The sequence below is a fragment of the Belnapia sp. AC561 genome (genome assembly GCF_979252845.1).
On the sequence record NZ_CEEDBP010000036.1, the window covers coordinates 1 to 57,376 of the forward strand.

At 69.4% G+C, this 57,376-nt stretch carries 44 protein-coding genes, 1 tRNA gene and 1 pseudogene (1 of these 46 cut by a window edge); 17 read left to right on the top strand and 29 right to left on the bottom strand.

Translation table 11 applies throughout. The features are described 5' to 3' along the window. Positions 1 to 96: 96 nt before the first annotated feature. Positions 97 to 1,275 (top strand): recombinase family protein, encoded by a 1,179-nt coding sequence (locus tag AC0IW9_RS23580; protein WP_471650757.1) that lies wholly within the window; start codon positions 97 to 99, stop codon positions 1,273 to 1,275. Next, a complete protein-coding gene (locus AC0IW9_RS23585) occupies positions 1,272 to 1,658 on the top strand; it encodes a hypothetical protein (RefSeq protein WP_471650758.1) in 387 nt (128 codons plus the stop codon). The genes AC0IW9_RS23580 and AC0IW9_RS23585 overlap by 4 nt, the downstream gene beginning before the upstream one ends. A gap of 31 nt (positions 1,659 to 1,689) precedes the next feature. On the opposite strand, the gene AC0IW9_RS23590 is transcribed toward AC0IW9_RS23585, so the two are convergent. Continuing rightward, positions 1,690 to 4,512, bottom strand: a complete 2,823-nt coding sequence (locus tag AC0IW9_RS23590) for a DEAD/DEAH box helicase (protein ID WP_471650759.1) — start codon at positions 4,510 to 4,512, stop codon at positions 1,690 to 1,692. Next, positions 4,502 to 6,127: a hypothetical protein gene (locus AC0IW9_RS23595; protein ID WP_471650760.1), complete on the bottom strand. Its 1,626-nt coding sequence runs from the start codon at positions 6,125 to 6,127 to the stop codon at positions 4,502 to 4,504. The genes AC0IW9_RS23590 and AC0IW9_RS23595 overlap by 11 nt, the downstream gene beginning before the upstream one ends. A 776-nt stretch (positions 6,128 to 6,903) precedes the next feature. Between AC0IW9_RS23595 and AC0IW9_RS23600 the strand changes: the two genes are divergently transcribed. From AC0IW9_RS23600 to AC0IW9_RS23615, 4 genes are all read left to right on the top strand, one after another. Further along, positions 6,904 to 8,268 (top strand): hypothetical protein, encoded by a 1,365-nt coding sequence (locus AC0IW9_RS23600; protein WP_471650761.1) that lies wholly within the window; start codon positions 6,904 to 6,906, stop codon positions 8,266 to 8,268. A 76-nt stretch (positions 8,269 to 8,344) separates the two neighbouring features. Beyond that, positions 8,345 to 12,412: an Eco57I restriction-modification methylase domain-containing protein gene (locus AC0IW9_RS23605; RefSeq protein ID WP_471650762.1), complete on the top strand. Its 4,068-nt coding sequence runs from the start codon at positions 8,345 to 8,347 to the stop codon at positions 12,410 to 12,412. Then, positions 12,361 to 15,771, top strand: a complete 3,411-nt coding sequence (locus AC0IW9_RS23610) for a helicase-related protein (RefSeq protein WP_471650763.1) — start codon at positions 12,361 to 12,363, stop codon at positions 15,769 to 15,771. The genes AC0IW9_RS23605 and AC0IW9_RS23610 overlap by 52 nt, the downstream gene beginning before the upstream one ends. 17 nt (positions 15,772 to 15,788) lie before the next feature. Then, complete coding sequence (locus tag AC0IW9_RS23615; protein ID WP_471650764.1) at positions 15,789 to 16,934, top strand: hypothetical protein; 1,146 nt, start codon at positions 15,789 to 15,791, stop codon at positions 16,932 to 16,934. A gap of 432 nt (positions 16,935 to 17,366) precedes the next feature. Here the strand turns inward: AC0IW9_RS23615 and AC0IW9_RS23620 are convergent. Next, positions 17,367 to 17,456, bottom strand: a tRNA-Ser gene (locus AC0IW9_RS23620). Positions 17,457 to 17,685: 229 nt separating this feature from the next. On the opposite strand from AC0IW9_RS23620, the gene AC0IW9_RS23625 reads away from it, so the two are divergent. From AC0IW9_RS23625 to AC0IW9_RS23640, 4 genes and pseudogenes are all read left to right on the top strand, one after another. Further along, on the top strand, positions 17,686 to 17,946 hold the full coding sequence (locus tag AC0IW9_RS23625) for a transposase (protein ID WP_471650765.1): 261 nt from the start codon (positions 17,686 to 17,688) through the stop codon (positions 17,944 to 17,946). A gap of 91 nt (positions 17,947 to 18,037) precedes the next feature. Next, positions 18,038 to 18,196: pseudogene (locus AC0IW9_RS23630) on the top strand (transposase); the annotation flags it as partial. A 120-nt stretch (positions 18,197 to 18,316) separates the two neighbouring features. Then, positions 18,317 to 18,625 (top strand): UBP-type zinc finger domain-containing protein, encoded by a 309-nt coding sequence (locus AC0IW9_RS23635; protein WP_471650766.1) that lies wholly within the window; start codon positions 18,317 to 18,319, stop codon positions 18,623 to 18,625. Between the two features lie 57 nt (positions 18,626 to 18,682). Continuing rightward, positions 18,683 to 20,353, top strand: coding sequence for an FAD-dependent oxidoreductase (locus tag AC0IW9_RS23640; protein ID WP_471650767.1), 1,671 nt, complete (start codon positions 18,683 to 18,685; stop codon positions 20,351 to 20,353). Positions 20,354 to 20,387: 34 nt separating this feature from the next. On the opposite strand, the gene AC0IW9_RS23645 is transcribed toward AC0IW9_RS23640, so the two are convergent. Next, positions 20,388 to 21,503, bottom strand: a complete 1,116-nt coding sequence (locus AC0IW9_RS23645) for an FAD binding domain-containing protein (protein ID WP_471650768.1) — start codon at positions 21,501 to 21,503, stop codon at positions 20,388 to 20,390. After that, positions 21,503 to 22,732: an MFS transporter gene (locus AC0IW9_RS23650; RefSeq protein WP_471650769.1), complete on the bottom strand. Its 1,230-nt coding sequence runs from the start codon at positions 22,730 to 22,732 to the stop codon at positions 21,503 to 21,505. Before AC0IW9_RS23650 ends, AC0IW9_RS23645 begins: the two co-directional genes overlap by 1 nt. 95 nt (positions 22,733 to 22,827) lie before the next feature. Here AC0IW9_RS23650 and AC0IW9_RS23655 point away from each other — a divergent pair, with 95 nt between their 5' ends. Beyond that, complete coding sequence (locus AC0IW9_RS23655; protein WP_471650770.1) at positions 22,828 to 23,709, top strand: LysR family transcriptional regulator; 882 nt, start codon at positions 22,828 to 22,830, stop codon at positions 23,707 to 23,709. Between the two features lie 27 nt (positions 23,710 to 23,736). Here AC0IW9_RS23655 and AC0IW9_RS23660 read toward each other — a convergent pair whose 3' ends face one another. Both AC0IW9_RS23660 and AC0IW9_RS23665 read right to left on the bottom strand, forming a co-directional pair. Continuing rightward, positions 23,737 to 27,702: a PAS domain-containing protein gene (locus AC0IW9_RS23660; RefSeq protein WP_471650771.1), complete on the bottom strand. Its 3,966-nt coding sequence runs from the start codon at positions 27,700 to 27,702 to the stop codon at positions 23,737 to 23,739. A gap of 7 nt (positions 27,703 to 27,709) precedes the next feature. Next, positions 27,710 to 28,309, bottom strand: coding sequence for a Crp/Fnr family transcriptional regulator (locus AC0IW9_RS23665; protein WP_471650772.1), 600 nt, complete (start codon positions 28,307 to 28,309; stop codon positions 27,710 to 27,712). Positions 28,310 to 28,842: 533 nt separating this feature from the next. Here AC0IW9_RS23665 and AC0IW9_RS23670 point away from each other — a divergent pair. Further along, entirely contained in the window at positions 28,843 to 30,057 is a 1,215-nt protein-coding gene (locus AC0IW9_RS23670) for a sensor histidine kinase (RefSeq protein ID WP_471650773.1), read from the top strand. 57 nt (positions 30,058 to 30,114) lie between these two features. Here the strand turns inward: AC0IW9_RS23670 and paoC are convergent, their stop codons facing one another. The 5 genes from paoC to AC0IW9_RS23695 form a co-directional block, all read right to left on the bottom strand. Further along, a complete protein-coding gene (gene paoC / locus AC0IW9_RS23675) occupies positions 30,115 to 32,334 on the bottom strand; it encodes an aldehyde oxidoreductase molybdenum-binding subunit PaoC (RefSeq protein WP_471650774.1) in 2,220 nt (739 codons plus the stop codon). 3 nt (positions 32,335 to 32,337) lie between these two features. Next, on the bottom strand, positions 32,338 to 33,288 hold the full coding sequence (locus AC0IW9_RS23680) for an FAD binding domain-containing protein (protein WP_471650775.1): 951 nt from the start codon (positions 33,286 to 33,288) through the stop codon (positions 32,338 to 32,340). Further along, entirely contained in the window at positions 33,285 to 33,884 is a 600-nt protein-coding gene (gene paoA, locus AC0IW9_RS23685) for an aldehyde dehydrogenase iron-sulfur subunit PaoA (RefSeq protein ID WP_471650776.1), read from the bottom strand. The genes AC0IW9_RS23680 and paoA overlap by 4 nt, the downstream gene beginning before the upstream one ends. 328 nt (positions 33,885 to 34,212) lie before the next feature. Then, positions 34,213 to 34,983, bottom strand: a complete 771-nt coding sequence (locus tag AC0IW9_RS23690; protein ID WP_471650777.1) for an SDR family oxidoreductase — start codon at positions 34,981 to 34,983, stop codon at positions 34,213 to 34,215. Then, positions 34,980 to 35,390 (bottom strand): (R)-mandelonitrile lyase, encoded by a 411-nt coding sequence (locus AC0IW9_RS23695; RefSeq protein WP_471650778.1) that lies wholly within the window; start codon positions 35,388 to 35,390, stop codon positions 34,980 to 34,982. Before AC0IW9_RS23695 ends, AC0IW9_RS23690 begins: the two co-directional genes overlap by 4 nt. 106 nt (positions 35,391 to 35,496) lie before the next feature. Here AC0IW9_RS23695 and AC0IW9_RS23700 point away from each other — a divergent pair, with 106 nt between their 5' ends. The 3 genes from AC0IW9_RS23700 to AC0IW9_RS23710 all read left to right on the top strand — a co-directional run bounded on the left by AC0IW9_RS23700 (position 35,497) and on the right by AC0IW9_RS23710 (position 39,811). Then, positions 35,497 to 36,408: a LysR family transcriptional regulator gene (locus AC0IW9_RS23700; protein WP_471650779.1), complete on the top strand. Its 912-nt coding sequence runs from the start codon at positions 35,497 to 35,499 to the stop codon at positions 36,406 to 36,408. Between the two features lie 93 nt (positions 36,409 to 36,501). Continuing rightward, the gene (locus AC0IW9_RS23705) at positions 36,502 to 38,100 is read left to right on the top strand and encodes an ABC transporter substrate-binding protein (RefSeq protein WP_471650780.1); all 1,599 of its coding nucleotides are present in this window, start codon (positions 36,502 to 36,504) and stop codon (positions 38,098 to 38,100) included. A gap of 4 nt (positions 38,101 to 38,104) precedes the next feature. Then, positions 38,105 to 39,811 carry a N,N-dimethylformamidase beta subunit family domain-containing protein gene (locus AC0IW9_RS23710; RefSeq protein ID WP_471650781.1) on the top strand — a complete coding sequence of 569 codons (1,707 nt, stop codon included), beginning with the start codon at positions 38,105 to 38,107 and terminating at the stop codon, positions 39,809 to 39,811. On the opposite strand, the gene mnhG is transcribed toward AC0IW9_RS23710, so the two are convergent. The 7 genes from mnhG to AC0IW9_RS23745 are packed head-to-tail and all read right to left on the bottom strand — an operon-like array spanning position 39,793 to position 46,332. Continuing rightward, complete coding sequence (mnhG, locus tag AC0IW9_RS23715; RefSeq protein WP_471650782.1) at positions 39,793 to 40,164, bottom strand: monovalent cation/H(+) antiporter subunit G; 372 nt, start codon at positions 40,162 to 40,164, stop codon at positions 39,793 to 39,795. The two genes, AC0IW9_RS23710 and mnhG, sit on opposite strands and share 19 nt — an antisense overlap. After that, complete coding sequence (locus tag AC0IW9_RS23720; RefSeq protein WP_471650783.1) at positions 40,161 to 40,442, bottom strand: K+/H+ antiporter subunit F; 282 nt, start codon at positions 40,440 to 40,442, stop codon at positions 40,161 to 40,163. The genes mnhG and AC0IW9_RS23720 overlap by 4 nt, the downstream gene beginning before the upstream one ends. After that, positions 40,439 to 40,930 carry a Na+/H+ antiporter subunit E gene (locus AC0IW9_RS23725; protein ID WP_471650784.1) on the bottom strand — a complete coding sequence of 164 codons (492 nt, stop codon included), beginning with the start codon at positions 40,928 to 40,930 and terminating at the stop codon, positions 40,439 to 40,441. The genes AC0IW9_RS23720 and AC0IW9_RS23725 overlap by 4 nt, the downstream gene beginning before the upstream one ends. Next, entirely contained in the window at positions 40,927 to 42,531 is a 1,605-nt protein-coding gene (locus AC0IW9_RS23730; RefSeq protein ID WP_471650785.1) for a monovalent cation/H+ antiporter subunit D, read from the bottom strand. Before AC0IW9_RS23730 ends, AC0IW9_RS23725 begins: the two co-directional genes overlap by 4 nt. Continuing rightward, positions 42,528 to 42,872 carry a Na+/H+ antiporter subunit C gene (locus AC0IW9_RS23735; protein WP_471650786.1) on the bottom strand — a complete coding sequence of 115 codons (345 nt, stop codon included), beginning with the start codon at positions 42,870 to 42,872 and terminating at the stop codon, positions 42,528 to 42,530. The genes AC0IW9_RS23730 and AC0IW9_RS23735 overlap by 4 nt, the downstream gene beginning before the upstream one ends. Further along, on the bottom strand, positions 42,872 to 45,811 hold the full coding sequence (locus AC0IW9_RS23740) for a monovalent cation/H+ antiporter subunit A (protein WP_471650787.1): 2,940 nt from the start codon (positions 45,809 to 45,811) through the stop codon (positions 42,872 to 42,874). The genes AC0IW9_RS23735 and AC0IW9_RS23740 overlap by 1 nt, the downstream gene beginning before the upstream one ends. Positions 45,812 to 45,867: 56 nt before the next feature. Then, positions 45,868 to 46,332, bottom strand: a complete 465-nt coding sequence (locus AC0IW9_RS23745) for a PTS sugar transporter subunit IIA (protein WP_471650788.1) — start codon at positions 46,330 to 46,332, stop codon at positions 45,868 to 45,870. A 523-nt stretch (positions 46,333 to 46,855) separates the two neighbouring features. Between AC0IW9_RS23745 and AC0IW9_RS23750 the strand changes: the two genes are divergently transcribed. After that, positions 46,856 to 48,169 carry an NAD(P)/FAD-dependent oxidoreductase gene (locus AC0IW9_RS23750; RefSeq protein ID WP_471650789.1) on the top strand — a complete coding sequence of 438 codons (1,314 nt, stop codon included), beginning with the start codon at positions 46,856 to 46,858 and terminating at the stop codon, positions 48,167 to 48,169. Then, on the top strand, positions 48,166 to 48,366 hold the full coding sequence (locus AC0IW9_RS23755; protein ID WP_471650790.1) for a hypothetical protein: 201 nt from the start codon (positions 48,166 to 48,168) through the stop codon (positions 48,364 to 48,366). Before AC0IW9_RS23750 ends, AC0IW9_RS23755 begins: the two co-directional genes overlap by 4 nt. 2 nt (positions 48,367 to 48,368) lie before the next feature. Here AC0IW9_RS23755 and fabG read toward each other — a convergent pair whose 3' ends face one another. The 10 genes in view from fabG to AC0IW9_RS23805 are tightly spaced (at most 5 nt apart) and all read right to left on the bottom strand, a layout consistent with a single transcriptional unit that may run on beyond the window. After that, positions 48,369 to 49,094 (bottom strand): 3-oxoacyl-ACP reductase FabG, encoded by a 726-nt coding sequence (gene fabG / locus AC0IW9_RS23760; RefSeq protein ID WP_471650791.1) that lies wholly within the window; start codon positions 49,092 to 49,094, stop codon positions 48,369 to 48,371. Beyond that, on the bottom strand, positions 49,091 to 49,519 hold the full coding sequence (locus AC0IW9_RS23765; RefSeq protein WP_471650792.1) for a hotdog family protein: 429 nt from the start codon (positions 49,517 to 49,519) through the stop codon (positions 49,091 to 49,093). Before AC0IW9_RS23765 ends, fabG begins: the two co-directional genes overlap by 4 nt. After that, the gene (locus AC0IW9_RS23770) at positions 49,513 to 50,298 is read right to left on the bottom strand and encodes a beta-ketoacyl synthase chain length factor (RefSeq protein ID WP_471650793.1); all 786 of its coding nucleotides are present in this window, start codon (positions 50,296 to 50,298) and stop codon (positions 49,513 to 49,515) included. Before AC0IW9_RS23770 ends, AC0IW9_RS23765 begins: the two co-directional genes overlap by 7 nt. Further along, positions 50,295 to 51,479, bottom strand: coding sequence for a beta-ketoacyl-ACP synthase (locus AC0IW9_RS23775; protein ID WP_471650794.1), 1,185 nt, complete (start codon positions 51,477 to 51,479; stop codon positions 50,295 to 50,297). The genes AC0IW9_RS23770 and AC0IW9_RS23775 overlap by 4 nt, the downstream gene beginning before the upstream one ends. Positions 51,480 to 51,484: 5 nt before the next feature. Continuing rightward, positions 51,485 to 53,800, bottom strand: coding sequence for an MMPL family transporter (locus tag AC0IW9_RS23780; protein WP_471650795.1), 2,316 nt, complete (start codon positions 53,798 to 53,800; stop codon positions 51,485 to 51,487). Beyond that, the gene (locus AC0IW9_RS23785) at positions 53,797 to 54,363 is read right to left on the bottom strand and encodes a LolA-related protein (protein WP_471650796.1); all 567 of its coding nucleotides are present in this window, start codon (positions 54,361 to 54,363) and stop codon (positions 53,797 to 53,799) included. The genes AC0IW9_RS23780 and AC0IW9_RS23785 overlap by 4 nt, the downstream gene beginning before the upstream one ends. Then, the gene (locus AC0IW9_RS23790; RefSeq protein WP_471650797.1) at positions 54,360 to 55,292 is read right to left on the bottom strand and encodes an LpxL/LpxP family acyltransferase; all 933 of its coding nucleotides are present in this window, start codon (positions 55,290 to 55,292) and stop codon (positions 54,360 to 54,362) included. The genes AC0IW9_RS23785 and AC0IW9_RS23790 overlap by 4 nt, the downstream gene beginning before the upstream one ends. Next, positions 55,274 to 55,576: a 3-hydroxyacyl-ACP dehydratase FabZ family protein gene (locus AC0IW9_RS23795; protein WP_471650798.1), complete on the bottom strand. Its 303-nt coding sequence runs from the start codon at positions 55,574 to 55,576 to the stop codon at positions 55,274 to 55,276. The genes AC0IW9_RS23790 and AC0IW9_RS23795 overlap by 19 nt, the downstream gene beginning before the upstream one ends. Continuing rightward, positions 55,576 to 56,904 (bottom strand): AMP-binding protein, encoded by a 1,329-nt coding sequence (locus tag AC0IW9_RS23800; RefSeq protein ID WP_471650799.1) that lies wholly within the window; start codon positions 56,902 to 56,904, stop codon positions 55,576 to 55,578. Before AC0IW9_RS23800 ends, AC0IW9_RS23795 begins: the two co-directional genes overlap by 1 nt. Next, positions 56,894 to 57,376, bottom strand: partial view of a COG4648 family protein gene (locus tag AC0IW9_RS23805; RefSeq protein ID WP_471650800.1) — the 3' portion only. The gene runs 9 nt beyond the window's last position; 483 of the gene's 492 nt are visible here — the last part of the coding sequence; its start codon lies beyond the right edge, outside the window; it ends in the stop codon at positions 56,894 to 56,896. Before AC0IW9_RS23805 ends, AC0IW9_RS23800 begins: the two co-directional genes overlap by 11 nt.

Sequence of the window (57,376 nt, forward strand, 5' to 3'; positions counted from 1 at the left end):
CACCTTCACCCCAACCGAGTGCACTAACTACTTTACCGCCGCAGGCTATGACGCAGACTGATAGGAAAACGCTCTAGCCAGCGGTCGGAAGGCTGGGTGCTGGTGCCCGATCGCTACGACGATGGCGGCGTGTCCGGTGGCACGCTGGAGCGGCCGGCGCTGCGGCGCCTGCTGGCGGACATCGAGCGCGGCCTCATCGACGTGGTGGTGGTCTACAAGATCGACCGGCTGTCGCGCGCGCTGATGGACTTCGCCAAGCTGGTGGAGGTGTTAGACGTGAACAACGTGACCTTCGTCTCCGTCACGCAGTCGTTCAACACGACCACCAGCATGGGTCGCCTCACGCTGAACATACTGCTCAGCTTCGCGCAGTTCGAGCGCGAGGTCATCGGCGAGCGCATCCGCGACAAGGTGGCGGCTTCGCGGGCGCGCGGGATCTGGATGGGAGGCTTCGTGCCGCTCGGCTACGACGCCAAGGATCGCAAGCTGCTGGTGAACGATGCCGAGGCGGCGCTGGTGAGGCGGATCTTCGAAGGCTTTGTCGAGACGGAATCGGGCACGAAGCTCGTCATCATGCTGCGGGCAGAGGGCGCCACCACGAAGCGCGGCCGCGCCTTCACCAAGAGCGACGTGTATCGGGTGCTGAGCAACCGGACCTATCTCGGCGAGGCGATGCACAAGGGGAAATCGCACCCGGGCGAGCATGCCGCCATCGTGCCGCAGGCGATGTGGGACGCGGCGCACGCCCTGCTGGCGGTCAGCCCGAAGACACGCGCCAACCGCACCCGCTGCCAGACACCCTCGCTACTGCGCGGGCTGATCTTTGGCAGCGACGGGCGCGCCATGTCGCCCACCCACGCGCGGGGGCGCCGCGGCCAGCAGTACCGCTACTATGTCAGCCAGTCGGTGTTGAAGGGCAGCGCCGCGGACGGCCCGGCCATCGCCCGGATTTCCGCCGCGGAGATAGAGGGCGCCGTCATCGCGCAGGTTCGAAGGCTGCTGCGCCAGCCGGAGGTGGTGCTGGGCGCCTGGCGCGCGGCGCGGGCCTCGGCGCCGGAGATGACTGAGGGCGAGGCCCGGCTGGCACTGGAGCGGCTCGACCCGCTGTGGGATGAACTCTTCCCCACAGAGCAGGCGCGCATCATTCGCCTCCTGGTCGACCGCGTGGACATCGGGGCGGGCGGCGCCGACGTGCGCCTGAAGCTGGAGGGGCTGGCCAGTCTGGCGCGAGACCTCGCGGCGCCGCCCGGCGAATCGGCGCGGGCCGCAGCATGACCGGCGCCGCGCAGATGCTAACCGTCCGGGTACCGCTGGCGATCCGGAAGCAGCGGGGCGGGCGGAAGCTGATGATCGCGCCGAGCAGCACCACAAGCAGGGGCTCCTCGGCTGCCGACACTACGTTGGTGAAGGCACTGGCCCGGGCGTTCCGGTGGCGGCGGATGATGGAGGCGGGCCGGTACAGCACGATCAATGAACTGGCCGCTGCCGAGACGATCAATTCGTCCTACGTCTCCCGCCTGCTGCGCCTGACCCTGCTGGCGCCGGACATCGTCGAGGCGATCCTGGACGGGCGGCAGCCGGAGAGGATGACACTGCCGCGGCTGATGGAACCGTTCCCGGTGGAGTGGGAGCGACAGCAGACCAGGGCGAGCAGCTGAGCCGGCCGGCTGGATGGCGGGCAGCCGGCGCTCAACTCCCTCCGGCGGGTAGGAGATCCGCTGCCGCCAGTAGCACCAACCCGTTGGGGTGCTTAAAGCGGGTGCTTTCGGCGGCGAGGCGGAGTTCGGCGGCCCGTCTCAGGCGCGCAAGGCTCGCTCTCCGCTCCGCCGGGTCCGCGTTGGGCTGCCGGGCTGTAGGCACGTCCTTTCGGAGCAGTGCGGTGAGGAAGCTGGGGTTGGCTGCGACTGGCTCCTCGCCGGGGCTATGCAGGACGACGAACTCGTCCACTATGGGCTCACCCTGGTCATTCTGCCATCGCAGCTTATAGGCTCCGACCATGCCGCCTTGAGGAGCTTGAGGATCGAGCGGCGCATACGTGCCGCCGAAATCCGGCCGCTTCGCCAAAGCGATGAGGTGCGTAAAGAAGCTTGACTCAAAATCGAGCAGGACAACACCCTCGAGGCGCTGAGCGAGGCGTCGGTCTGTCGTGACACGAACGACAGTCCTGGCCTTGAACTCCGGGAAGTCGCCACGCAGCGCTTCAGGCAGCCTCAGCTCCAGGACGCGGCCGTCATAGAGCGTAGCCTCGATCTGGGCCTCGATCATGGGGAGCATGGCTCGGATGAACATGCCCACATCCCGCATCGTCAGCCCAAGCGCACCGCCAAGTGCCTCTGGGTCGAAGCCCGCGGCATACGAGAGAATCTCATCCTGCATCTCCTTCGCCCTCTGGGCCTGGCGGACCGCCTCGTCGATCTCCGCCCGCGTCCGCTCCTCCCGCGCGCCTTCGGCCCTCTGCAGGATCGAGGCCAAGTCGAGATTCTCCAGAAGCTCGCCGACGATCTCGGTGTAGAGGCGCTCATTATACTCGCTGCCGACCGGCGCCATTTCCCGCGCGACCGTCATCACGCGGTCGAGCATCATGCTGATGGCGCTGTTGTCGAAGTTGTCCCGCGCGTGAAGGTTGAAGACGATCACCTTCTCCCTCTGGCCATAGCGGTAGAGGCGCCCGATCCGCTGGACGAGCCGCGCCGGATTCCACGGCAGGTCGTAGTTGACCATCACGTGGCAGCCATCCTGAAGGTTGATCCCTTCCCCACCGGCTTCGGTGGAGATCATGAACATCGCACCACCCTGGAATGAGAGGATGGCCGCCAGCTTTGCATCCAGTGCCATGGAGCCGTTGATCATCGCGACGCCGTGCTGCGGAAACCGGCTCTGGATTGCCTCTTTCAGATAGGCCTGGGTCGCCCGGTACTCCGTGAAGACCAGCAGCTTCTTACCCTGCGCGACTAAGGGATCCACCACCTGTTCCAGGAACAGGCGAAGCTTCTCATCAACCAGGCGGCACTTCGCCGCGGCCGCCAGGAGGTCGTGCAGCATCGCCTCCTCGTCCGCAAAGAACTGTGCGGCCGGTGCAGCGGCATCCAGGTCGTCGTGGTCGTCCCCGCCTTCCATGAGGTCTTCCAGGTCGAGAACGGAGCCGGTCTCAGGGATCGCCTCGCCCGTTAGCCGCTCGAGCCGGCGACGCAGGGCTCCCTCGATCGCGGCGATCGAGGAAGAAGCGAGCTTCCGGTAGGTCACCATTACGAAGCCCACGGCGCGCGCCTTCGTGCCGCCCGCATCGCGGACCTTGTATCCCCGTTGCAGGTAGTCATGCAGGAGGCGCTGAAACCGCATCGTCTCCCGCGAAGGCTCGATCGGAACGCGGTGCACCTCGTGACCTTGGAAGATCAGCCTGCCCTCCGCGTCGGTGACCGTGGATTTCCGGTTTCGCAGGATCATCTCGCCCACGATCTCGGGGTTCGCCTCCAGGCTCTCGATCTGGCGTTTGAGATCTGGCCGAACGAGGTCCAGCAGGCCCTTGAAGCGGTCCGTGTATCCTTGGTGGGGTGTGCCGCTCAGCAGCAGGAAGGCATCGGCGTCCCGCCGCAAGGTCTCGGCCAGGCGATAGCGCTCGGACCGGTGCCCGCCCTCATGGCGCGTCAGGCGGTGGCCTTCGTCGAAGACGACGACGTCCCAGCCCCCTGCGGCACGCAGCATCAGCGAGTGATCTTCGCGCTTCGCCAAGTCGAGCGAGATGATGACCTTGTCGCGGCCGCGCCAGCGAGCCGGATCGTCCACGACGAAATCTCGGCCGTATATGTCGTACGTCTCGTCGAACTTGTACTGCATCTCGTCGCGCCACTGCCGGGTCAGCCCCGCAGGTGCCACTATGAGAACGCGCCGGCCCTGGCCCTTCCGCTTGAGCGCCGCCAGCAGCAGGCCGACCTCGATCGTCTTTCCCAGCCCGACGTCGTCCGCGATCAGCCAGTTCGTGTTCCCCGAGCTGATGATGCGGTGAACCAGCTGGATCTGATGAGGGAGCGGGTCGATGTCCAACCTATCCAGCGAGCCCGTGAGCTGGTTCCAATTCTCCAGCGCATAGGCCAGCAAGCGCAGCCGGAACCTCTGGCCCGCGTCCGCGTGCCGCGCCTCCGCCCGCTCGTAGAAGCCCGCGGCGTCTTTGACACGGCGTAGGTTCTCATAGGGCATCCAGGTCGAGCGGCCGGTGTCGTCCCACTGGACCAGGACCTGCTCACGCCCCGCCAGTTCGCGGGTCTGGACGACATGGCCGATTCCCAGCGTTTGCCGGACCGCCGAGAGGGGGACGTCCTGCACCGCCCAGCCGGACTGGAAGCCGCAGGCCAACTGCTCCAGGCCGTTCCACTCGGTTGTGTTTCCACCCCATTGGACCTTGATCTGCCAACGCTGGTGGGCCTGCGCCCGGTCGAGGACGACGCCAATCTTCTGCCTGTCCTCGCGGTTGCGCACGAAGCAGCCGGTCACCGGCACCAGGAGCTCAACCGTCATCTTCCGTCCTCCTCTGCCGTTGCCCGGTCGCCTCCACCATCACCGGGCTGACCAACTCCCCGTCCGGACCGCAGGACAGGGGCCGGCGTGGCGCCAAGTGGTGATGGCCCTGCGATGGAGGCTCGTCCTCGCTTGCCTTTGCCGCGAGGCCCTCATGCAGGGCCTCCACCAGCATCGCCCCCGCCTTCTCGTCGAGGAATGAGGTGAAGAAGCTGGCACCCGGGTCGGCCGGCGGCAGCGCGTACCATTCCGCCAGCCAGTCGGGATCGATCATCTCGTCCGGGGGGAAGTCGCACCGCGCGAGGCAGATGCGGCGGGCGAGCCGCCAGCTGAGCGCGGTGTCGCCCCGAGGCAGCCGTTCGGTTGGCGTCCCGCCCAGGGTCGCCCTATTCGTGCGGATGCGGCGAAGCCACCAGTCGGGCCGCTCAGCCCAGATGTCCTTAAGCGCGGCCATCGCGCGCAAGGTGGGGAAATCCAGGCCCTCCAGGGCCGCGGTCTCAAGCGCGCGGAAGGTGGCGGACCAGCGATGCTCCAGGAAGAACGCTTCCAGCCATTGCAACGCGGCTTCCGCCTCGTATCGGGAGGTCACGTCCAGCAGCGCCGCGATCATGCCAGCCCGCTGCCGCGCCAGTGAATCCCGCGGCGCCTTAGCAGCCCACTCGGCATCGCCCAGCCTTTGGCTGAGCCCCGGGTCATACTCGGGAAGGTCGAAGTCATCGTCGTGGGCGGATGCCGAGATGGGCGGCGGCGCTGCGGGATCACCCGGCGCGAAGTCATCCCAATCGGCGAAGAGAGCGGTCCTCTCGAGCCGGTCGGGGTCACTGATCCCGGTGAGGCTCGCGGCGCTCGCAGGCGGAGTGACATCCTCCCACGTGAACTCCGCAACGCTTGCCGCTTGGGGCACCTGCTCGGCCCAGGGCGCGTCCGGCGGGCCGATCGGGGCGATATTGTCCCCCCCCCCCTCGGGGGCGGTGGTTCCCGCGCCGTCTCGCGACTGCGTTGCCTCTTCATCCCGCAGGGCGGACGCGGGCCAAACATCATCCCAGCCGAGCTCGGCTTCGGGCGCGGTGGGTGCGAGGCCGGCCTCCGGCTCCAGCGCCGCCACCGCCTCCGCTTGGCTGGCCGCGGCTATGGCGTCGGACGGGGCGGCACGCGCCAACGCTGTTGCGGCATGATCCGCTTCTACTGCGTCTGGGGGCGCCTCCGCGGCGGGTTCGGCGTCTTCTGGCTCCGTCCTGGTAAGCGCGGTGGTGGACCAGGGCAGCTCCGCTGCCGACGGAGGCGGCTCCGGCGAGGCGTCCTGGGCTTGAAGCGGGGCTTCCTCATCGCCCGTGTTGTTCCGGGCCGAACTGGCCGCCTCTACCGGCCCGGCGCGCTGGGGAGCGACGGGGGGCGAGAGCCCTTCGGTCGGCGCGGGCTGCGTCATGGGCTCCGCAATTGGAGCAGGGGCGGGGCGCTCGCGCAGGGCGGTCGGTGCGGCGTCCGGTGCCCAGGGGTCGGCCACGGCGGGCCGGTCCGGGACGGTTCGAAAATCTTCGGCGTGCCAGGTCGTGTCGGCGGTGGGCTTCGGCTTCCGCGAGAAGCTGTTGGCCAGTTTGCTGAGCCAAGACTTCACGGCACCCGTATCCCGAGGCTTAGCCTGCGCTGACCCGTTGCCGCGCCAGCATGCGCACCAGCTTCGCGTTGACCTCTCATCCGCCGGCGCTCGCCCGGCGCCGTGTGGGTTTGTCGTCTCCGTTATTGCCATGCATAGCACTGTTCCCGGCCCACCGAACGTCGTCGGAGACGTCCAGAGCCTCTCGCGGGACCGCTCCCCCGCGTCCTATCTGGGCCAGAAGTTCGGCCTGCGGCTCCTCGGCGCTGCTGTAGACTCCGATCCTGGCTGCCATCTGCAGCGCTAGGAGCTCACCGTACTGGCAAAGCTTCATTGACGTCCTGACGGGATCGCCTGGGAAGCATGGCTCCGCCCGTGCTGCTACCGTCGCTGGCGCAACGTCGTAGCGGGCGAGGAAACCGAAGTTTGGCGATTGCGTGTCAGGCGGGGGCATGTCTGCTTCGACATTGAACAGTCATTGGAAGCCGATGCAAGCACGGCTCGGTCGCCACCAGGCGCGGAGTAGGGGTAGCAGAGCGAATGCCGCTGTCTGCCGGGCTAAGATCACTCGCCGCGATTAGACTACAAATTCTGATTGACGCGAACATCGGCGGCCAGATATTAACCTCCTGCTCCCGAAACGGAGCTGCGAAGAACCCTGAGAAGCGGTTCTGGTGTTGGTTGCCGCCGGATGGTGGCTAGTTCGGTCCGAGCGGCAACCGCCGCATAGGTCGTGCTTTCCCGTGAGGGAAGCCCGTGCCGGATCCGGTTCTCCTCATCAGCAGGAGAGACCGGCTATGAAGCCCAGCAAGATTATCATCAAGTACGAGCATGTCGCGGAACAGACGCATGGTTCCGTGAAACGCTTGGTCGGGTTCGTGCAGGCGAAGAGCCTGCTCACCCTTTTCGACGCCGTGGACCTCGACGCCAACCCGCGCTCCGCCAAGTGGGGACCGGTGACCGAGGCCATCGTCGAGAGTATCCGGCGCGACGCCGACATCTTCCCCTTCAAGACCAAGGGTGTGCTGATCGGCTCCTCTGAATACGAGGCGCTGCAGCGCCAGCGCTACGAAGTCCGATTTGCTGACCCGACCACGGAGGGCATCCTGGACGGCGGCCACAACATGCTCGCGATCGGCACCCACATCCTGACCACTGCGCTGAACGACGAGAAGGCCACGAAGAAGGTCAAGAACTGGGAAACCTTCAAGGACGCCTGGCGTGCCAACCGCGAGGCGATTGAGGCGGTGCGCGACGAGCTCGACTTCCTCGTTCCCGTGGAAGTCCTGGTGCCGGCTGACCTCGAGGATGACGCGGTCGTCTCAGACTTCCGCTCCGAGCTGCTCGAGATCTGCGCGGCCCGCAACAACAACGCCGAACTGACGCTGGAGACGAAGGCCAACCAGAAGGGCTTCTACGACGCCATCAAGGCGGCCCTTCCGCCGAGCGTCCGTGACCGCATCGAGTGGAAGTCCAACATGGCCGGCGGTGACGTGAAGGTGCGCGACATTGTCGCGCTGTCCTGGATCCCGCTCTCCCTGCTGCCCGGGCTGCCGGTGAAGGCGCCGGCGCCGCAGAACATCTATCGAAACAAGGGCGAGTGCGCGAAGCTCTTCGACGATCTGATGAGCAACGCAAACGTCTCGACCCGCGCGGCCGATGGGCCTTTGCACGCGCTTAGCAACGACGCCGTCCGTAGCGCGATCACGGTGCTGGGTGACCTGCCGGCACTGTACGACAAGATCTACGCGGACTTCCCCGCCGCCTACAACGCGGCCGGCGGCCACTTCGGACGCATCGGCATCGTGCGCATGTACGACCCGGCGAAGAAGGCCGACAAGAACCGCAAGTACATGCGCACCCAGCCGGAGACGCATTTCACCGAACAGGCGGTGGACTACAGTTACCCCGACGGCCTGATCATGCCCCTGGTCTGGGGGCTGCGTGCCTTGATGACGGTGAAGGACGGCAAGGTGGGCTGGTCCACCGATCCGTCCAGCTTCCTCGACCGGCACCTGAAGGACATCGCGCAGAACTACAAGCTCGTGCTGGAGATGTCCCGCTTCGATCCGCAGAAGCTCGGCAAGAACGAGGCCTCCTACGGCTTCGCAGCCAGTCAGTTCGAAACGGCGCTGCTCAAGGAAGGCCGGGCCGCGGCCTGACGCGGTGACGCGCGGCGCCCTGCCTGGGCGCCGCGCAGATCCGTCTCATCCGCGTCCCGTTGATCGGAACATCGCAATGACCACCTTCCTCGACGACTACGTCCCACGCCGCGTCACGCTCACGCTGCCGGAAGGGCTTACGCTGCGCGGCCTACATCTTGGGCAGGGCAACCTCGGTCTCGAGGTGCTGGTACTCGACGCCGCAACGGAGCCCAAGGTCACCGCTCTCCGGCAGGTCTGGAAGGACCGCCTCGGCGGCCGTGCCGCGCCGCTGCTCGCCATCGCGCTGCATGGCGACACCGCAGTCATCTGTGGCCCCGCAGGAGAGGATCCGCCGATCCGCCGCATCGAGGCGAAGCAGGCAGAGCGGCTCTGCATCCGCGCCCTCGCCGAGCCGGACCGCAATGCCGCACTCCGCTTCCTGCATGACGCACTGCCGAGCCTGGAAACCGAGTTGCCGGGCATCCGCAATGAGGGCCTGCTCTCCGATCACGAGCTCGCCCGCGGCGCGCGGCTTCGCACCGACTGGACTGCGACGCAGACCCGTGCGGCGCCCGTCCTCGGCGCCGTCGGCATGGACCTACTCCGCCGGCTCGGCTTCGGCGTCGAGAAGGCGGACGGTGTCACCAGCCTGCTGCGCACCGGCTCGCGTGACCGCGCCGTGGCCGTGCTGCTCAACGGTGGTGAGACGCCGGAGGGTGCGGCACCGCGCTTCCAGAATCTCTCGCCCGTCTCCTGGGCGCTGGCCATGGCGGATCAGCGCAACCTGCCCTGGGTGGTCGTGGTGCAGGGCGACCGAGTGCGGCTCTACCCCGTCGAACTCGGCGTCGGCGTGGGCCGGCGTGGCCGGACGGAAACCTGGATCGAGCTGCGCACCGGCCTGATGCGCCAGGACCAGGCCGCGCTGCTCTGGCTGATCTTTTCCGCCGATGCCCTGAAGCCCAGCGGCACGCTTGAGGAGTTGCTGGACAACTCCAAACGCTTTGCCGCCGACCTGGCGGTGCGGCTGCGCGAGCGTATTTATGACCGCGTTATCCCCGGCCTAGCCACCGGCATCGCCCGTGCGCGCGGCCTGCATTCCTTCTCGGCCGAGGACCTTCGCCTGACTTACGGCATGGCGCTGACCGTGCTGTTTCGCCTGCTGTTCATCGCCTATGCCGAGGATCGCGACCTGTTGCCCTTTTCGGGAAATGAGGCCTATCGCCGCCGCGCCTTGAAGACCAAGGCGCAGGAGTTGGCGACGAGCACTGCCGCGCCGGGGCCCGGCGCGCACCTCTGGCAGGAAGTCACCCGCCTGTTCGACGCGGTGCGCGAGGGTGACGCGGCGCTCGGCGTGCCCGCCTATGGCGGCGGCCTGTTCGAGACTGACCCCGTCATCTCCAAGCCGGGCGCCGCACTCGCCGGCATTTCGCTGCCCGACACAGTGTTCGAGCCGGTGCTGCGCGGGCTGCTGCTGGACGACAAGCGCGACCTGGCCCGGCCCGATGGCATCGGCCCGGTCGATTTCCGCAGCCTGCGGGTGCGCGAATTTGGCACGATCTACGAAGGGCTGCTGGAATCCGAGCTGGCGGTGGCGGATGCCGACCTAGCGCTGAAGAAGCAGGGCAAGGATCTCGTCTATGTCCCAGCCAAGGCGCGCGATGCGGTCGCTGTGCCACGCGGCGGAATCTACCTGCATAACCGCTCAGGGGCGCGCAAATCCTCCGGCAGCTACTTCACACCTAGCTTCGCTGTGGATCACGAACTGGACACCGCCGTCGAGCCTGTGCTCGCGGCGCATGCAGAGAGGCTTATGGCGGTAGACGATACCGATGCGGCCGAAGCCTTCTTTGACATCCGTGTTGCCGACATCGCCATGGGCAGCGGCCACTTCCTGGTCGCGGCGGTCGACCGGATCGAGCGCGCTTTGTCCGCCATCCTTGCCGATCCGAAGCGCAAGTTGCCTGGCGTCACGGCTGAACTCGCGAAGCTGCGGACCGCTGCCGAGACCGAGTTGAAGAAGTTGGGGCTGGAGGGCACCCAGCAGATCGAGGATGGCCAGTTGCTGCGCCGACTAATCGCGCGCCGATGCATCTACGGCGTAGACCTGAACCCGCTGGCGGTCGAACTGGCACGTCTCTCCATCTGGATCCACACTTTCGTACCCGGCTTGCCCCTCAGCCTGCTGGACCATCGGCTTGTGGAGGGCAACGCCCTGGTCGGTGTTGCCACACTGGAAGATGCGAAAGCCAAGCTGACCGCGCTTGCCGGGGTCGGGCTGGCCGTTGAGCCGGCGGAAATGATTGCCGCTGCAGATGCGCATCTTGCGCGTCTTGGACGCAATGCAGACACCACTCCCGATGACGTCGCCGAAGCCAGGGAGGCTTATCGTGCCGCGAAGGATGCTGTGGCTGCGGCAGTGTCCCTTTTCGATGCCGCGGTGGCCGCCGCTTCCGGCCACACGCAGTTCCGTGTCCGGGTCAACAGAATCCTTGCTAACCAGGCCTTGGCAGGCATCACGCTCGACTTGCGCAACACGCCGGAGCACGTGGAAATCAGCGCTGCGCTTGCTGCCGCAAAGCCGCTGCACCTGCCCGCGGCGTTTCCTGAGGTTTTCAGGCGCCAGAACTCCGGCTTTGACGCAATCATTGGCAATCCGCCGTGGGAGAAGCTGCGGGTGGAGAAGCACGAGTTCTGGGCGCGCCATTTTCCAGGGCTTCGCGGCATCAAGTCGACCGAGGATCGCGACGCACAGATCCGCAAGCTGGAGCACGCACGGCCCGACCTCGTCACGCTCGAAGCAACGGAGCGGCTGGAGAGCGAGGCGCTTCGCGATGCGATGCGGACGCTTCCAGGGATGAACACCGGCCATCCAGATCTGTTCCGAGCATTCATGGCGCGCTTCGCGCAGGTTCTGGCACCGCAGGGCGGCCGCTACGGCGTGGTGCTTCCGGGCGACGCCTTTAAGATCAAGGGCAACGGTCCAGTGCGCGAGGACCTCGACCAGCGTGCCCGCGGCGTCGACGTCCAGATGCTGACGAATAAAGGCGAGTGGGTCTTCAACGACGTTGATGGACGGAAACTGATCGCGCTGGTGGCCGTCGAACTCGGAAAGCAGGGACCTGATGGTTGCGACTACATCCTTCGGCCCGAGCATCATCGCGAGGCGCAGTTTAAAGCGCGCAACCTGAAGAACTTCGCGACTCGCAGCAGCAGGTGGCTGCGAACCTACAGCGCTGGCCTCGTCCAGCCAACGCTTCCAACCGCCGATGCGGCCACGTCGGTCCACGTCATCGAGATAATGATGGCATCGCCACTGATCTCAGAACACCCGCGGCTGAAGGTGCGGCGCGTGTACGCCGATGTTGAGACCAGCCGAAAATACAAGGCCTACTATAACGTCACAGGCACCGAGACCGACCTGTGGCCGGTGTATGGGGGTGACAGCTTCGATGTTTGGCAGCCAGACACGGGTCAGTACTATGCCCAGGCCCGTGGCGGTCCAATCTTCAAGCTGGTGCAGGATAAGCGTGCCAAGTCGCGCCGGGGCACGCCATATTTTGACACGCCCACCAAGTGGCGGAGCGATGCAAAGACGCATCCCTGTCGTCATCCGCGGATCGCGTATCGTGACATCACCAACCGGACCAATACCCGCACCTTGATAGCGGCATTGATCCCACCGGATAGGGTCCTCACACAGTCAGCGCCTTGGGTGCTGTGGACGGATCCGAAGCATCCCGTCACGCATGAAGCCTTCCTACTCGGAGTGATGAGCAGCATCCCTGCCGATTGGTGGATGCGGCGCTTCGTCGAAGGCCATGTCGACGAGGAGGCGTTCGACTGTCTTCGCGTTCCAGACGCGGATCCTTCGGCAGGCTTGGCTGCCAAGGTCGTCGCGATCGCCGGCAGCCTAGCCTCCCTGGATGATCGCTTTGCAGCTTGGGCAAAGGCCATTGGTGTGAAGCACGGTCCGCTGATGCCTGTGGAGAAGCAGGCACTGATCGATGAGTTGGACGCAGTGGTCGCTCGCCTCTACGGCATGACCGCCGAGCATCTGACCCACATCTTCGACACCTTCCACGAATGGTCCACGGACGCTCAGCAGCAGGCGTGGAACGCCCGCCGCGACCGTACCGTCGCCATCCTGCGGAGCCTGCCATGAGCAAGCCGGAATTCATCACCAACCAGGATGGCAATACGCTGTTGGCCGCGCTGCGCGCCGCCATCCCGGACGCGCCCGCCGCCGCCGGACCAGGTGTGGCGGAAGCCCCTCTGGCGCTGACCGAGATTAGCATCGCCACTGCCTTCATGAGCCCGGCGGGCTTCGGCGCGGTGGCCGAGAAGCTGGAACATGCCGGCCGCGTCCGCCTGATGATCGGCGCCGAGCCGGAGCCGGAAGCGCTGCGCCTCGCGCGTGGCCGTCTCCGCAAGCCCGGCGACCCGCCCCAGGCAGCCTTCGAACGCCGTGAGGTGGCAGAGGGCCTCAAGCTGCTGGAAGCCGGGCTGCGGGCCGAACGCGACCGCCAGCCCTTCAGCGCCGACGCCCGCCGCCACCTGCGCCGCATGGCCGCCATGCTGCGCGCCGGCACGCTTGAGACGCGCCGCTACGAACGCGCCTTCCTGCACGCCAAGGCGACGCTGCTGGATGGTCTGGATCCCGGCCTCATCGCCGGCTCCTCCAACCTCACCCGCGCTGGCCTTACGACGAATCTGGAGTTGAACCTCGGCCGCTGGGACCCGGTGCTGTTCGCGCAAGCCAAGGCCTGGTTCGACGCACTGTGGGAGGAGGCGGTGCCCTTCGACCTCGCAGCCATCTTCGACGAGCCGGAAGCCGAGTTTCCGCCCTGGCTGATTTTCATGCGCATCCTCTGGCAGCTCTACGGCGAGGAGCTGGAGCAGGAGCGGGAGGAGCAGGGCGACATCCCACTGACCGCCTTCCAGTTACACGGCGTCTGGCGCGCGCGGCGCATCCTGAAGGATTTCGGCGGCGTCATCGTCGCGGACGAGGTCGGCCTCGGGAAGACCTTCATCGGCGGCGCCATCCTAGAAGCCTGCGCGAAGAACCGTCAGCGCGCGCTCTTGGTTTGCCCCGCCGCGCTGCGCACGAACTGGGAGAAGTTCCTGGAGGCACACAACATCGGCCGCTTCGTGCAGATGGTGTCCTATGACCAGCTTGCCCGGGACCGGCAGCTGCGGGACCCCCAGCTGCGGCCAGACTCCACGGGCCATCATCTGAACTTCGAACTCGACGAATACGCCCTCGTCGTGGTGGACGAGGCGCACAACTACCGCAACCCGGACTCGCCCTACCGTGCCGCCGCGCTGCGCCGGCTCCTGTTCGGTCAGCGCAAGGACGTGGTGCTGCTGACCGCGACGCCGGTGAACAACAGCCTGTGGGACCTGTTCCACCTCCAGCGTTTCTTCATCCGCCAGGACAGCCGCCTGGCGCAGCGCGGCATCATCAGCATCCGCGAGAGGTTCAAGGCGGCGGCGAAGCAAGATCCGGCCAACCTTAGCCCAGACTTCCTCTATCCGATCATCGACGCCATCACCGTGAAGCGGACACGGGGCTTCGTTAAGAAGTTCTACGCAGGCGACACCATCCGCGGCCCGGATGGCGTGATGCGCCCGATCGTCTTCCCCAAGGCCGTGGCTATCACCGTGCGCTACGACCTGGATGGCCTTGCGCCGGGGCTCTTCGACGCCGTGGTGAATGCGCTGGATCCGGTGAATGGCGGCAACGTGCTCAGCTTCGCGCGCTACGCGCCGAGCGCCTACCTGCGGGAGGAGGATGAGGACCGCGAGGAAACGGCGGAGACCGCGGCAGGCCTGCTGCGCTCCGGCCTGCTGAAGCGCTTCGAATCCTCGGCCCATGCCTTCCGGCTCAGCCTCGCCCGCATGGTGCGTGAGCACGACCTGTTTCTCGAGGCGTTGGCCAAGGGGAAGGTCATCACCACCGCCTTCCTGCGCGAACTCTCGGCTGACGAGGAGGCCTTCGAGGACCTGCTTGATAGCAGCGGCCAGGTGCACGATGCCGCTGACTACGACGCGAAGGCATTGCGCGAAGCGGTGGAACGCGACCGGGAGATCCTGCGAGACCTCGCCGCTCGCATGGACGAGGTGACTGACGAGGCCGATCCCAAGCTCGCCGCGGTGGTGGAGGAACTGGCGAAGATTGCTGCCCAGGCGAAGAGCGATGCCACCACCGATGCGGAGGAGCAGCGCAATCGCAAGGTGCTGGTCTTCTCCTACTTCGCCGATACCGTGGCTTGGCTGCGGCAGGCGCTGGAAGCGCGCATCGCCACCGACAACCGCCTGAAGGGCTTCCGTGGGCGCATCGTGGCCGTCGCGGGAGGCGGGCTGGAGGGCGAAGATGCGAACCGTAACCAAGCCGTCTGGGGCTTCGCGCCGGAATCGAGCGATCCACCCGCAGGGCAGGAAGATCTCTACGACCTGCTGATCACGACCGATGTGCTGGCCGAGGGCATGAACCTTCAGCAGTGCCGGCACATCCTAAACTACGACCTGCCCTGGAACCCAATGCGGCTGGTGCAGCGGCATGGCCGTGTGGACCGCATCGGCAGCCCTCATCCGCGTATCTTCCTGCGCACCGTCTTCCCGGCAGACCGCCTCGATGCGCTGCTGGCGCTGGAGGCGCGCATCCTCCGCAAGCTGACCCAGGCGGCTAAGAGCATTGGCGTTTCGACCCTGCCCGTGGACGGCGGCGAAGCAGGCGAGCAGGTCTTCGCCGAGACGCGTGCCGAGATCGAGAAGCTGGCGGCGGAAGATCCCACCCTGTTCGAGCAGGGCGGCACTGCGGCCGCGGCACAGACGGGCGAGGAATATCGCCAGCGCCTCCGAGCCGCACTGGAAACCGACCGAAAGGCGATCACGGGCCTTCCCGGGCAAGCTGGCAGCGGCATGCGCAAGGGCAAGCGGTCGGGCGTGCTGTTCTGCGCGGAAGTCGCGTTGGCGGAGGAGCGACGGACCTTCCTGCGGTTCGTGCCGGCGAAGCCCGGGTGGCAGCAGCCAGACGCGGCCACGGGGATCGAGAGGGAGAGTGGCACCTGCCTCCGCCTGATCGACTGCACGGAGGAGACGCCGCGCCATATGCCGGCGGCGCTGAGTGACGGTGTTTTCGCCTTCTGGGACTTGGCGCTGTCCGACATTCTCTCGGAGTGGGACAGCCTATCGGATCCGGCAAACCTTCAGCCGCAGGTTCGGCGGCTGAACCGCCAGGTGGCAGAGTTCATCCGGGCGCACCCTCCTCATGATCTGGATGGTGACAAGCTAGCCAAAGCGCTCGACGTGCTGGAGGCGCCCTGGCCCCTGCGGGAGGAGGCGCTGCTGCGCGACCAGTTCAGGGACCGCTCAGGGCCAGCTGCGGCGCGCAGCCTGCGCCTGGTGGACTGGATCCTGGCGACCGGGCTCGAGCGCTTCGAGCCGCCTGCGCCGCTGCCGCCCATCAGCGATGCGGACGTGCGGCTGGTGTGTTGGATGGCCGTAGAGGCTGAAGCGTAGGGGGCGGTCACCATCCGATGGCAGTCACGCTCACCCTCAGTCGCGCCGAGGCAACCCTGGCGGAAACCTGTGACTGGCTGCGCGCCACGGGCCGGACGGCGAAGACGCTGCCGATCGATGTCCGGGATGTCGGCACTGGCCAGGCCATGCTTGATCCGGCGCAGCTCGTGCTCGGCCTGCCGATGGATCGCGCGCGCAAATGGAAGAAGGATGAGCTTGACGATCTGACGAAGCGTTGGCGCCAAGCTCGCCAGGACCGCGTGGAACCCGTGCTGGGGGCGACGGCGAAGCAGACCCTTGATAGGCTGTTGAACCGCAAGGAACGGCGCACGCTTCTCGACACCCAGCGTTTGCCCGTGAACGCGATAGCCTTCTATCGGCCCTTTCACCTCGAGCCGATGGACCGCTGGGGCATCTACATCTTCGTGGATCGCTTGCTGACCTACGCGCGAGGCGTGCGCGCCGTAGCGCCGCTCTATCCAGGGCTATCGCAGGAACTGTTCCTGCACCTGGTGCTGTTCGAGATGTTTCACCACGAATTCTACCACCACCTCGTGGAGAGCGCGGCGACGGTGCTGGAGATTCTGGCCGACGCTGGCGGCGTTCCGTTCCCCGGCTACCTCGCCTATCGCCGCGCCGTGCATGCCAAGGGCTTTGCATGGCATCGGCACCAGCCGCTGGAGGAGGCGCTGGCCAATGCCTACGCCTACAACTCCCTCGGCTTCATCTCCCGCGTGAGGACTGGCTACCGCGACGCGTTGGTCTGGCACTATCAGCGCGCCTTGATCCCGCAATGGCGATCCGAGGGGCCCGGCTACTGCGAGGCGGCGAGCTACATCGAAGGTGATCAGGTGGCAGGCAATGCCCAGCTGCTCGCCATGATCCTCGGGCGGGCGGAGCATCCGCGGTTGGAGCAGGTGGCTGCTGCGGTCATGCCGAGCGGGTTTTCAGCCTTTGTGGGCAAGCCGGACATTCCCACGCATCTTGTCGGCTCCCCGGAGGCCGTGAAGGCCTTCCACGATATGGTGCCCGCGCCCAACGACACCTACTGCCATTTATTCTGGCCGCTCGATGACACCAAGGCGACCGAGGCACTTCGGCAGCGCCAGAAGGAGATCGATGAACAGAAGCGGAAGGCCAAAGGAGCCGCCCCCCAATCATGAGGGCGCCGAGCAGTATGAACTCCGCGCTTTTGCTGGCACGTGGACCGTAGACCAGGATGCCTGACGGTGTGCCTTCGCGAACGGCGACCGCAATTGCATTAATGACCACCCGTTCCCGGGATCTCTTGGGCCGGCACTCAGGGGACGATCACAGCTCCGTACCGAAGTGTTCGCTCTGGAATTACGGATTTCGGGCAAGTGTGGTTCGAACCGGCGCAAGTGCTTACCGCGCTGAAAACCGCCGTTTACCTAAGGTTTTTCGTTCCGTACTAAAACGCCCAAGTCAGCAGGTCCGGAGAGAATTGGCCTCCGGAGAGCGATTTCGGGCCGTCTTTGCGCTGGGCCAGTCAACAGGTCTGCCCTGAAAACCCCAGGAAATCTGCCACTCAGGGCGGCGCTCGGTCGGGCGGAGAGTGCGGCTCGTATGGGAACTGGCGGAGAGGGTGGGATTCGAACCCACGGTACAGTTACCCGTACTTCGGTTTTCGAGACCGACCCGTTCGACCACTCCGGCACCTCTCCGTGCCGAGCCCTATAGCAGCGGCTGCTGACGCACGCAATGCTCAGTAGCTATCTGAGAAAATGGGGTAATTGATGTCCTAGTCTGCCAGTAGGCCTGGATTGAGCGACCCAGGAGATAATCAGTGTTGAGCGCAGTGGGCCGCCACATGCGTCGCCGATGTCTCTCCTGTAGCTTAAGGGTGCGAAACCGACTGTCGTCCGCCCGCGCTAATGACTGTCATGGACCATCATGCTGGTAACGATCGGGCTGCGAGGCACGGATGCCCGCAAGCCGTATCCACCTAATGTCTCCGATGATGAACGGCCTTTGGTGACGCCTTGTCTGACCATGCTGTTTAAAGCTGTAGGGCGGCGGGAGTATGCGCTGCGCGAAGCGCTCCATGGCCTGCGCTGCGTGATCAAGACTGGGGCGCCGTGGCGCTGGATGCCGAACGACCTACCGCCTTGGGCCGCGGCCTGCAAGCAGGCGCAGCGCCGGCTGGCTGGCTGAGGCATTGGCCGATGATCTGCGGGCTGTGCTGGGGGGCGCCGCTGGCAGGAACTGCACCAGCTCGATGGCCGCTGACGCTGTAAAAACCTATGGCATCCAGCTGGAGGTGGTCAGTCTGTCAGACGCCAAGCGTGGCTTCGTGCTGTTGCCGCGACGCTGGGTGATCGAGCGGTCTTTCGCTTGGGCCACCCGTTTCCGCCGATCGGTGAAGGACTACGAAGCATATATCAGTACTTTTGCTGACCTGTAGCTTTTCGTCCGTACCGGTGCGCGAGCTGTGCCCGGGCCTCCGCGCGCCCCGACGATTTTGTACAAGAAATGCAGTCCATCGCCTCGCTAGCATCGCCCGGCATATCCGGAGCTTCCTGCGATGCCTGGCCCATGTCATCACCAGTCCGGAATCCGGCGGGTCACTCCGGGCACCCGGGGCTGTGCCGAATGCCTCGCCATCGGCGCCCCCTGGCTTCACCTCCGCCTGTGCCGGAACTGCGGCCATGTCGGCTGCTGCGACGATTCGCCGCATCGCCATGCCAGGCAGCATTTCCACGAAACCAGCCACCCTATCATCGAGGGATACGACCCGCCGGAAGGCTGGGGCTGGTGCTACGTCGACGATGTCCAAGTCGATCTTGGCGGATCGCCGACGCCGCAGCTGGGACCGATCCCGCGCTACTACTAGCGACCCGAAGGGCGGTACGGCCGCCGCATCCCTCCAGTCCATCGGAAGAATCCTCCCATGATGCCGCCGACGGATAGAAGCCTTCCCGATCCCACCGACCCCTATCGCCGGACCGAGCAGATTTTCCCGCGCCTGACGACGGATATGGTGCGGCGTGCCACCTTCTATGGCCAGGCCATGACCTTGCCTGAAGGGGCGGTGCTCTTCAGCCGGGGCGACCGCAGCGTGGACTTCTTCATCGTGCTGGACGGCGCCATCGAGGTGCTGGCGATCGCCGCCGACACCGGCAAGCCGGACACGGTCTTGACCGTGCATGGCCAGCACGGCTTCACCGGCGAACTGGACCTGCTGAACGGCCGCGAGACACTGGTCTCGGCTCGTGCCCTTCCCGGCAGCCAGGTCCTGCGGATCGACCGGCCACACTTCCACCGCATGCTGCAGGCCGAGACCGATATCGCCGAGGTGGCGATGCGAGCCTTCATCCTGCGGCGCATGGGCTTCATCCAGCATGGGCACGGCGGAGCCATTCTGCTGGGGGCCAGCCGTACAGCCGGCCTGCTCGGGCTGCAGCGCTTCCTGGGTCGCAACGGTTATCCGCATGAGGTCGTCGATATCGACCGGGACCCGCAGGCGCAGGTCTTCATCGCCGCCTTCGGCCTGCAGCCGGGACAATTCCCGGTGGTGATCCTGCCCGGCCACAAGGTGCTGTTCGATCCCGGCACCGCGGCGCTCGCGGATGCGCTGGGCTTGACGGAGGAGATCGGGCCGGAGGAGGTCTTCGATGTCGCCGTGGTCGGGGCAGGGCCGGCTGGCCTGGCCGCGGCCGTCTATGCGGCTTCGGAAGGGCTGCGGACCATCGTCGTCGAGGGCCTGGCGCCCGGCGGCCAGGCGGGCACGAGTTCGCGGATCGAGAATTACCTCGGCTTTCCTACCGGCATCACCGGCCAGGCGCTGGCCGGGCGGGCGCAGATCCAGGCGCAGAAATTCGGTGCCCGGCTGGCCATCTCCCGCATGGTGAAAGGTCTCGATTGCAGCGGGCATCCCTATCGCCTGCTGCTCGAGGATGCGCGCGCCGTCGCGGCGAGGGCCGTGGTGGTGGCGAGTGGCGCTCGTTACCGCAAGCTCGATCTCCCCGACTACGAGCGCTTCGAGGGACAGGGCATCCATTACGCCGCGACGGCGATCGAGGCGCGGCTCTGCCCGGGAGAGGAGGTCATCGTTGTCGGCGGCGGCAATTCGGCCGGCCAGGCAGCGATGTTCCTCTCCCGCGTTGCGCAGCGCGTCCACATGCTGGTCCGTGCGGAGGGGCTGGCCGCCACCATGTCGGACTACCTCGTCCAGCGGATCGCCTCGACGGCGGCGATCTCGCTGCGGCCGAGATCCGCGATCACCGCCCTTGGCGGCACCGGCCTGCTGGAGGAGGTCACCTGGTTCGACGGGCCTTCGGAACATAGCGTCACGCGGCCGGTGCGGAATGTCTTCGTCATGATCGGGGCGGAGCCGAATACCGCTTGGCTGGAGGACTGCCTGGCGCTCGACGGCAAGGGCTTCGTGGTGACCGGCCGTGCCGCGGATGGCACCCCGCTGGCCGATACCTTCGCCAGTAGCCTGCCGGGCGTCTACGCGGTCGGCGATGTCCGCTCGGGCTCCACCAAGCGTGTCGCCTCGGCCGTGGGGGAGGGCTCCGTCGTCGTGCAGTCCATCCACCGCTATCTGGGGGGACCATGAGGCGCCGCGCCGGCCGCTCATGGTCGCCCGCGCCTCAGCCAAGCTCGGCGCCGAGCCGTTGCCCATGGGCGGCGATCGCGGCGCCGACCGGCATCCGCTCACGCTCATAGGCCCGCAGCGCCGCCTCCAGCGGCAGCCGGCCGAGATGCGCCTGCAGCGCCATCGCATCGCCGGCGGCCTTTGCCACGCCCATGGCGGTATGCGGCCGCACCACGAAGGCGGCGTCGCCCAGCAGGGCCAGCCGGCCGGAAACCATCCGGGGCGCCTCGTAGTCGAAGATGGCCTGGACGAAGGGCGATCGCTCCGCCGCGACCGCGGCGGCGAAGGGTGGCGGCAGCAGCATCGCGGCATCGGCCCGGAGCTTGGCCGCCCGGGCCTCGGGCAGTTGGCCGGGCGCCAGCGAAAAGGGATGCGCGCGGCCTGAGGCGTCGGTGAGGACATCGCCGAGTTCCGCCGCCGCGACGCGTCGGTACCAGACCCAATTATAGCGTCGCTCCCCGCGCGTCATCTCGCCATGCGGCCCCGTGACGGAATAGCCGAGCGCCTGCGAGCCCGGCAGCATGGCGAAGGCGAAGCGGTCCAGCAGCATCCCCGCCGAGTCCTCCGGCAGGGCGCCCTCCGGCACTAGGCCGCGCCAGGCGACATAGCCGGCGTAGCGATTGGGCGAGGGTTGGCCCGTCACCGCCTCCCGCAGCACCGAGCCGATGCCATCGGCGCCGAGCACCAGATCGGCATCCTCGCTGCCGCCATCGGTGAAATGCAGCACCGCCCCGGCATCGGATTGCGTGGCGCCTTGCACGGTGCGGCCGAGGCGGTAGTCGGTTTCCGTCAGCCGGGCCCGGACGGCGCGGTAGAGGTGATCCCAGGAAACCTGCATCTGCGGCGTGGCCTGGCGATGGGCGATGCCGCCGGCCGCATCAAGGACGATCCGGTCGCGCGCCACGACGCCGACCTTCACGAGGTCCTCGGCGCCGATCCGCCGCAGTACCTCGAAGACCTCGCGCTGCGGCACCAGCCCGGCGCCCCGTCCGTCCAACCCGCTCGCCGAACGCTCGAAGACGCGCACCGCGTGCCCGGCCTGCCGCAGCAGGATGGCGGCGAAGAGGCCCCCGAGGGAGCCTCCCGCCACGGCGACCCGCAGCGCCCTCATCACGAGTTTCCCTTGGCACGGCGGGCGAGGCCCTCGATCAGCAGGGCGATGGCGGCCAGCGCGGCGCCGAAGCCGCAGACCGTGCCCCAGCCGGCGAAGTCCCAGGCCATCATGGCCCCGGCCGAGCCAACCGCGCCGCCCAGGAACATGCCCGTCATGAAGATGGTGTTGATCCGGCTGCGGGCCTCCGGCTGCAGGGCAAAGATGACATGCTGGTTCGAGACGAGCGCGCTCTGCACCCCGAAGTCGAGGATGACGACGCCCAGCACCAGCCCGGCCAGGGTCGGCCAGGCGCCGAACACCGCCCAGGCGGCCAGGGTCAGCAGGGCGCTCAGCCCGATCACCAGCTGCGGCCCGCGCTTGTCGGCAAGACGGCCCGCCAGCGGCGCCGCCGCGATACCCACCGCGCCGACCACGCCGAACAGCCCCGCCACCTCGGCGCCCAGCGAGAAGGGCGGCTGCTCGAGCCGCAATGCCAGCACTGTCCAGAAGGCAGAGAAGGCGCCGAAGAGCGCCGCCTGCATCAGCGTCGCCCGCCGCAGCGCCGGCTGCCCGCGCCAGAGCTGCACCAGCGAGCGCAGCGCCTGCCCATAGCCGATCGAGGCCATGGCGGGCCGGCTCGGCAGCAGGACCGCCATGAGGGCCGCGGCGCCGAGCGCCATCGGCACGGCCAGCCAGAACATCGCGCGCCAGCCGCCATGGGCCGCGACGAAGCCGCCAAGGGTCCGGCTGAGCAGGATGCCCGCGAGCACGCCGCCGGTGATGAGGCCAACCGTCGCACCGCGCCGCGCCGGCGCCGCCAGATGGGCGGCGAAGGGCACGATCTGCTGCGCCACGGTCGCCGAAAGCCCGACCAGGAAGGAGGCGGCGACGAGCACCGGCGCGCTGGGCGCCAGTGCTGCCAGGGCCAGGGCGAGGGCCAGGACCACGAATTGCCCGACGATCAACCGCTTCTGGTCGAGCAGGTCGCCGAGCGGCAGCAGCAGGAACAGGCTGGCGGCATAGCCGAGCTGGGTCGCCGTCGGGATAAACGCGGTGGCGCCCGAGCCTGGGAAGTCCTGCCCGATGATACCGAGCATCGGCTGGTTGTAGTAGATATTGGCGACAGCGATGCCCGCCGCAGCCGCCATGGCGAAGGTCAGGCCACGGCCGAGGCCGGCGGCGCCCGGGGGCAAGGCTTCGCCGGCGTCTGGCCGGGTATTGGTATCGTTGGCGGTTGCGTCCAGCATGAGCCGTGATCCTCGATCTGCTGGCGGCAATCTCGGCTTGCAACGCCCTGCGCTGTAGACCGGCATTTTGCGTGGGCGGTATAACGCTGGATGTTATGATCAACCTGACCAACGTGGCGGTTTTGCTGGAGGCGGTGCAGGCCGGCAGCCTCGCCGCCGCCGCCCGGCGCTTGCGCATCACTCCGATGTTGGCCTCCCGCCGCCTGGCGGAGCTGGAGGCGGAGGTCGGCGCTCGGCTGATGCATCGCACCACGCGCGCGCTGGCCCTTACGGTGGAGGGCGAGGCCTTCCTGCCCCATGCCCAGGCGCTGCTGGAGGAAGAAGCGTTGGCCCGTGCCGCCGTACGGCCGGTCTCGGCCGGCCTGATCGGCATGCTGCGGCTGACGGCCTCGGTCCCCTTCGGCCGCAAGGTCGTGGCGCCGCTGGTCGCCGGCTTCCTGCAGGAGCATCCCGGCCTGCAGGTCGACCTGCTGCTGAGCGACGGGATCGTCGACATCGTGGCCCAGGGCCTCGACCTGGCGATCCGGATCGCGCCGCTGCGGGAGAATGCCCTGGTCGCCCGGCGGCTGGCAGATAACCCACGTGGGCTCTACGCCGCGCCCGCCTATCTTGCCGAGCACGGCATGCCGGCAACGCTCGCGGACTTGGCCCGCCACCGCTGCCTAGCGTTGACCGGGACCAGCCATTGGGTCTTCTCGGTGGGGGACAAGCCGTTGCGCCAGCGGGTCACCGGCCCTTTCACCGCCAGCTCGGTGGAGGCCCTGCACCAGGCCTGCCTCGGTGGGCTCGGCATCACCATGCTCTCGGCCTGGGACGTGCGGGAGGAAGTGGCCATCGGCCATCTGTTGCCCATCCGGCTGGACCTGGGCGAGCCGGAGCCGCTGGCCATCTGGGCGGTCTATCCCACGGCGCGGCTGGTGCCGCCGAAGGTGCGGCTGTTCATCGCGGCGCTGGAGACACATCTGCGGCAGTCCTGAAGCGCCTGCCTGCATCCGGCAGGTGCTTCAGCACCCGAGACCAGCGGATCCCGGCTTCCCCTGGGGACTGCCGCCCGCATGCAGCAGAGCCGCGAGCTGGGCGCTTATCGCCTCGGCCGAGGCAGGCTTGCGGAGCACGGCGAAGGGGCCGGTCCCGACCGCCTCCTGCAGGGCATTCCAGGCCGCATCGCCGGTATGCCCGGTGATCAGCAGGGCCGGCAGCCCGGGCCGCCGCAGCCGTACCTCGCGGAGCAGGGCGAGCCCATCCATGCCGCCCGGCATGGCCAGGTCGGTCACCAGCACCTCTACGGCAATACCCAGGTCCAGCTTGGCCAGGGCGGCAAGCGCGTCCTCCGCTTCCGTCACGGCATGGCCCTGGTCGGTGAGTGCCGCGGCCAGGGTCGCCCGCACACCGGGCTCGTCGTCCACCAGCATCACTGCTGCGCCCTGCGGCTCCGCTGCCGGCAGTGCCTCCCTGAGCGCCTCCCTAGACGCTTCCATGGATTTTTTTGTGGCCATGTCCTCGGGGGCGCAGGGGATCCACAAGGCGACGGTCGTGCCATGCCCCCGCACGCTCTCGATTACCAGCGCACCGCCCGACTGCTCGGCGAAGCCGCGCGCCATGGCCAGTCCGAGGCCAGTGCCCTTGCCCCGCGGCCGCGTCGTGAAGAAAGGCTCGGTGACGCGCGCCAGGATCTCCGGCGGCATTCCCTCGCCGTCGTCCACCACCGACAGACGGATATACCCGCCCGGCAGGAGGCTGGCGGGTGCATCGGATCGGCCCGCCGTGACCGGCTCCGCCCGCAGGATGACCGCCCCGTTGCCGCCCGGCAGCGCATCGCGCGCATTGTTGGCGAGGTTGATGAGCACCGCTTCGAGCTGCGCCGCATCGGCCCATAGCGCCGGCATCGCCGGGTCAGCCTCGATGGCGAGGGTCACGCTAGGCCCGAGCGTGTGGTGGAGGATCTGTGCCAAGCCCTCGAGCAGCGGCGCCGGCGCGACCGCGCTTGCGGAAAGCTCGCCGCGCCGCGCGAAGGCGAGCAGCCGCCCGGTCACCGCCGCGCCGCGCTCCGTCGCATCCACGGCGAGGGAGAGCAGATGTCGGGCCGCATCGGGGTCACGTGTCAGCCGCTTGGAGGCGAGGGCGACGCCGCCCTGCACGGCCTGGAGCACGTTGTTGAAGTCATGTGCGATGCCGCCGGCCAGCCGCCCGAGCGCTTCCATCCGGGCGGCCTCGGCCAGCCGCAGCTCGCTCGCGCGCAGTTCGGCGGTGCGGGCCTCGACCAGCCGCTCCAAATCCTCGTTGCTGCGCGCCAGGATGGCCTCCGCCTCCTTGCGGGCGGTGATGTCCACCGATGCGCCGATGAGGCCGATGACCTGCCCGTCCGCATCGCGGAAGGGCGCCTTGGTGGAAAGCCATACGGTGGGCGTGCCATCGGGGGGGCTGATCGTCTCCTCGACCTGTTCGGCAACGCCGCTATCCATGACGCGCCGGTCGTTCGCCATCACGCTGGCCGCCTGGGCGGTGTCGTCGAGGAATTCGGCATCCGTCCGGCCGAGGTAGAAGCTGGACGGCTTGCCGATCAGCGCCGTGGCGCCATGGTTGGCCACCAGCATGCGGCCCTCCCGGTCCTTGGCATAGACGACGCCGGGCACGGCATCGGTGAAGGCGCGCAGCAGGCCGGCGGCGCGGTCACGCTCGGCTTCCAGCGCGCGCCGCGCCCCGATGTCGAGCAGCACGCCGGGGAAGCGAAGCGGCGTGCCGTCCGGGCCATGGTCCACGCGGCCGTTCGCCTGGATCCAGCGGTAGAGGCCATCCCGCCCGCGCACGCGGTACTCATGGCTATAGGGGCCACCGCGCGCGATCACCTCGGCGATGGCGGTGCGGAGCCCGGCCACGTCGTCCGGGTGCACCGCTGCGATCACCGTCTCCAGCGGCAGGTCGATGCGGCCCGCTTCGGGTTTGATGCCGAAGGCCTCGGCGAAGCGTTCGTCCACCGCGAAGCGGTCTGTCGGTAGCTCCCAGTCCCAGGTGCCGAGGATCGCGCCGGCCGAGAGCGCCAGTTGGACCCGTTCCGCCGCAGCGCGCGCCGCCTCGTGGCTGCGGGCAAGGTCCGCTTCGGCATTGCGGGCCGCTGTGGTATCGAAGTTCAGGCTGACGATGCGGGCGGCCTGCCCGTCCGGGCCAGGCAGGACTTGCCCATAACCAGTGATCCAGCGGGCCCTGCCCCCGGCCAGGAGCAAGCGGAACTCGTAGTTGAAGCGCCCTTGTCCCGCCGCGATCGCGGCACGGACGGCGGCCTTCAGCCCCGGCCGATCCTCGAGGTGAATCCGCGACAGGGCCTGCGCGCCGGTCATCCCGCCCGCGACGGGATCGATGCCGAACAGGGCATATTGTCGTGCGTCCCAGTCCAGCCTGTCGGTTGCGAGGTCCCAGGCGGCGATCCCCATGCGGCCGGCGTCCAGCGCCAGCCGCAGGCGCTCCTCGCTCTCGCGCAGGCGCGCCTCGGCCTCATGCCGATCGGTCACGTCCTGGAAGAACACGGTGATGCCGCCATCCTCGGCGGGGAAGGCGCGGGTGGCGAAGATCCGGCCGAGCGGCGGGTAATGCGCCTCCGCCTCGGCCGGGATCCGCTCGGCCATGCAGCGCCGGAAGGCCAGCCAGAAGGTGCTGCCCACCGCGTCCGGGAAAGCCTCCCAAAGGTTCAGCCCGAGGACGTCGCGCCCTTGCGCGATCATCCGGGCGGCATGGCCGTTGAGGAAGGTCATCCCCCAGTCGGGCCCGAGCGAGAGGACACCGTCCGCCGTGCTCTCCAGCACCGCGCGCAGCCGCCGCTCGCTTGCGGCCTGGCCGGCCTCGCGGTGCGCGACCGCGGCCTCGGCCTCGGCGAAACCGCGGCGCAGCACCTCCAGCTCGCGTACGCGGGCCGGCGGGATGTCCGCAGCCCGGACCCCGCCGCCGGCGGTGGCCAGCGCTGCCGCATGGCTGTCCAGGCGGCGCAGGGGTCGCAGCACGCCCCGCGCGGAAAGCAGGGCCAGAGCACTGCCAAGCAGGAGCGTGACGGCACCGCCGGCGGCGAGCGCCACGACCGGGCCGCGCCAGGCAGCGGCGAGGCCCGAGAGCGGCTCGCCGACGAAAACGCGCCATCCCGGCGCGGCGGAAAGGCTGCGGAAGGCAATCATGCGATCCACGCCATCCAGGGTCGTGGCGCGGAAGATCCCGGATGCGCGGTTGGTGTAATGCGCCACGGCCGCCGCTGCCGCCGGCTGCCCGACTAGGCGTCCGTGGAGCGCATCGGAGCGTGCCACGATGGTGTCGCCGGCATCCACGATCGAGGCGAAGGTGCCTTCCGGCAGGCCCTGGGCGCGCAACAGGTCGCGCAGGTGCTCCACCCGGAAGGCAGCCATCGCGACGTAAGCCACGCCGTCGGCCGCGTCGCGCACCGGCAGGCTGAGGGAAAAGACCGGTGCGCGAGTGATCGTGCCAGCCGTGACGAGGCCGGTCACCACCGGCTTGCCCGTGGCAAAGACCAGCTCGATCGTTTCCGGCACACGCGAAGGCGGCAGCGGCGTGCCGGGCGGCAGGCCTGTCGCCACGATCAGCGTGCCGTCGCGGCGGAGCACCGACAGATGCGTGCCGAGTGCTGCGACGATGCGGCGGGCATGGGCATCCAGCGCGGCCAGGTCCAGGCTCTGCGGACCAGCCCCGAAGGCGGGGGAGGTGGCGAAGCCGGTCAGCACGGCCAGTTGGCCGCCAAGTTCACGGTCCACCGCAAGGGCGAGGGCGGCGGCGGTATCCAGCAGCCGCGCCTCGGCCGCCGCCTCGGCGGTGCGGACGGCCTGCCAGGTGGCATAGCTGCCGACCGCAAGGGCGGGCAGCAGCACGGCAAGCACGAGGGCGAGCAACAGGGTGCCCAGCCTGAGGCGCGGCAGGCCAGGCGCGGCACGAAGCGGCGCGGCCGGTGCAGCATCAGCCGGGGGAAGCCTGTCCATCGTCCGGTCAGTTGCCATCGTCTTCGGCGCCGTCCGGGCCGGCCTGCTCCACCTCCGGCAGCAGATACGCATAGCGGCGCCGCACTGCGGCATGGCATTCGCAGGCTGTCGCCCCAAGCGCCTTGCGGTCGAGGATGACCAGGCCGCCACGCTGCAGGCGGACGAAGCCCTCGGCCTGAAAGGCGAGCAGCGCGTCGCCGACCGTCGCCCGGCGGACACCCAGCATCACCGCGATGAATTCCTGGGTCAGCGCCAGCCGGCCGCCGCTTCCCGGCGCTGCCCGGTCGAGTGCGACCAGAAGCCAGCGGGCGAGCCGGGCGCGGAGCGGATGGGCCGCGTTGCAAGCGACGGATTGCAGCGCCATCGACATCGCAGCCTCGGCATACCGCACGAGGAGGCGGCGCAGGGGCGGCGAGGCTGCCGCGACCTCCGCCAGGCGTTCGGTCGGGATGCGGGTGGCGTCGCCCGGCATCTGAACGATACCGCGGACGAAGGTCTCGACGGTGGTGTCCGTCGGATCCGTGCCGAGGCCGGCCAGGCCCTCGGACCCCACGGTGATCGTCTCGCATTCGCGGCCGTCGCGCAATGGCAGCACAAGCGAGATCATCGTTCCGGCATGCGGGAAATGCACATGCGAGGGCACACGCCCCGGCTCGAAGAGAATCTGGCCATAAACAAGCCTGACCTGCTCGAGCGCCGGTGCCAGCAAGGCGTGGTCCGGTGGCGGGAAAGCGGTGAGAAAGCGGTTTCCGGCGGCTGCCAGCGTGGCGATCCTGCGCTCCGGACGAGTCCGACGCGCCCTGGCTTCGCCAGAGAAAGGTGGGCTCTTTCGCAGATCACCTTCCTCCCGATGCGCCGTCCCGCTACCGTGATCTACGTCCGCTGCCCGCCGCCTGTCTGCACGTTGCCGTACGGAGGACGGGTCTCATCGGGTTCCGGAACGTCACCGGCCGGAGGTGGCGGCGTTGGCGTGAGGAGGTTGGATGCCGCCTCCGTCAGCCGGCATCCACTTACATCACGAAAGGGGCAAGAAGACGAATTCTTTACAAACGTTCCGGAGGCCGGGCCGTTGGCAATGAGAAGCACGCCCGGCATCCTGCCGGCCGGACAGGAGCGTTGCAGGTGGATCTAGGCGAGGACATGCTGCCCGATCAGGATCCGCAGGCGCTTCAGGCAGAATTGCAGCGGACCCGGGCCGAGCTGGTGGACGCCCGCCAGGATGCGGCTGAGGCGAGGGCGCAGACCGAAGCGGTCCAGAAGACCAGTGGCGCCCTGGCAGAGCTGGCGGCCTCCGCGCCCGGCGCCCTTTGGGTCGCCGAGGTTGCCAGCGGCCACGGCATCTATGTCTCACCCGGAGTGCGCAGCCTGCTGGGGGTCTCGCCCGAGGAAGTACTGCCCGAAGCCGGCCGCTGGCTGGGCCTGGTCCACCCGGACGACCGCCCTGCCGTCGCCGCCCGCTTCGATGCGCTGCGCCGGGGTGAGGCGGCGGAAGTCGCCTATCGCGTCCTGCCCCGTGGCGATGGTGCGACAGGCGCGACCAGCCGCGCCGCAGCCTGTTGGGTCAGCGACCTGGGCTTCCCGATCATCGATGCCAAGGGTCGCGTGCGCCGTGTCGCCGGCTTCGCCCATGCCGCCGAGGGTGGCGCGGGCGAGGAGGGATTGCGGCGCCTGCTGCTGGCGGAGCTCAACCACCGGGTCCGCAATGCGCTGGCCGCGGTGCAGTCCGTCGCCGCGCAAACCGCCCGTGCGGCACCCGACCCGCGCAGCTTCTGGGAGACCTTTGCCGGGCGGCTGCGCGCCATGGCCCGGGCGCATGACATGCTTGCCGGCCGCGGTTGGCCCGAGGGTGTGGAACTGCGGGCGCTGGTCGAGGCGGAACTCGCACCCTACCGGCATGCGGCTGGCCCAGCGGGACCGCTGGCCGAAATCGATGGTCCCACGGTGCATCTCCGTCCCGCCGCCGCGGTGGCACTGGCCCTGGCGCTGCACGAATTGGCCACCAATGCGGTGCGGCACGGGTCCTTGTCCGTACCGGCCGGGCGGGTGCGGGTGCGCTGGGTCCTGCAGGAAGGCAGCGGACCGCCGGGGTCGAGCGCCACGGCGCCGAAGCTGCGGGTGGAATGGACCGAAAGCGGTGGACCGCCACCGGCGCGGGAGCCGGCGCGGCGCGGCTTCGGAGCACGGCTGCTGACAAGTGCGCTGCCGGCCCAGCTTGGCGGCAGCGTTTCGCTCGACTTCGCCTCGGATGGACTGCGGGCGGTACTCGAAGCCGCGCTGGCACCGGCGGGGGAGCCGCTCTACGCGCCGCAAGCGGATCCGAAGAACAGGTTCAAAAGCCCGTTCCGGCCTCGGTAGGGCGAGTCCGAACAGCGCAAGCCTGGCGGAGGCGCGAGGCGCCCCCGCCAGTATCGCTCACGCCACCTCGGGCAAGCGGCTGAGCAGCTTGTCGAGCGTGACCGGGTAATCCCGCACGCGCACACCGGTCGCGTTGTAGATCGCATTCGCCACGGCTGCGCCGACGCCGCAGATGCCGAGCTCACCCACGCCCTTGGCCTTCATGGGCGAGGAAATCGGGTCCACCTCATCAAGGAAGATCACCTCCTGATGCGGAATGTCGGCATGGACCGGCACCTCATAGCCGGCGAGGTCATGGTTAACGAAGAAGCCGTGGCGCTTGTCCACCGCCAGCTCCTCCATCAGCGCCGCGCCGACGCCCATGGTCATCGCGCCGATGACCTGGCTGCGCGCCGATTTCGGGTTGAGGATGCGCCCGGCGGCACAGACCGCCAGCATCCGCCGCACCCGCGTCTCGCCGGTCGCGACATCCACCGCCACCTCCACGAAATGGCCGGCGAAGGTGGACTGCTGGTACCGCTTGGCGAGGTCGCCATATTCGATCGTATCCTCGGCCATCAAGCCCTCGGCGGTGGCCGCCTGGCCGAGCGGTGCGCTGCGGTTGCCGGCGCGGACCTGCCCGCCCACAAATTCGGCCTCCGCCGAGTTGAAGCCGAGCTTCTGCGCCACCGCCTCCCGCAGCTTCACGCAGGCGGCGTAGACGCCGGCGGTGGAGCTGTTGCCGCCCCATTGCCCACCGGAACCGGCGGAGACGGGGAAGCTGGAATCGCCCAGGCGCACCGTCACCTTCTCCAGCGGCAGGCCCATCATCTCGGCCGCTGTCTGGGCGATGATGGTGTAGCTGCCGGTGCCGATATCGGTCATGTCGGTCTCGACCGTCACGCCGCCGCTGGCATCGAGCCGCACGCGTGCGCCCGACTTCATCACCAGGTTGTTGCGGAAGCCGGCGGCCACGCCCATGCCGACCAGCCAGCGCCCGTCCCGCTGCTGGCCCGGCTTGGCGCTACGCTTGCTCCAGCCGAAGCGCTCGGCGCCGGTCCGCAGGCATTGCACGAGCTGGCGCTGGGAGAAGCGGCGCTCCGGATTCTCCGGATCCACCTGGGTGTCGTTGACGATGCGGAACTCGACCGGGTCCATGCCCAGCTTCTCCGCCATCTCGTCCATCGCCACCTCAAGCACCATCAGGCCGGGAGCCTCGCCCGGCGCGCGCATGGCATTGCCCTCTGGCAGGTCGAGCACGGCGAGGCGCAGCGCGGTCAGCCGGTTCGCGCCGGCATAGAGCAGCTTGGTCTGCGACACCGCGGTTTCCGGCTGCCCATCCTCGAGGTCGCCCGACAGGCTCTCATGCGCGATGGCGGTGATCTTGCCGTCGCGTGCAGCACCGATGCGGACATGCTGGATCGTCGCTGGCCGGTGCGTGGTGTTGTTCGCCACTTGAGGCCGGGTCAGCGCCAGCTTCACCGGCCGCCCAGCGGCCTTGGCACCCAATGCTGCCAGTACCGCATCCGCACGCAGGAACAGCTTGCCGCCGAAGCCACCGCCGACGAAGGGGCTGTCCAGCCGCACGTTTTCCGCCGGCAGGCCGAGCGTCGTCGCCAGGTCGCGCCTGCCCCAGGCAACCATCTGGTTGGAGGTCCAGACGGTGAGCTTCTCGCCTTCCCAGGCGGCGATGGTCGCATGCGGCTCCATCATCGCGTGGCTCTCGTCCGGCGTCGTATAGGTCGCGTCCAGCGTGACCGCGGCCTGGGCGAAGGCGCCTTCGAAGTCGCCGACCCGGTCCTCCTGCGGCGACCCGCTGCCCTCGCCGCTATCGGCGGAGGCCAGCTTGGCCTTCGGCGCCTCGGCGGCGAGATCGAAGCGGCCGGGCTGGCGGTCATAGTCCACCCGGATCATCGCTGCGGCATCGCGTGCCTGCTCGAAACTCTCTGCCACCACGACGGCGATCGCCTGATGGTAGTGCTGGATCTCGGCACCGCCGAACAGGAAGGCAGTATTCGTCTTGCCTTTTTCCAGCCGGGGCATGTCCAGCGTGGTGACGACGGCCAGCACGCCGGGCGCGGATTTCGCGGCCGCCGTATCCATGGCGGTGACGCGGCCCTTGGCGATGCCGGCGCCGAGGATATGGCCATAGGCCTGGTTGCGGGCCACGTCATGCCGTTCATAGGCATAGGGCGCGGTGCCCGTCGTCTTGCGCGGGCCGTCGATGCGGTCCACGGGCTGGCCGACGACCTTGAGCTGATCGATCGGATTGCTGGTAGCGGGCGTGTCGAATTTCATGGCTCAGCCCTTCGCCTCGGCCAGGACGGAGGCGAGGGTTCGCTCCGCCAGGGTCAGCTTGAATGCATTGTCGTGGGTCGGCCTTGCGCCATCGAGGATGGCCGCCATGGCGGGCTTGGCACCGCGCGGCAACTCGGCCTCGGCCGCTTCCACGCGCCAGGGCTTGTGCGCCATGCCACCCAGTGCGACCCGCCCGGTGCCATCCCGCTGCACCACGGCCGCGACCGAGACGAGAGCGAAGGCATAGGAGGCGCGATCCCGTACCTTGCGGTAGAAATGCCGACCGCCGACCGGCGGCGGCAGGAGAACAGCGGTGATGAACTCGCCGGCTTCCAGGCTGGTCTCGATATGCGGCGTCTCGCCGGGCAGGCGGTGGAACTCCGCAATCGGGATGCGCCGCGTTGCGCCATCCGCCCGCACCACTTCCACCACCGCATCCAGGGCGCGCATGGCCACTGCCATGTCGCTGGGATGCGTGGCGATACAGGCATCGCTCGACCCGATCACTGCGAGTTGCCGCGTGACGCCGCCGATGGCCGCACAGCCGCTGCCGGGCTGGCGCTTGTTGCAGGGTTGCGCGGTGTCGTAGAAATAGGCGCAACGCGTGCGCTGCAACAGGTTGCCGGCCGTGGTCGCCTTGTTCCGCAGCTGCCCCGAGGCGCCTGCCAGCAAGGCGCGGGATAGCACGCCGTAGTCGCGCCGCACCCGTTCATCCGCGGCGAGATCCGTGTTGCGCACCAGCGCCCCGACCCGGAGGCCACCCTCCGGCGTCGGCTCGATCCGGTCGAGGCCAAGGCCATTGACGTCGATCAGATGCGTCGGCGTCTCGATCTGCAGTTTCATGAGGTCGAGCAGATTGGTGCCGCCGGCGATGAACTTCGCACCCGGCTGGCGGGTGACGGCTGCCGCGGCCTCGGCGGGGCTGCGGGCGCGCTCGTAAGTGAAGGGTCTCATGCCTGCTTCTCCGCGACTTCGGTGATCGCATCGACGATGTTGGAATAGGCACCGCAGCGGCAAATATTGCCGCTCATGCGCTCGCGGATTTCCTCGGCGGTGATCTGCGGTGCCGCGGTCAGGTCGGCGGTCACGTGGCTCGGCACGCCGGCCTTGATCTCCTGCAGCGTTGCGATCGAGGCGCAGATCTGGCCCGGGGTGCAATAGCCGCACTGGTAGCCGTCATGCTTGACGAAGGCGGCCTGCATCGGGTGCAGGTTGCCGGGCTGGCCCAGGCCCTCGATGGTGGTGACCTCGTCGCCTTCATGCATGACCGCCAGGGTCAGGCAGGAATAGATGCGCCGCCCGTCCACCATCACCGTGCAGGCGCCGCATTGGCCGTGGTCACAGCCCTTTTTGCTGCCTGTCAACTGCAGGTGTTCGCGCAGCGCGTCGAGCAGCGTGGTGCGCGTATCCAGCGCGAGGCTGCGCGGCTCGCCGTTCACCCGGAACGAGACATTCGCCATCGTAGTTTGTCCTGGGATGGTGGTGGCAGTCGGCTGGGCTTCCGCAGTTCCCGAATTCGTGGCTGCGGCGGTTGCTGCGGCGCCGGCCACCAGGGCGCGCCGGGACAGGGACAGATGGTCAGGGCAACTCATTGGGCTTGTTCCTTCAGATCGGGCGCCAGAGCTCGCGGGTCGGTCCGCCTAAGGGGACAGGCCGGCGGTCGCCGCAGCGGGATCGCATTGCCTGACAACGACATGCGGGCCGGTTGCGTTCGTTCGGTCGGCAAATATTGGTCGCGGAAGCCGCGGCAGGCGAGAAGATGCTTCGGCATGAAAGGCGGTGGCGCCATCAGCGTCCCACTCTTCCATGCTGTGCTGCGGCTTTCCGATACGACGGTCGATGCGGCAGAAGTCTCGCGCGGTCGGCGGACTGTCGTCGTTAGACTGTCTGTCCGCCGTCCACGACCATCGCATGTCCGGTGACGAAGCCGGCTGCTTCCGTACAGAGCCAGAGGACGGTGGCGGCGATCTCCTCGGGCCGGCCCATCCGGCCGATCGGTTCCTGCGCGATCACCCGGGCGCGCCCTTCCGGCGTGCCGCCGCTGAAGCGATCCATCATCGGGGTCTCGATGATCCCGGGGCAGATGGCATTGATGCGGATGCCCGCCGCCGCATAGTCCAACGCCGCCGCCTTGGTAAGGCCGATGACGCCGAACTTTGCGGCGCAATAGGCCGCCTGGCCCGCGAAGCCCTTCACCCCGGCGCCGGAGGAGGTGTTGACGATGGCGCCGGCCCCCTGCCGCAGCATCAGCGGAACCTGATGCTTCATGCACAGGAAAATCCCGCGCAGGTCGATGCCGGCGATCCGGTCCCAGTTCTCCGACGTGAGATCGGCCAATGTTTTCAGGGGTTGTTCGACACCCGCATTGTTGAAGGCGATGTCGAGGCGCCCGAAGGTCTCGACCGTCCGGTCCAGCGCGGCCTGCACATCCGTCTCGAGCGCGACGTCGCACCGGATGGCAATCGCCCGTCCGCCAGCCTGCTCGATCAGTCGCGCCGTTTCTTGGTTGCCTGGCTCCGAGACGTCAGTCGCCACGACGCTGGCACCAGCTTCCGCGAAGGCCAGCGCCGTGGCGCGGCCGATGCCGTTTGCAGCCCCGGTCACGAAGGCGACCTTGCCCGCGAGGCTGCGGTGTCGCTCCGCGCTCATGCCGTGCGTCCTGCAGGCCGATACTGCGCATCGCTGACCTGTTCCAGCCAGTCCACGGGCGAGCCGTCCAGCGCCTCCTGCACGGCGATGTGGCTCATGGCCGTGGTGGAGGTAGCACCGTGCCAATGCTTCTCGCCGGGCGGAAACCATACGACGTCGCCCGGCCGGATCTCCTCGATCGCCCCGCCCTCGTGCTGCACCCAGCCGCAGCCGGCGGTGACGACGAGCGTCTGGCCGAGCGGATGGGTGTGCCAGGCGGTTCGCGCACCGGGCTCGAAGGTGACCAGCGCCATGGCGACACGGGCCGGGCCGGGCGGGCTGTTCAGCGGGTCGATCCGCACCGTGCCGGTGAACCACTCCGCCGGCCCCTTGCCGGAGGGCTGTGAACCCGCTCGCTTGATCTCCATCGTCCAATCCCCTCTGCTCCGGGCGCGGCGGTACAGCGGCGCCATTCCTCGGTCCGAAGATGGGGCGTGGGCGACCGGGCATTAGGCGGTAGAATCCGCATGAACCTTGAAGCAGGACTTCATGATGCCGCGGGCCGACCTCAGCGACCTCCAGGCCTTCCGCGCGGTTGCGGAGGCGCGCAGCTTCACCCGGGCGGCCGCGCAGCTCGGTATCTCCCCATCGGCGCTGAGCCAGGCCCTGCGCGCACTCGAGGCGCGGCTCGGTGTCAGGCTGCTGACGCGCACCACCCGCAGCGTCGCGCCGACCGAGGCGGGCGAACGCTTGCTCGGCGGCCTCGGCCCGGCCTTCGACCAGATCGACGGGGCCCTGGCAGCCATCACCGCCTTCCGGGAGAAGCCAGCCGGCAGGATCCGCATCACCGCGGGCGAGCACGCCGCCCATACGGTGCTGTGGCCGGCGCTGGAGCGGCTACTGCCGGAGTATCCGGATATCACGGTGGAAATCGATTCCGATAATACCCTGACCGATATCGTGGCCGGCCGCTATGACGCCGGCGTGCGCCTGGGCGAACAGGTGGCCAAGGACATGGTCGCCGTGCGCATCGGGCCGGATCTGCGCATGGCTGTCGTCGGTGCGCCCGTCTATGTCGATACCCGGTCGCGTCCCAGGACACCGCAGGATCTCACCGGCCATGCCTGCATCAATCTGCGCCTGCCGACCCTGGGTGGTCTCTATGCCTGGGAATTCGAAAAGGGCAGGCGGGCGCTGAACGTGCGCGTCGAAGGGCCCCTGGTCTTCAACGTGACGCCGCTGATGCTCAAGGCCGCCCTGGCTGGCTTCGGCCTGGCGTACCTCTTTGAGGATCAGGTCCAGGTCTATCTCGAGGACGGACGGCTTGTCCGCGTACTGGCCGATTGGTGTCCGCCATTTCCTGGCTATCACCTCTATTACCCCAGCCGGCGCCAGCCCACGGCGGCCTTCGCCAAGCTGGTCGAGGCGCTGCGCAGCACGGCATGAGGAAGCAGGCCGACCCGCCGCAATTCAACCGCAGGCCTGCTTGGCGACGCCCGGCTTCATGGGCAAGCTGCAATGGCAAGGCGGAGGTGCATCGTGAAGCGTCGTGATTTGCTGACCCTGGCGGCCGGTATCGCAACCTCGGCACTGGCGCGGCCCAATGTCCTGCGCGCCCAGGGCACCGCGGGGGCAACGACCGTGCTGCGCTTCGTGCCGCAGTCCGACCTGACTTTGCTTGACCCGGTGTTCAACACGGCCCTGGTCACCCGCAACCACGGCATGATGGTCTATGACCAGCTCTACGGCCTCGACAGCAGCTACACGGCGCAGCCGCAGCTGGTCGAAGGCCATGTCATCGAGGACGACGGGCGCAGCTGGCGCATCACCCTGCGCGAAGGCATCACCTTCCACGACGGCACGCCGATCCTGGCGCGGGATGCCATCGCCAGCATCGACCGCTGGACCCGCGCCGATGTGCTGGGCCAGAACATCCGTGCCATCACCACGGAGATGACGGCGGTCTCCGACCGAGTCTTCCTGGTGAAGCTGAAGCAGCCTTTCCCCTTGCTCGCCACCGCGCTGGCCAAGCCTTCCTCTTATTGTCCGGTGATGCCGGAGCGCTTCGCCCGCAACCCGCCCTCCGTCCAGGTGACGGAGATCGTCGGCAGCGGCCCCTTCCGCTGGGTGGCGGATGAGCGCATGTCCGGGTCGCGCGCGGTCTATGAACGCTTCGCCGGCTACAAGCCGCGCGACGAGCCGGTGAGCTTCCTCGCCGGCGGCAAGGTTGCCCGGGTGGATCGCGTCGAATGGCATACCATCCCGGATGCCGCGACCGCCGGCGCCGCCTTGCAACGAGGCGAGGTGGATTGGTGGGAACAACCCACCGCCGACCTGCTGCCGCTGCTGCGGCGCAACCGCAGCCTGAAGGTGGAGGTGAAGGACAAGGCCGGGCTGATGGGCATGATCCGCCTCAACCATCTGCAGCCGCCCTTCGACAACCCGGCGATCCGCCGCGCCTTCCTGCCCGCCATCAACCAGACCGACTACATGACGGCGGTGATGGGCGACGACCGGTCGCTCTGGAACGACCGCTGCGGCTTCTTCCTGCCCGGAACCTCGCTGGCGACCGAGGCCGGGCTGCAGGCGATGGCCGGGGCACCGGACTACGACAAGGTCAAGCGCAACCTCCAGGCCGCCGGCTACAAGGGCGAGAAGGTGGTGCTGGCGGTGCCGACCGATCTCACCGCGCTGAATGCGATGAGCGAGATCGCCGGCGACATGTTCCGCCGCGTCGGCATCAACCTGGACTACCAGGCCTCCGACTGGGGCTCGGTCGCGGGCCGGGTGATGAACAACCGGGACGGCCTGGACAAGGGCGGCTGGAGCGCCTGGTGCAACTACATCCCCGGCATCATCGCCCTCAACCCGGCGACGCAATCCTATGTCCGCGGGCCGGGGAGGGCGGGTACCTCCGGCTGGCCCGACCTGCCGAAGATCGAGGCGCTGCGAAACGAATTCCTCGCCGCCGGCAGCCTGGCGGAGCAGAAACGTATCACCGAGCAGATCCAGCTGCAGGCCTTCGAGGATATCCCCTACCTGCCGACCGGCGCCTATACGCCGCCCACCGCCTTCCGCAGCAATGTCACCGGCCTGATCGAAGGCTTCCCGCTGTTCTACAACCTGCAGAAGTCCTGATCCCATGCCGCTCTACGACGATCCCACCGCCCGGCCGGACAGCACGGTCAACGTCGGCCCACGCCTGGTCTATCCCACGGCGGGGGATCACCACTGGCAGGAGATGCGGCCCTTCGAGGCCCCGCGCGGCGACCCGGCCTGGCACGAGATCCATGTCTATACCGATGCCATCTCCTATGCGCCCGGGGAGACCGTGGAGTTCCACGGCAGCACCAATGCCAAGGCCTGGACGATTGCGGTGACGCGGGACGGGCTCAACCCCGTGGTCGTGCACCGGGAGGAAGGCCTGCCGGGACGGGCCACGCCCACGCCGGCGGATGCCTATGAGGCCGGCTGCAACTGGCCGGTGCTGCATCGCTGGACCTTGCCCGCCGATCTGCCCTCCGGTTTCTACCTGGTCGAATCCAGCGTGGCGCGGCAGCAGGGCGGTCGCTTCGTGCAGCACCACTTCTTCGTCGTCCGTCCCTCGGGCGCCGTGCAGCCGGGCCGGTTGCTGCATGTGCTGCCAACCTGCACCTATACCGCCTACAACGACTGGGGCGGCGCCAACCACTACGGCGGCAGCCATGGCCCGGCGCGCAACGCGATGTCGCCGCTGCTGAGCCTGCAGCGGCCCTGGACCCGCGGCCTGGTGAAGCTGCCGGAGAATGCCCCGCGCATCTGCGCCACCATCCCCGAGCCGATGATGCCGCTGCGCTACGACTTCAAGGAATGGTCCTACGCCAACGGCTTCAGCTACTACTATGCCGCGACCGGCTGGGCGCAATACGACCGCCACTTCGCCCTCTGGGCGGAACGCGAGGGTTATGCCGTCGACACCATCACCCAGACCGACCTGCACCTGCGGCCGGAACTGCTGGAGAGCTATGCCTGCGTCGTCATCGTCGGTCACGACGAATATTGGACGCGGGAGATGCGTCTTGCCATCGAAAGCTACGTGGAACGCGGCGGCCATCTCGCCCGCTTCGGCGCCAACTTCACCTGGCAGATCCGGCTGGAGGAGGAGGGCAGGCGCCAGGTCTGCTACAAGAGCAATGCGTACAAGGAAGACCCGATCCGTGCCACCGGCGACGACGCGCGGCTGACCAGCGCCTGGGAGGACCGGCACGTCCGCTGGCCCGGCGCCAGCACGGTCGGGGTGAACGGGCTCGGCGGCACCTATGCGAACTGGGGCCGCTTCACCCCACGCGGCAGCCGCGGCTTCACGGTGTACCGGCCGGAACATTGGGCCTTCGCCGGGACCGACCTGAGCTATGGTGACATCTTCGGCGCTGAGGCGCGCATCTTCGGCTACGAGGTGGATGGCGTCGACTACACCTTCCGCGACGGCCTGCCCTTCCCAACCGGCAAGGACGGCACGCCCGACAGCGTCGAGATCCTGGCCATGACGCCAGCCGTCATGGCCGAGGCCCCGCTCGAGAGCTACACGCTGCGCGCCTATGTCGGCGCGCATGACTGGTACGAGAAGGCGGAGATGGTCCATGGCGTCGCCGATGCGGAAACGCTGCGGAAGTCCTACCACGGCTCCGGCATGATGGTGTCCATGCGGCGCGGCAAGGGTGAGGTGCTGACCGCGGCAAGCTGCGAATGGGTGATGGGGCTGAAGCGGGGCTGCGTCTATACCCAGCAGATCACCCGCACCGTGCTCGACCGGTTCAGTAAGGCCCCGTCGCCGGGCGCCGGTGTCGCTCCTCAGTCCTCGCGGCCCTGACCCTGGCGAGGGCGTGGCGGCGGCACCGCCTGATCGCCCTCGATCCGGTCGCGATAGAGCGCGGCCCGGGTCAGCAGCATCAGCGTGACCGGCGTGGTGACCACCATGAACACCGCGATCAGGATCTCGTGCAGCACCAAGCGGCTCTGCAGCAGCGAGAAGAACAGCATCGAGGCGGCCAGCACGCTGCTGATGCCGAGGGTGGTGGCGAGGGTCGGGGCGTGGACACGCTCGTAGAAGCCCCTCAGCCGCAGCAGGCCGAAGGAGCCGACGAGGGCGAGCCCGGCGCCCAGCAGCAGCAGCAGCGCGACGACAAGCGCCGCCCAGGCGGGAAGCTCGGCCGCATGCGTCACTCGATCACTTCTCCCCGCATCAGGAATTTCGAGAGCGCCGCCGTCGCCACGAAGCCGAGCAGCGTGATCAGCAGCGCCGCTTCGAAGTAGTGTATGCTGCCGGTCCGGATGCCGAAGACCAGCAGCAGCATGGCGGCATTCACATAGAGCGTATCCAGCGCGAGGACACGGTCCTGCGCCCGCGGCCCGCGCAGCAGCCGGAAGGCCGCACAGCCCATCGCCGCCACCAGTAGCAGCTGCGCCGTCAGCACGGCCCAGGCGAGCAGCGCGAGGCTCATTCGAAGATCTCCATCAGCCGCGCTTCCCACTTCCCCTTGACGATACGGATCCAGTCCTCCTCGTCGATCAGGTCGAGGACATGGAGCAGCATCACGCCCTCGGTGGACTCGTAGTCCACCCAGACCGTGCCGGGCGTCGCGGTGAGGATGCAGGCCAGTGCCGCCAGGCCATAGGGATCCCGCATGTCGAGCGGGACATGGACGAAGCCGGAACGCCGCGTGCCGCCGGCAGCCGGCCGCAGGATGATTCGGGCGACCGCATTGTTCGAACGCACCACCTCCACCAGCACGTCGCGCAGCAGGCCCGGCAGCACGGCCAGGCGCCGCAGCCGCGCCCGCGGCGGTGCCAGCGAGGCGAGCGCCCAGGCCCCGGCGATGGCGAAGAGGCCGCCGAGCAGAAGGCTGCCCGCCGAGAGGCCCTGCACCAGCAGCAGCCAGGCGAGCAGCAGCGAGGCCGCGAGCCGGGGATGCGGCAGGAGGCGCCTCATGGCGCGCGTCCCGGCACCGGCAGCACGGCGTGCAGGTACTCCGCCGGTGCATGTAGTGCCGATGCCGCGGCGGTCGTGTAGTCCAGCACCGGCCCGGCCGCGATGGTCAGCCCGAGGCAGACCAGCAGCAGCAGGGCCACCGGCAGGAATTCCAGCACGCTGACCCGGGCCGGCATCGCGGCGGGGGAGGCCCAGAAGGCATCCACCCCCGCGCGCAGCATGGCCACCACCGTGGCGAGCCCTGAGAGGATCAGCGCCGCCGTCACGACCCAGGCCAGGGTCGATGGCGCGGCCCCGCCTGGGGCGAGCAGCGGCGAAAGGATGGCGAATTTGGCCAGGAAGCCCGAGAGCGGCGGCAGGCCCGCCAGCAGCAGGGCGCAGGTCAGGAAAGAGACGCCGAGCGTCGCCACGGTGGCCGGGATCGGCACGCCGACCGCATCCCGCTCCCCAGGCTCGCCATCCTCCTCGTTCGCCCCGGAGCCGAAGGCCTCCCGCGTCACGGCCAGCACGTCGGCGCCGACGTCGCGCCCGCGCTCGACCAGCTCGATCAGCAGGAAAAGGGCACCGATCGCCAGCACCGATCCGGCGAGGTAGAACAGCGCGCCGCCAGTGACGGCGACCTGCCCCATGCCGATCGACGCCAGCAGGGTGCCGGAGGAGACGAGCACGCAGGCCCCGGCCAAGCGCGCGAGGTTCTGGCTGGCGAGCACCGCCGCCGAGCCGAAGGCGATGGTCAGCAGGCCGCCCAGGGTCAGCCAGAGGCCGCCGAGCCCTGCGGAATCCCCGGCGCCCGCGCCGAACAGCAGCAGCCAGAGCCGCAGCACGGCGTAGATGCCGACCTTGCTGAGGATGGACAGGATGGCCGCCGCCGGGGCACTGGCCGCGGCATAGGTGCCCGGCAGCCAGAAACCGAGCGGCCACATCGCCGCCTTGACCAGGAAGGCGATGCCCAGCACGGCGACCCCGGCCTCCAGCAGCGCCCGGTCCTCGGTGGCGACATCCGACATCCGGCTCGCCAGTTCGGCCATGTTGAGCGTGCCGGCGATGCCGTAGACCACGCTGACGCCGACCAGGAACAGCAGCGAGGCGAGCAGGTTGATGACGAGGTAGTGCAGCCCGGCCCGCACCCGGGCGATGCCGGAGCCATGCAGCGCCATGCCGTAGGAAGCGGCGAGCATCACCTCGAAGAAGACGAACAGGTTGAACAGGTCGCCGGTGAGGAAGGCCCCGTTCAGCCCCATGAGCTGGAACTGGAACAGTGGCTGGAAATGCGCCCCGGCCCGCTGCCAGCGCGCGAGGGAGAAGACGAAGGCGGCGAAGCCGAGAAGCGAGGTCAGGGCCACCATCAGCGCCGAGAGCCGGTCCAGCGCCAGCACGATGCCGAAGGAGGAGGGCCAGTTGCCGAGCCGGTAGATCCGCACCGCGGCGGTATCCGCCATCACCAGCAGCGTGACCGACAGGACCAGCAGCAGGACCGTGGAGGCGAGCCCGAGGCCCATGGCGAGGCCGCGGCGCCGGTCGCCGGCCAGTACCATGATGGCGCCAGCGAACATCGGCACCAGGATCGGCGCGATCACCAGATGATCGGCCCAGCCGTTCATCGCTCCCGCTCCCGGCCATCGACATGGTCGGTTCCGGTCAGTCCCCGCGCTGCCAGCAGCACGACAAGCAGCAGTCCCGTGGTGGCGAAGCCGATGACGATCGCAGTCAGCACCAGCGCCTGCGGCACGGGATCGGCGTAATCGACAAGGCTCCCCACCTCGCCCTTCTCCAGGATGGCGTCGGCGGCGGTGCGCAGCCCGCCGGTCGAGAAGATGAAGAGATTTACCGCATAGGACAGCAGGGCGAGGCCGATGATGACCTGGAAGGTGCGCGGCCGCAGCAGCAGCCAGACGCCGGAGCCAGCCAGCAGGCCGATCCCGATCGAGACGACGAGTTCCATCAATCCTCCCCCATCGCCAGGGTCGCCCGCTCGGCCGGGGTCGGCGGCCGCGGCATGGCGCGGCGGCCGCGGACGGATTGATGGGCCAGCGCGACCAGCATCAGCAGCGTCGCCCCCACCACCAGCGCGAAGACGCCGATGTCGAAGATCAGCGCGCTGGCGGTCGGCACAGCGCCGACCACGGGCAGGTCGAGATAGGCGAAGTAGGAGGTCAGGAAGGGCCGCTCGAAGGCCCAGGCGGCCAACCCGGTGCCGGCAGCCAGCAGCAGCCCCGCGCCGATCCAGGCGCGTGGCCGCAGCCAGGCCAGCCGGTTCTCGGTCCATTCCGTGCCGCCGACCATGTATTGCAGGATCACCGCGATCGCCACGACCATGCCGGCGGAGAAGCCACCGCCCGGCAGGTCATGGCCGCGCAGCAGCAGGAAGGCCGCGACGAGGAGCATGACCGGGAAGAGCAGCCGGGTGAGGGTGGCCGGCACCAGCAGCCAGTCGGCGACCGGCCGGACCTCCCCGGCGGGTGGCAGGCCGGGCTCCACGCCAAGCTGGTCGAGCTGCTGCGAGGGCGGCTCCAGGCTGTCGGGCGCCGGGCGGAAGCGGCGCAGCAGCGCATAGGTGGCCAGCGCGACCGCAGCGACCACGAAGATCTCGCCCAACGTATCGAAGCCGCGGAAATCCACCAGCGTGACGTTCACCACATTGGTCCCGCCGCCTTCGGTATAGGCGCGGGCGAGGAAGTCCTGTGCGAGCAGGTCGGGCGGCGTGCGCGTCATGACGGCATAGGACAGGGCCGCCAGCCCGCCGCCGGCGCTTACTGCGATGGTCAGGTCGCGGATGCGCTTCACCCGGGTCAGCACCTCCGGCCCGCCCTCGCCCTGGATGCGCACGCGCTTCGGCAGCCAGCGCAGGCCGAGCAGCAGCAGCACGGTGGTCACGACCTCGACCGTGAGCTGCGTCAGGGCAAGGTCGGGAGCGGAGAACCAGACGAAGGTGAGGACGACCGCGAGCCCGGTGCCACCGGTGAGGATGAGGGCCGCCAGGCGGTGGAACTTGGCCAGCCAGGCGGCGCCGAGTGCGCAGGCCCCACCCACGGCCCAGATCAGCGCCAGGACCGGGTCGACCGGCGAGGGCGGCAGGTTGCCCGGCCCGAAGCCGCGGACCCAGACCGCCGCGCCCCCGGCCAGGAAGGCGATGCCGACGATGAGCCGCAGCTGTGGCTGCAGCCGGCGGGTCCCGAAGATCTCCTCCAGCCGTCGCGCCAGGCGCCAGGACAGGAAGACCATGGCCCGCTCGAAGATGCGCTTGCCCTCGAGGCGGCTGAGCAGCGGCTCGCCCTCGATGTCGCTGCGCAGCCGCCGCTGCAGCAGCAGGTACAGCGCGACGCCGCCGCCGAGCGCGACGAAGCTCATCAGCAGCGGCAGGTTCAGCCCGTGCCAGACCGAGAGGCTATAGGCCGGCACGTTGGCGCCCAGCACGGCATGGACCGCGAGGTCGAGGAAGGGCCCGACCGTCGCGGCCGGCAGCACGCCAACGCCGATGCAGGTCAGCACCAGGATCTCGACCGGGAAGCGCATCCAGGTATCCGGCTCATGCGGCTTGCGCGGCAGGTCCTGCGGATCGGGGCCGAAGAAGGCGCCATGGATGAAGCGCAGCGAATAGGCGACGCTGAAGGCGCTGCCCAGCATGGCGGCGAAGGGCAGGATGTTCAGCAGCCCGAGCGGCGCATCGGCCGAGAGCGCCTCGGCGAAGAACATCTCCTTGGAGATGAAGCCGTTCAGCAGTGGCACCCCGGCCATCGAGGCGGCGGCGACCAGCGCCAGCCGGGCGGTGAAGGGCATCGATCGGTTGAGTCCCGAGAGCAGCCGGATGTCGCGCGTGCCGGTCTCGTGGTCGATGATGCCGGCCGCCATGAACAGCGAGGCCTTGAAGGCGGCGTGGTTCAGGATGTGAAAGACCGCGGCCACCAGCGCCAGCTCGCTGTTCAGGCCGAGCAGCAGGGTGATCAACCCGAGGTGGCTGATGGTGGAATAGGCCAGCAGCCCCTTCAGGTCGTTCTGGAAGATGGCGACATAGGCGCCGAGCAGCATGGTCACGAGCCCGGCGCCGCCGACGAGCAGGAGCCAGGTATCGGTGCCGGACAGCACCGGCCAGAGCCGCGCCATCAGGAAGACGCCGGCCTTCACCAGCGTTGCCGAATGCAGATAGGCCGAGACCGGCGTCGGCGCCGCCATGGCGTTCGGCAGCCAGAAGTGAAAGGGGAATTGCGCGCTTTTGGTCAGCGCGCCGAGCAGGATCAGCACCAGCGCCGGCGTGTAGAGCGGATGCGCCCGGATGCGGCCACCGGCGGCGAGCACCGCCTCCAGCTCATAGCTGCCGACGATATGGCCAAGCACCAGCATGCCCGCGAAAAGCGCCAGCCCGCCGGTGGCGGTGACGACCAGCGCCATGCGGGCACCCTCTCGCGCCGCCGTGGTGTGATGCCAATAGCCGATTAGCAGGAAGGAGAAGAGGCTCGTCAGCTCCCAGAAGAAGGCGATCTGCACCAGGTTGCCGGAGATCACCACCCCGGTCATGGCGCCCATGAAGGCGAGCAGGAAGGCGAAGAAGCGCGGGACCGGATCCTCCTCCGCCATGTAGTAGCGGGCGTAGAGCACCACGAGCGCGCCGATGCCGGTCACCAGCCCGGCGAAGAGCCAGGCGAAGCCATCCATGCGCAGCGAGACATTGAGCCCGAGCGACGGCATCCAGGCGAGTTCCGCCCGCAGGACGCCGCCGGCCGAGACCGTCGAATAGGCCGTCCAGACCAGCACCAGACCGATCAGCGCGACGGCGCCGGCCAGCGCCGCGGCGGTGTTCCGGGCATGGGTCGGCAGCAGTCCGGCGACGATGGCCCCGAGGAAAGGCAGGACGACGAGGGCGAGGAGGAGCAGGGCGTCGGGCATCGCGGCGCGTCAGGCTCCGGTTCGCGGCGCTGGCGCCGGGCCGGCGTGGCCCGGCCTCACGCCGTCGCCGGTGCGGCGGGGCCGGCCAGCAGCGTCACCACCTCCTCCGGCGCCTTAACGGTGCGCAGCCGCCGCAGGACCTGAGGCTCCCGCAGCGAGCGGCAGGTCTCGGCCAGGGCTGGCAGGAAGCCTTCGGGCGAGGCCTCCGGCCAGAGGACCAGGATGACGAGGTCCACCGGCTGCTCGTCGCGCGCCTCGAAATCCACCGGGCGGCGCAGCCGCGCAAAAAGCGCGACCGGGGGAAGGGCGCCCTCGAGCCGCGCATGCGGCAGCGCGACGCCGCGGCCCAGCGCGGTGGAGCCCAATCTTTCCCGGGCCTGAAGCGCGTCCAGGATTTCGGCCTCGCTGCGCCCCAGACGCGCGGCTGCCTCGGCCGCCAGGCGTTGCAGGATGGCGCGCTTGTTGGTGGCGTCGAGGTCGAGGATGACATCGGTCGCGGAGAGGTGGTCGGTGATCCCCATCGCTATCTCCCATCGGCGCTACGGTGGCCCCGGCTCCCGCATGGCACAAACCGGCCGATGCCCCCGAAGCATAGGGGCGGGCCGGAGCGCGAGCGACACCAAGATTTCCTGCCCGGAACGCGGGGGGGTGACCCACACGTCTCAAATCGAGGAATGCGGAGGCCCTAGCAAGCGGATTACAGAAAAGCAACCTGAAGTGGCTGGGGCTGTGGCTTGCTGAAGGAAGCGTGATTCTGTCGTTTGGTAAGTTCTGAGCAGTCGGACGACCGTCTGGTTTATATGCGACTACGCGCGAAATTTTTTCTTCCCGCAGCGTCATGATCAGCAGTCTATGCGTGGTGCGCTGGGCATTGCCAGATGGGCATCATCCAGAGAATTCTGATGGCGCTGCGGCAGCAGGACTCATGACTGGCGAAGCAAAGCCGCTGCATGCTGAAACGATAAGGAGGCCGGCCTGCCGGGCCGCGGCCGGGTTTGCAAAATGCGCCGATACTGCTTCTAATCTTCGTCCGTGATGGGAAGAATGGAACCCTTGCGCCAAACCTCTGAACCAGACGTCCTCGTCATCGGCGGCGGCCCGGCCGGCTCCACCGCCGCCGCCCTGCTGGCCATGCGCGGCCGCGATGTCGTGCTGCTGGAGAAAGCGGCGCATCCGCGCTTCCACATCGGCGAGAGCCTGCTGCCGCGCAACCTGGATATCCTGGAGCGGCTGGGCGTGCTCGAGGCGGTCCGGTCCATCGGCGTCCACAAGCCCGGTGCCGAATTCGTCTCCGACCGCACCGGCCGCAGCGCGGCCTTCCCCTTCGCCCAGGCGCTGAACCGGGCGCGTACCCATGCCTGGCAGGTCAAGCGCGCCGATTTCGACGCCCTGCTGTTTGCCAATGCCGCTCGCCACGGCGCTACCACGCGGGAGAATATCCGCGTCACCGACATCGCCTTCGGCAAGCCCGGCGAAGCCGCGCGGGTGACCGCGCAGGATGCCGCCGGGGAGACGCTCGAATACCGCCCGCGCTACGTGCTGGATGCGTCCGGCCGTGACACCTTCCTCGCCGGGCGGCTGCGGCTGAAGGAATCGAACAAGCGCAACAACACCGCCGCGATGTACGCGCATTTCCGCGGCGTCACCCGGCGCAGCGGCGAGCTCGACGGCTATATCAGCATCCATCTGGCCGAGGATGGCTGGTTCTGGCTCATCCCCCTGCCGGACGGGCTGATGAGCATCGGCTTCGTCGGCAACCAGGCGGCCTGGAAGGGCCGGACCGGCACGCCGGAGCAGCTCTTCTTCGACCGCATCGCCGGCAGTCCGACCGTCGCCGCCCGCACGCAGGGCGCCGAAATCGTCTCCGAAGTCTTCAGCACGGCGAATTACAGCTACCGTTCGAAGCAGGGTTACGGCGAAGGCTACCTGATGATCGGCGATGCCTATGGCTTCGTCGACCCGATGTTCTCGACCGGCGTGCTGATGGCGATGACCGCCGGCGAGCTCGGGGCCGAAGCCGCCGATGCCTGGCTCGACGACCGCCTGCGCGGCCAGCAACTCGCCGCCCGGACGAATGCCGAGCTGGGCCGGGCGATGGACCGCATCGGCTGGCTGATCTACCGGATCAACGACCCGGTCATGCGGTCCCTGTTCATGGCGCCGCGCAATACGCTCTGGATGCGGGACGGCATCATCAACATGCTGGCCGGCAACCTGCGGGGGGATTGGCGGGCGGTGCTGCCGATCCTGTCCTTCAAGACGGTCTTCCACGTCCTCTCGGCGCTGCACCGCTTCGGCTATGGCCCGCCGATGCCGGAGGAGCGGCCCGCCGCGTCTGCGGTGATGGCCGCGGAATGAAGCGCCTGCTGCTGAGCACCTGCGTCCTCGGCCTATTGGCCGCCACCGCCTGCGAGTCCCGGCAGCCGGCGACCCGCGCGGGCGAGACGCTGGACCGTGCCGGCAGTCGCACCGGGCAAGCTCTGGGCCGTGCTGCCAACGATACCGGCGCTGCCATCGGCCGGGCCGGCGACTGGATGCGCGACCGGACCCGCTAGGCTCAGCCCAGCCCGCCACCCACCGCGATGGTCTGGCCACTGATATAGCCGGCCCGGTCCGAGGCGAGGAAGGCGACCAGCGCCGCCACCTCCTCCGGCCTCCCGGCCCGCTTCGCCGGTACCAGCTCGGCGATCCGCTGCGGGCTCATCGCCGCGGCGACCGCGGGCGAGGCGATGATGCCCGGCGCCACCACATTGGCGGTGACCCCGCGCGCGGCATATTCCAGCGAGACCGACTTCACCGCGCCGATCAGCCCGGCCTTGGCTGCCGCATAATTCGCCTGCCCCCGGTTGCCGAGCAGCGCCGAGATCGAGGAGATCGCCACGATCCGTCCCCAGCGGGTGCCGATCATCGGCAGGATCAGCGGCCGCAGCGCGGCGAAGAAGCCGTTGAGCGAGACATCGACGACGCCGCGCCACTGCGCCTCGGACATGCCGGCGAGCGGCACGTCGTCATGCGTCCCGGCATTATGCACCAGCACCTGCACCGGCCCGGCTTCCAGCAGCGCCTCCAACGCCGTGGCGGTCGCTGGCATGTCGGCCAGGTCGCAGGCGAAGGCCTCCGCCTCGCCGCCGCAGGCCCGGATGTCCTCGACCAGCGCCGTGGCGCGGTCCAGCCCGGCATGGGCGTGGATCAGCACGGCATGGCCCTCGGCGGCGAGGGCACGGGAGATGGCTGCGCCGATCGGGCTGGCGCCACCGGTCACCAGGGCGCGGCGGCGCGTCATGCGGCCTCCCGCGCCAGGATCACTGCGGCCTGGCCGCCGAGCAGGCTGCGGCCCGCCGCCATGACTGCGAAGCGGTAGATCGAGCCGCCCGGCTCCGCCACCAGCGCCTCCGCCTCGATGCGCAACTCGCCGTCGATGTCGTCCAGCCGGGTGGCGCCCAGCACCACCTCCCGAAGGCTGCTGATGAAGCCGCGGGTCTGCGCCGCGCCGCTGGTCAGGGCGCCATGCAGGGCCATGGCCTGGAAGCCGAATTCCAATCCGCAAAGGGCCGGCAGCATCCCATCCCGGCTCAGCGGATTGGTGGGGTCGCGATGACGGTCCGTCGCGCAGGCGATGTGTGTCGCATCCCAGGCCAGGGCGCGGTCGAGCAGGCACATGCGCCCATGATGCGGGACCAGCGCGGCAATCTCGGCCGGGTTCAGCACGGCGTCACCCGGATCTCGAGATGCGCATCCTCCAGCAGCGGGAGCCGGACCAGGGCGGCCCGCCGCGCCGCCAGGGCCCGCAGCAGCGGCAGGGCACGGGCAGCCGGATTGCCGCTGGCCAATGCGTCCAGCCCCTCGGCGGGTATCTCCGCCGGGGCCGGGTCGGCCAAGTAGCGCAGCGTCAGCTCGGCCCGCGCGCCTTCCGGGCCCGGGGCCAGGATGCAGCCAGTGGCGAAGGGGAAGCCGGTCGGCCGCACCGCCGCCAGCGGCGCCGGCAGCGGCGTGTCATAGGCGACCAGCAGGACCGGTCGCCCGCGCGTCGCCACCGCGCCCATCGCCGCCAGCAACCCGGCGGCGAAGGCCCCGTCATGTCCGCCGAGGCTGAGCGAGGGCATCGTCGAGCCGACTGCGATATGCCAGTAGCCGGCGGCGGCATTGTGCACCGAGTTGTGGAACAAGGTCGGCGAAACCGTGCCATCCACCGTATGCAGCGCATCCAGGATGGTCCCCACCACGGCGCCGTCGCCATTGCCGCTGGCGAAGATGGTCTCCAGCGCGGCGCGGTCGGGCGCAGCCGCGCTTGCCTCGGTGGCAGCGGCCAGCGCGAAGCGCACGGTGGCGCCGGCCCGGCGGCGGTCGCCGGCGGCGAGGATGGCCGGCGCCGGGGGCAGCGCCTCCGCCATGGTCCAGGGCACGGTGCCGGCCAGCACCGGCTCGCTTGCGGCCCAGCCGGGCAGGCCGGGGCCGAAGACCGCGACCCCCGTGACGTAGGCCCTCATCCCTGGCCGATCACCAGGCTGCAGTTGCTGCCGCCGAAGCCGAAGGAATTGCTCAGCACCCGGCGTACCGGCAGGGCGCGGTTGCCGGTCGCCACATCCGAGCGGAAGGCCGGGTCGGCGGCCTCGATGCCGAGGCAGCCCGGGACCAGCCCTTCCTCGATGCAGACCGCCGCGACCAGCGCCTCGATCGCGCCGGAGGCACCCAGCGCATGCCCGGTCCAGCCCTTGGTGGAGCTGCAGGGGACGCTGCCGCCGAAGACCTGATGCATGGCGCTATCCTCCATCGCGTCATTGGCGCGGGTGCCGGTGCCGTGCAGGTTCACGTAGTCGATCGCCGCCGGATCCAGTCCGGCCGCCGCCAATGCCGCCCGCATGGCATTCACCGCGCCCAGCCCTTCCGGGTGCGGGGAGGACATGTGATGGCCATCGCTGCTGGCCCCGGCGCCGAGCAGCAGCGGCCCGTCCGGCGAGTCCGAGGGCCGTTCCAGCAGCACCAGCCCGGCGCCTTCGCCGATGGCGATGCCGTCGCGGTCGCCGGTGCAGGGCCGGCAGGGGCCGGCACTCAGCAATTCCAGGGCGGAAAAACCATGCAGGGTGAGCCGGCAGAGGCTGTCCACCCCGCCCGCCACCGCAGCATCCACCAGGCCGGAGGCGATCAACGCCGCGGCCTCCAGCATCGCCCGGGCACCGGAGGTGCAGGCGGTGGAGACCACCAGCGCCGGCCCGCGCAGCCCGAGCCGGGCCCGCAGATAGGCCGGCAGCGCCCTCAGGTCATGGGTATGGCCATAATCGAAATTGGCCGGCAGCGTCGCCTCGCCCGCGGCGCGGGCGGCATAGGCCTGCTCGGTTTGCTCGATGCCGGCGGTGCTGGTACCGAGCACCACGGCGATCCGCTCTGCGCCATGCCGCTCCCGCGCGGCGGCCACCGCTTCGGCGAAGCCGTCGCTGCGCAGCGCCAACTCGGCGAGGCGGTTGTTGCGGCAGTCATAAGCGGCGAGTTCTGGCGGCGGGGTGGCAGCCTCCAGCCCCGGCACGGCGCCGACCCAGATATCCGGAGGCGCACCGGGGAAGGTGCAGGGCAACAGCCCGCCGCGGCGTTCCAACAGCGCCGCCCGCAGCGGCCCGAGTCCGGCTCCGAGCGCAGTGACCGCCGTGCCTGCGCTGATCCTGAGCGGCCACATCTCTCTCATGCGCGCACCGCGCGAGGCGCGAAGGCACAGGCCAGCAGGAAGGCGGCGGCGACGCCGGTGGTGACGGTCAGTCCGATGCCATGCAGCACGGGGGTATCGCTCAGCGACAGCATTCCGAATGTAAGAAGGGTCGAAATGGCGCAGGTCAAGACGGCGCCCGTCGTTGCGTCCTCCGCCGCCCCATCGGGCCTGGCCCGCTCCGCGGCCAGGAACAGGGAATAATCGATCGCCAGCCCGGCGAGCAACAGCAGGGCCGCCAGATGAAACAGGCTCAGCGCCTCCCCCAGCAGGGCCAGCACCGCGAGGGTGACCAGGATGGCGCCGCCGATCGGCCCGGCCACCGCCAGCGCCCGCACGGGGCTGCGCAACCCCAGCCCGAGCAGCCCGAGCACCACCGCCCCACCGGCCAGCGCCCAGGCCAGCGTTGCCCGGCCGTAATCGGCCAGCAGCCGCTCCATTTCCAGCTTCACGTCGAGGAAGAGCACCCCGGGCAGGCCGAGCCCGGCCGCCGCCGCTTCCAGCGCCAGCGGGTCTGCCACGCCGGTCGCCGGGGCGATGCCCCAGACCTCGGCCCCATGCCGGCTGACCAGGGGCGAGAGCCGGGCGGCGATGGTCGGCGCCCCGGCCGCGAGCATGACGAGGTCGAGTGGCGCCAGTGCGCGGCTTTCGGCCACCGCCGCCTGGAAGCGGGCGAAGGCGGTGGGGCGGAAGGGCAGGCCGGACGCGGCCTCTCGCAGCGCCTCGGCCAGGGCGGCATCGCCGGGCAGCGCTGCCTGCCGATCGGCCTGCAGGGCCGGGCTGGGCAGGTAGCGGCTTGGCAGGTCGAGGCCGCCGAGCAGCCCGCGTGCGACCAGCGGCCGCACTGCCGCGGCCAGCGCTTCGGAGCGCTGGAGCATTTCGCCTTCCGAGGCCATGGGGCCGAGGACGAAGAGGCTGCGGACATCCGGCGCCCCGAGCTGGCCGCGCAATTCCGCATCCAGCGCCTGCTGCCGGGCTGGGACCGGGCTGAGCGCGGCGAGGTCGCGCTGCCGGTCCGGGCCGCCGGTGGCCGTCAGCGCCGCGACCGCCAGGGCCAGGACCGCCAGCGCCGGGCGGGACCTGCCCCGCAACGCGGCCAAGGGCCCGAGTGCGAGCGGCCGGGCCAGGATGTGGATTTCAGATGGGACCAGCCGCGGCAGCAGCCAGCGCGTGGTCGCCGCCGCCGTCAGCAGCCCGACGGCGGCGAAGACCCCCGTCTGCACCAGCCCGGGCAGGCCCGAACCGACCATGGCCAGCAGCCCGGCCGCGGCCGAGACCGCCGCCAGCCGCAGCGTCGGCCAGATCCGCGCCGCCGCCGCGGCCAGGGATTCCTCCGGCCGGCGCAGGGTCAGCAGCAGGATCGGGTAGTCAACCACCACGCCGAGCATGGTCACGCCGAAGCCCAGCGCGATGGCATGCACGCTGCCATAGAGCGCCACCGCCGCCGCATAGCCGGCGAGCGTCGCCGCCAGCAACGGCACCGCCACCAGCGCCAGCACCGGCAGCGAACGGAAGCGCCAGAAGAGGAACCCGGCCAGCAGCAGGGTCGCCGTCAGGGTCAGCCGCTGCACGTCGCGCTCGATCCCGGCCGCCGCTTCCGCCGCGAAGACGCCGGGGCCACTCAGCAGCAGCCGGGCGCCGGGCGCCGGGTTGGCGCCGGCGAAGGCCTCGCGGAAGGCGGCCATGGCGAGGCGCTGCGCCGCGGCGTCCAGCCCGGCGCCCTGGCCGCGGGCGACCAGCAACGCACGAGGGTGATCGCCGGGGGCGAACCAGGCGCCATCCTCGGTCGCCACCCGGCTATCCCCCAGCCAGGCGGCGGCCAGGCCGAGGAAGGCCCCGGTCGGATCCGCGAAGCCGAAGCGGGCCAGGATGGGCGAGGCGGCGGAGCGCAGCCCGTCCAGCAGCGCCTCCAGCTTCGGCCGCAGCGCGGCGGCGGTGAAGGCCTCAGGCCGGGTCTCGGGTGAGAGCAGGTAGCGGTAGCGGAAGAGCAGCGCCTCCTCCTGCTCGCCCAGCCGCAGGGTGCCGTCGCCGACGAAGCCGAATTGGCCGGAGGCACGCAGCCCTGCCGCCGTCTCGCGCGACAGCCGCGCCAGCTCGGCTTTCGGCGCACCCTCGATCGCGGCCAGCAGCAGGGTGGTGGCGGCGCCCGATTGCAGTTCCCGCAGCAGGAAGGTGCTGGCCGGGGTGCGGCCGGGAGGCAGGAATTCGGCGAGGTCGGCGCGTGGCGGGGCCAGCCAGCCGAGCGCGCCGCCGAGCCCGGCCAGCAGCGCCAGCACCGCCAGGACCCGGCTCATGGTGCGGGTGCGATGCGCATCCGGTCGACGCCGCCGCCGCCCTCGGTCTCGACGCCACGCAGCGCGTCGCCCTGGCCGGTGACGGTGATCCGCTGCACCGCGCCGAGCACCCGCAGCGAGAGCGGCGTCAGCACCATGCGCCAGCCCTCGGCGGTGGCGGCGAAGGCGACGCCGTAATGCCGCCGCAGCGCCGCAAGGTCGCCGGCCAGGGTGCCCCGCACAGCCTCCACCAGCGCCTGCATTTCCGGCTGGTCGTTCAGGGCGAATTCGCGCTTCACCCCACGGTCGCGGCGTTCATAGGTCAGCCGGCCGGCGGCGACGGTAACGCGCTCGTCGATCGGCCAGGTGGTGTGCTTCTCCAACCGGTCCGGCGCCTGCCAGGACAGGGTCCCCTCGTTCGGCTGGCCGGTTTCAAGCTCGGGAATGACCTTCTCCTCGGTGAAGCGGGACCGCCGTTCCGGCACCGCGGCCAGGGCCTGCATCACCTGCTCCAGCGTCGGTTCCGCCGCCAACGCCGGGACGGCAAGCGGCGCCAGCAGCAGGGCGCGGCGGGTGGCCCTCATGCCGCCTCCTCCTGCCAGAAGGGGTAGAAGTTGAACCAGTTGTAGGGATGGGCGCGGCACATCGCCTCCAGGGCCCGGGCATACTGCTCGACCGAGCCCAGCACCGCCGCCTCCCGCCCGGCGCGGCTGCCGTCGCCGATCCGCTCGGCGAAGGGGGCGAAATGCACGGCATAGCGGCGCGGGCCGGTGCGGATGCCGAAGGCCAGCATCACCGGCGCGCCGAGCACCGCCGCCAGCACATGCGGCCCGGTCGGCAGCGGCGCGGAATGGCCGAGGAATTCCACCCGGTGCAGCCGCTGCCCGGCCGGCGCCCGGTCCGCCAACAGGCCGACCAGCCCGCCGCGCTCCAGCACCTCCCGCACCCGCAGCATCGCATCCGGCGTGCCGAGGGCGATGACCGCCGCGGCCCGGCCCTGGCCGCCGAGGGCATCGAAGACCGCCTTTACCCGGGCGGCATTGGCCTCGTGCATCAGCACCGCGACCTCCACCGGGCAGCCGGCGTCACCGACGGCGCGCAGCGCCTCGAAGCTGCCGAGATGGGCACCGAACAGCAAGCAACCTTGGCCGCCCTCCATGCGGGCGCGCAGCGCCTCCAACCCATGCAAGGTGATCTCGAAACCGGTGGTCTGGCCGGCGGCCAGCCAGACCCGGTCCAGGATGGTCGCGGCAAAGGTGAAATACAGCTCCCAGAGGTCGCCGAGCCGCGCCGGCCGCCCCAGCACCCGGCCCAGGTATTGTCGCGCCGCCTCCCGCTGCCGGGGCGAGAAGGTGAGGAAATAGGCAGTGATGGGAAACAGCAGCGCATGCCCCGCCCGCCAGCCGAGCCTGCGGCCGACCCCGATCATGAAGCGCAGCCAGAAGAGGCTCCCGCGCTCCGGCGCCCTGACCCAGTCCGGTGACGAGGGAGCCGTCACGTGGGCGCCGGCCATCCGAATTCTCCGAAGAGCACGATGGTTTCGCCGCAGCGACAGGTGAAGCCGACCCGGTCGGCGCGCGGCGCCAGGGTGATCTCGACGAAATCGCCGGGCGCCACCGGAGCGGGGAATTTCGCCCGCACCAGCCGGGCCGGCGCCTCCCGCCCTGGCGCCGCGGCCATCACCGCCTGCAATACGGCATCCAGCAGCAGCACGCCGGGGACAATCGGCTGACCCGGAAAATGTCCGGGCAACGAGGGATGGTCCGCCGGGATGGCGAAACGGGCGACGGCCTGCATCAGGCCTCCTCCGCCCCGGGCAGCAGGGTCGCCAGGGCCCGGCGCGGCAGCTTGCCCACGGAATCGCGCGGCAGCGCCGCCACCAGTGCCAGCCGTCGCGGCAGGAAGGCCGGGTCGATGCGGCCGCGCAGCCCCTCCATGATCTCGGCCGCGGTGCGACCGGGCGCCACCACCAATGCGCTCAACCGCGCCGCCGGGTTGTTCTCCACGTCGCCGGGCGCGACGAAGACACCATCCTCCACCCCCGGCACCCCGGCCAGTATCCGGTTCAGCTCCGCCAGCGAGGCCCGCTTGCCGCCCAGCTTCACCACATCCGCCAGCCGCCCGAGCAGGCGGAATCGGCCATCCGCCTGGGGTTCGATCGCATCGGCCAGCGGCACCGCGCCGAGGCCGGGTACCTCCGCCAGCCCGTCCCGTACCGTGGTACCGGAATAGGGCAGCCAGCTCTCCTCCCGCGCGGTGCGGCGGCTGGCAACGGAGCCGGCCTCGGTCGCGCCATAGATTTCCAGCATCGGCGCGTCCCAGTCGCGCTCCACCGCCATCGCCATCTCCGGCGCCAGGGGGGCGGTGGCGGAGATCACGGCGGATAGTGCGGCCGGGCGGCGGCCATCGGCCAGCAGCACCCTCAGATGCAAGGGCGTGGTGATGAGCAGACGGCGGGGCGGCACGGATGCCAGCGCCTCCTGCACCTCGCTGGGGTAGAAGCTGGCCCCGGCATGGATCGCCACGGCGGCCTGCAGCGGTAGCATCATCGTAGTCTCGAAGCCGTACATGTGCTGCGGCGGCACGGTGGCGACGATGCTGGTCGGCGGCCCGTCGCCCGGCCGCAGCCCGAAGCGCGCCGCCGCTGCGGCCGCGGCCGCGACCAGTGCGCCCCAGGGCTTGGCATGCGCGGTCGGCGTGCCGGTGGAGCCGGAGGTGAAGCCGATCGCGACGATCCGTCCGGAGGGAATTGCGGGTGGCGGGGCGGCCGGTGGCGCTTGGCGCAGCGCATCGACGCGGAAGAGGGGCAGTGCCGCGGCGGCCTCCGGCTGGTCGGCCAGCAAGTAGGCACCGGGGTAGCGGGCCGCCAGGGCACCGATGCCGGCGGCATCGCCGGGGCGGGCCCCCAGCAACGTCGGGTGCCCCCGCAGCAGCGCCGCGGCGAAGCCGAGCAGCGCCGCATAGCGGTCGGCACAGAGGTTCAGCGCATGGCCCTCGGCCGGCAGCGCGGCGGCGAGCGCTGCGGCCTCGGCCAGGAAGCGGCCGATGGTGACGGGACCACCGGCGCGATGGCAGATGATCTCGGCCGCGCCCCGGTTGGTCAGGGCCAAGCCCTCAACCGGCATGCGAGAGTCCGGCGGCGCGGATGGCGCTGACCGTGCGCCAGGGGGTGGCCCGCCCCAGCTCCGGGAAGAGCCGGCTGCGCAGGAGATGTTCGCCGAGGAAGCCTGCGGAGCAGAGGATGGCCTCCGCCAGGGACACCGCCGGCAGCGGCCAGAGGCCGGCGACCGACGCCGCATGCGCCAGGGCGAAAAGCCCGAGCAGGATGGCCCATGCAGCGGTCAGCCGGCGGGTATAATGCTCCGCCCGCGGCGGCAACCCGGCCGGGTCGTGCCGGGCATAGTGGGTGATCAGCGGGACTGCGCCCGGCCGCAACGTGGCGGCAAAGCGCCAGGCGATCAGCAGGTTGGCCAGGACACCGATCAGCGCCGGCCCATGCCGCCCGGCCAGCCAAGTCGCCGTGCCACCCGCTGCGCATTCCAGTGCGAGGGCGGCCAGCCACACTACCGGCACGCCCCCCGCCAAGCGCGCGACCCG

Excerpts from the sequence above, each read along its gene's own strand:
- AC0IW9_RS23585 (WP_471650758.1), top strand. The coding sequence starts at position 1,272 with ATGACCGGCGCCGCGCAGATGCTAACCGTCCGGGTACCGCTGGCGATC.
- AC0IW9_RS23590 (WP_471650759.1), bottom strand. The coding sequence starts at position 4,512 with ATGACGGTTGAGCTCCTGGTGCCGGTGACCGGCTGCTTCGTGCGCAAC.
- AC0IW9_RS23600 (WP_471650761.1), top strand. The coding sequence starts at position 6,904 with ATGAAGCCCAGCAAGATTATCATCAAGTACGAGCATGTCGCGGAACAG.
- AC0IW9_RS23605 (WP_471650762.1), top strand. The coding sequence starts at position 8,345 with ATGACCACCTTCCTCGACGACTACGTCCCACGCCGCGTCACGCTCACG.
- AC0IW9_RS23615 (WP_471650764.1), top strand. The coding sequence starts at position 15,789 with ATGGCAGTCACGCTCACCCTCAGTCGCGCCGAGGCAACCCTGGCGGAA.
- AC0IW9_RS23625 (WP_471650765.1), top strand. The coding sequence starts at position 17,686 with ATGCTGGTAACGATCGGGCTGCGAGGCACGGATGCCCGCAAGCCGTAT.
- AC0IW9_RS23635 (WP_471650766.1), top strand. The coding sequence starts at position 18,317 with ATGCCTGGCCCATGTCATCACCAGTCCGGAATCCGGCGGGTCACTCCG.
- AC0IW9_RS23640 (WP_471650767.1), top strand. The coding sequence starts at position 18,683 with ATGATGCCGCCGACGGATAGAAGCCTTCCCGATCCCACCGACCCCTAT.
- AC0IW9_RS23645 (WP_471650768.1), bottom strand. The coding sequence starts at position 21,503 with ATGAGGGCGCTGCGGGTCGCCGTGGCGGGAGGCTCCCTCGGGGGCCTC.
- AC0IW9_RS23650 (WP_471650769.1), bottom strand. The coding sequence starts at position 22,732 with ATGCTGGACGCAACCGCCAACGATACCAATACCCGGCCAGACGCCGGC.
- AC0IW9_RS23655 (WP_471650770.1), top strand. The coding sequence starts at position 22,828 with ATGATCAACCTGACCAACGTGGCGGTTTTGCTGGAGGCGGTGCAGGCC.
- AC0IW9_RS23660 (WP_471650771.1), bottom strand. The coding sequence starts at position 27,702 with ATGGACAGGCTTCCCCCGGCTGATGCTGCACCGGCCGCGCCGCTTCGT.
- AC0IW9_RS23665 (WP_471650772.1), bottom strand. The coding sequence starts at position 28,309 with ATGATCTCGCTTGTGCTGCCATTGCGCGACGGCCGCGAATGCGAGACG.
- AC0IW9_RS23670 (WP_471650773.1), top strand. The coding sequence starts at position 28,843 with ATGCTGCCCGATCAGGATCCGCAGGCGCTTCAGGCAGAATTGCAGCGG.
- paoC (WP_471650774.1), bottom strand. The coding sequence starts at position 32,334 with ATGAAATTCGACACGCCCGCTACCAGCAATCCGATCGATCAGCTCAAG.
- AC0IW9_RS23680 (WP_471650775.1), bottom strand. The coding sequence starts at position 33,288 with ATGAGACCCTTCACTTACGAGCGCGCCCGCAGCCCCGCCGAGGCCGCG.
- AC0IW9_RS23690 (WP_471650777.1), bottom strand. The coding sequence starts at position 34,983 with ATGAGCGCGGAGCGACACCGCAGCCTCGCGGGCAAGGTCGCCTTCGTG.
- AC0IW9_RS23695 (WP_471650778.1), bottom strand. The coding sequence starts at position 35,390 with ATGGAGATCAAGCGAGCGGGTTCACAGCCCTCCGGCAAGGGGCCGGCG.
- AC0IW9_RS23710 (WP_471650781.1), top strand. The coding sequence starts at position 38,105 with ATGCCGCTCTACGACGATCCCACCGCCCGGCCGGACAGCACGGTCAAC.
- AC0IW9_RS23720 (WP_471650783.1), bottom strand. The coding sequence starts at position 40,442 with ATGAGCCTCGCGCTGCTCGCCTGGGCCGTGCTGACGGCGCAGCTGCTA.
- AC0IW9_RS23725 (WP_471650784.1), bottom strand. The coding sequence starts at position 40,930 with ATGAGGCGCCTCCTGCCGCATCCCCGGCTCGCGGCCTCGCTGCTGCTC.
- AC0IW9_RS23730 (WP_471650785.1), bottom strand. The coding sequence starts at position 42,531 with ATGAACGGCTGGGCCGATCATCTGGTGATCGCGCCGATCCTGGTGCCG.
- AC0IW9_RS23735 (WP_471650786.1), bottom strand. The coding sequence starts at position 42,872 with ATGGAACTCGTCGTCTCGATCGGGATCGGCCTGCTGGCTGGCTCCGGC.
- AC0IW9_RS23740 (WP_471650787.1), bottom strand. The coding sequence starts at position 45,811 with ATGCCCGACGCCCTGCTCCTCCTCGCCCTCGTCGTCCTGCCTTTCCTC.
- AC0IW9_RS23745 (WP_471650788.1), bottom strand. The coding sequence starts at position 46,332 with ATGGGGATCACCGACCACCTCTCCGCGACCGATGTCATCCTCGACCTC.
- AC0IW9_RS23750 (WP_471650789.1), top strand. The coding sequence starts at position 46,856 with ATGGAACCCTTGCGCCAAACCTCTGAACCAGACGTCCTCGTCATCGGC.
- AC0IW9_RS23755 (WP_471650790.1), top strand. The coding sequence starts at position 48,166 with ATGAAGCGCCTGCTGCTGAGCACCTGCGTCCTCGGCCTATTGGCCGCC.
- fabG (WP_471650791.1), bottom strand. The coding sequence starts at position 49,094 with ATGACGCGCCGCCGCGCCCTGGTGACCGGTGGCGCCAGCCCGATCGGC.
- AC0IW9_RS23770 (WP_471650793.1), bottom strand. The coding sequence starts at position 50,298 with ATGAGGGCCTACGTCACGGGGGTCGCGGTCTTCGGCCCCGGCCTGCCC.
- AC0IW9_RS23775 (WP_471650794.1), bottom strand. The coding sequence starts at position 51,479 with ATGTGGCCGCTCAGGATCAGCGCAGGCACGGCGGTCACTGCGCTCGGA.
- AC0IW9_RS23780 (WP_471650795.1), bottom strand. The coding sequence starts at position 53,800 with ATGAGCCGGGTCCTGGCGGTGCTGGCGCTGCTGGCCGGGCTCGGCGGC.
- AC0IW9_RS23785 (WP_471650796.1), bottom strand. The coding sequence starts at position 54,363 with ATGAGGGCCACCCGCCGCGCCCTGCTGCTGGCGCCGCTTGCCGTCCCG.
- AC0IW9_RS23790 (WP_471650797.1), bottom strand. The coding sequence starts at position 55,292 with ATGGCCGGCGCCCACGTGACGGCTCCCTCGTCACCGGACTGGGTCAGG.
- AC0IW9_RS23795 (WP_471650798.1), bottom strand. The coding sequence starts at position 55,576 with ATGCAGGCCGTCGCCCGTTTCGCCATCCCGGCGGACCATCCCTCGTTG.
- AC0IW9_RS23800 (WP_471650799.1), bottom strand. The coding sequence starts at position 56,904 with ATGCCGGTTGAGGGCTTGGCCCTGACCAACCGGGGCGCGGCCGAGATC.